The following is a 57,671-nucleotide window of genomic DNA, read 5'->3' on the forward strand; positions in this document are numbered from 1 at the left end:
CCACAAGGATCGGAGACCTGCCACTTGCAAACTCAACAAATGCCCTGCTGTTCTCTTCTGGTCTGCGGCGCCCGTGAGCCAGTCCGATGCCGATGCCAGCAAGTTCATCCATACCCCGCAGTTCATCGACCACAACGGAGGCTGCCGGGACATCCGAGCAGGCGGTTCCATCGCTGTTCACGAACTTCTCTAGCTCTAGTCCCTCAAGGGGGCCCCCGCCCGGGTCACCGTCCTCATTCCCGGCTTCTGGGTCACCGGCGTCGATTCGGGGACAGACAACGTAGACGCGCCCGCCCTTATCAACCTCTTCTTTGGCTCGTTGCCACAGCCTGTGCATCCAGGACACGTTGGCATTACTTACCAGGTGGGTTTGAACGGGAAGCCTGCCCGGGGGCATACCTTTCATCAGGGTGACATCCAAGTCACCGAAGACGGTCATGGCAATGGTGCGAGGAATGGGGGTCGCGGTCATGACCAGCAGGTGGGGTGTGAAGTCCCTTCCCTCTCGAAGATACTCGCGCTGCTCAACCCCAAAACGGTGCTGTTCGTCTACAACGAGCAGGGCGAGGCCAGGAATCTCTACCCCTTCTTGGATCAGGGCATGCGTTCCCACCACAATCGCCGGCTCTCCCCCGGCCAGATGCGCTAGAGCCTGAGCCTTCTCCGCTCCCGATCGCTTTCCAGTCAGGAGGTGGAGAGGAACGTCCAGGCCTGCTTTGTCGAGGAGGTTGATCAGCGTGGCGAAGTGTTGGCGAGCCAGGACCTCGGTAGGTGCTAGAAGGGCCGCTTGAAATCCATTCTCAACCGCAGCCACCATCGCTAAGAGGGCCGTGACGGTCTTACCTGCCCCAACATCGGCTTGGAGGAGCCGCTGCATGGGAACTGGTCGTGCCATGTCCGCAGAAATCTCTTCCCACGCACCAATCTGTGATGGTGTCAAGTGGAAAGGGAGCCCGGCGACCAACTGCGCCACCATTCCCCCCTCTGATTCGCCATCAGAGGGGACCGGGTGGGCTCTTCTAATGAGCTTCCCGGAAGCATCAACGCGGCCGGCCAGCAGGGCTGTCTGCAGGACCAGCGCCTCTTCCCAGGCCAGCGTCCTCTTCGCGGTCTCCCAGTCGACAGTCGCTTCGGGGTGGTGGAGGTTTTGGAGGGCCCTGTAGGAGGGCATCAGGCTGTAGCGGCGCCGCACCTCCTCAGGAATAACCTCTGGCACAGCGGCCTCATCAAGCTGGTCGAAAACGGCCGACACAAGTGAAGCGATCTTCCATGATGGAAGACCTGCCACCGATCGATAGATGGGGATTGGACGTCCGGCGCGCCTCGCTACGACCTCTGGCGAAGAGTCCTCAAGTTCCTCAAACTCTGGCTGCACCATCTGCAGCTTGCCCTGGAACTCTCCGATTTTCCCCGAAACTAGCACCGTCGCCCCCGGCTTGAGGATCTTCTGGTGCGGGGAGAGCATGTAGGGGTTCTTGGCGAAAAATGTGCATGTTAGGCGCGAAACACCATCGGTGATATCAACCAGGAGGCGCACTCCGTGGCCAGATCGGTTCGAGATCAGGTTGGCATTCACCACCTGCGCCAGAAGCGTGGCCTCATCACCGGGGACCATGCCTGTGATCTGGGTGAGACGCCCCCAGGAGTAGTAGCGCCTCGGAGCGAGGTAGACCAGGTCCCGCACGGTTGCCAGCCCGCCCTCATGCAGGCGTTTAACAGCCGCCTTTCCCAGGCACAAGGCGAGTGGAGTATCCAGATTGACGCGGGTCACCACAGCTCTCCCCTCTTTCGTCCACCCCGAACCACAGTTTGCGTTCAGAGGCCTAGCCGCACACTTAGACACCGAGTCTTTCACGCACCTCCGACATCTATGCAACCCGGAACTTGGAGCACCTGATGTCGAGTGTGGGCGACTCTACACTTCGATTTGGGCTCGCTTGTTTGTGGCAACCCTACAGATTCCGCTAATCTTGCTTAGTTGCTTCTGTGATGTGTGGGCCCGTCCACCCGTCCTGGACGCCGATTGGCCACCATTTCAGGTGGCAATGAAGACTTTTTGGAACTAACGAGGAGGACCCAGTGGCCTCAGTATGCGATATCTGTGGAAAGACCCCGCAGTTCGGCAAGTCGGTCTCGCACTCGCACGTGCGCACGAATCGCCGTTTCAACCCGAACATCCAGCGTGTCCGCGCCAGCGTCAACGGTGAGACCAAGCGCCTGAATGTTTGCACCAACTGCATTAAGAGCGAGCGTGTAGAGCGAGCCGCATAGGCGCCTCTCTACCCAAGTCAAAGCCCCCACCAGGTTCAAACTGAACTGATGGGGGCTTTTGCCTACCCTGGACAAGCTCGCGAGACATCTAACCGTACGAGGCCGATGCGGGGGGCATCTGGGGGCAGATCTCATCAATCTTGAACTCAATCCCTTCATCCCCCTCAACCGACCAGTCTTCAAGGGGTGGCAACCAATACCCAGGTGAGGTCGTGTCTTGTGCAAGCATGGCAGCTATGAAGGCCTCCTTGGTAGGTGCCGGAGTGGTCACTTCAATGCCGTGAGCTGCCAGACACTCCAGGTAAAAGGTGGTGTAGTACTCGTAGTCCACAGCAAACTGCTCACGTCCACTCTCTCGCAGCAGCTTGGGTTCGGGAGTGAACTTGGCAAAGCAGGCGTACAGGGCCAGGTTATTCGCCAGCTCCACCTCCTCATTTTCAGACCCCCCCATATCGATGTGGATTCCAGAGTTCACCCCGTCAACTTCGGCGCTGAATCCCAAGTCATTCGCACAGTCCGCAATTGCCTGCCAGCGCTCGGCGTCACCCACCCAGCGCTCGAGAGGAATGTCTGGTAGGTCGACTCCGTTCAGACCAAGACCAACCGCACTACTTTGTAGCCAAGCCGCACGAAGTTCCTCAGCCTCGGCATCATCAATGGGAAGAGAGGTAACGACCGTTTCCGGCTGCCAAGCCTGGGACCTTGCGTACCAGGACTCCGCGTTCACAGACTCAACTTCAGCTTCCGGTGCCGGAGCTGATGAACAGGACGCCACCATCAAGGTCAAAGCCAGAATGCCCGCAACTGCTGAGCCTCCTCGACGCATCCATCGAGGAAGAGTCTCGTTACTCAATGTGCGCATGCACTTATTGCTCATAATGTTAAACCCTTCGTTATACTCGATAGATCATAATGGTGTCATACCAGGTGGAGCCTTGCATCGTGGCAACGGCTTTGTGGCCGATTAGAAGCTGAACTGTGACACCTCGAAAAACCCAACCTTCAAAGGGGAACGAATGCATACGCGACCGGTTAGCAAGGGTTCTGCGTGGCTCATCTATCTCTTGGTTCTCCTGGTCGTGGGGGCCATAACTTTCTGGGCTGGACTCACGGTGGGCAAGAAGAACACAGCCCCACAGCAAGAGACTGATCAGGAAGTGTTCGTGACGGTTACGCAGCAGACTCTGGGCCGATCGTTCACTCTTGGAGCGACGGTGACACAGGAACGCAGCGCTGTGGCAGAGAACCTCCTCACCGGCGTTCTCACAGGAGCTGCCTCTGAGGGGCTGGTCTCGACAGGTGAGGTGGTGTACTCGGTAGATGGCACTGCGGTCAAAGCCGTGGTGTCATCCAGGCCGTTCTACAGAGATCTCTTTGAGGGCACCAGTGGAGATGATGTGCGTGCCCTGAACGACGCTCTCGTTGAGCTGGGCTACCTGGATGAGGGCGGAGAGAAGTTCGACGGCTGGACCACCTATGCAGTGCAACTGTGGCAGAGAGATCAGGGCGTTGAGGCAACGGGTACGATCCAACGTGGCGAGCTACTCGCCGTCTTGGCCCTGCCCGGGACTCTGATTGTTGACACCACCCAGTTCCCAATCGGATCGATTGTCTCTGAAGGTGAGAACCTGGTTCTGCAGCGTGCAGCGGAACCGCGTTTTACCATTCCGGTCACCCAGACCCAAGCCCAGATGGTTCCACTTGGTGCACCTGTCTCTGTCCAGTTCAGACAGTTCACCTGGGGCGCCGAGGTGGTTGGCACTGAAAAGGACATCAACGGGGATCTCAACCTCATGCTCAGCGGTCCAGATGGGGCACCTGTCTGTGGTGATCAGTGCGGGGAGCTTCCGTCCGATGAATCTTTGACACTTTTGGCTTCGATACAGGTGGTGCCAGAGACAACCGGACCGGCCGTCCCTATCGCTGCCCTACGCATCGAACCGAACGGCGAGGTACAGGTTCTGGTCCGACAGGGAGCGGATGCGCAGAGTGGACCCTCCGAGGCTCGGCAGGTAGCGCCCCGCAGCGTCACGGTCCTCGCCTCCCAGGATGGGGTGGCCATCATCAACGGGGTCGAGGTCGGTGAGGAAGTCCAGCTCTTCGGTTCGAAACAGGCCGACGTTGGAACAGGTACCGGATTGAAAGTGGAGACGGACGAAGACGGCGCGGAGCAGTCGGACTCGAAGAGTCAGTCATGATTGCTCAGAGCTGGTCGGTTTCGAACTTGAGCTTTCGCTACAACAGGTCTGCTCCAGAGCTCTTCGACGGCCTCACCCATAGTTTTGAACCCGGGGTAATGACCGGGCTGACAGGGGCATCCGGGCGGGGGAAGTCCACTCTGCTCTACATACTCGGTCAACTTCTGAGGCCAAGCACCGGAGAGGTGCTTCGAGGAGGAGAAGACCTTTCCCTACTCTCAGATGGGGCACGCTCAAGGCTGCGAGCCGAGGAAATCGGCTTTGTGTTTCAGGATGCTTCCTTGGACCCCACCGGCTCTGTCGAGCGCTCCGTTGCTGAGCCGGGACTCTACGCAGGAAAAAGCCCAGCGGAGAGCCTTCCACGTGCTCTCGAGCTACTCGAGAAGTTTGGCCTGGGAGCGGAGATTGGCAAGCTACCCAGCCAGATCTCTGGCGGACAGGCTCAGAGGGTAGCGATCTGCCGGGCACTGTTTTCTTCCCCGGGTCTCATCCTGGCCGATGAACCCACCGGAAACCTGGACAGGAGGAACGGCGAACTGGTTCTAGAGGCATTGGCGGCAGCTGCCGCCGAGGGGCGCACCGTGGTGATTGCAACCCACGACCCCTTCGTCCTTGAACACACAGAGAGGGTACTTGAACTTTGAAACCCTCTGCCCTACTTACTGAGGGAAGCAGATCTGCCTGGGCTCAAAAGATCTCTTCCGGACTAGTCCTCATAGTCGTCGCGGTAATCTGCTTCACCGCGCTCTCGACGGTTGGTCGAGCTGTGGCAAACGACCGAGAGCTAGCCGCGACCATGGAGACGGAGGGGTCGCGCCTACTCACCGTCACAGACAGCGGAATGAACGACCTCATCAACACGGCACTGCTAGGAGTGGTGCAGGGAATCAGTGGTGTCGAGTCGGCGGTGGCACTCTCTTTGCCCACCGATGTACACGTGGGTGCGGTGCCAGGGGGTGAACCGGTTCCCCTCTGGCGCATTAGCGATGTCACTCGGGTGGCAACCCTGGACCGCGGTCGCACACCACTTCCCGGTGAAGCCACAGTCACAGCTGAGGTTCAGAGCAAACTTGGTCTGGTCGAGCCCGCAGGGTATGTCGAATCGCGGGAAGCAGTCCAGTTTCCGGTCGTCTCACGCTCGGTGGTGCGTCCCGGTTTCTCAGATCTGGCAAATGGAGCCCTGGTTCAGGCCGACGAACAGACACAGTACAACCAGCTCCGGGTGGTGATTGCCTCTGTAGAGGAGGTCGAGACGGTGCAGAAGGCGGTGCTGACGAGTCTGGGCGCGTTTGATCCATCAACCGTTTCCATTGAGTCTCCGCGCGCCCTCAACACACTCGCGGCCCTGCTCAACAGCCAGTTGGCCCGCTACAACCAGGCGCTTCTGGCCATGATCCTCGGGGTGGGAGCCATCTTTATCGCCATCGTCACCCTCTCGGATGTGCTTCTGCACCGCAAGGAGCTGGGGCGACGAAGGGCTCTTGGGGCGACTCGGCTTGACCTTTCCCTGCTAACAGTCCTGCGGGTTGTGGTGCCCGCCGGTGTTGGCGCCCTCGTCGGCTCAGTTAGCGCCATCGCCTTCTACGCCCTCGACAACATCAACCTTCCCCTTTCCTTCGTTGCAGCTGTGGCGTGGCTTGCTGTCATCACCGCTGGGCTGGCTGCCACAGTCCCTGCAGTGTGGGCTTCCATGAGAGACCCGGTGTCAGTACTGCGAACGCCCTAGACCCACGTGATGTCCCCCGCCGGTTGTCTTGTGCCACACGTTTCCAGGTTCCTTGCCTAGCGCGGCATCGGTAGGCTGGACGTTCAGCGTGCAGTTAGGGGAAGAAAGTATGAAGTTCCGCAGCCACAGAAGGATTGTCGCCGGGGTGGTTCTCGGAGCTTTCCTGCTCACAGGGTGTTCCAGCGGGTTCACCGCCACCGGACAGTCGGGGGCAGAAGACGCGGACGGCCGATCCCCTCTCGTCGTGGCAATGGAACTGGCCTATCCCCCGTTTGAGACCAAGGATCTGGACGGGGGGCCCGAGGGCGTTTCCCCCGACTTCATGCGTGCCTTCGCCGATGCTTACGGCTACGACCTCGTCATTGAGAACACGGCGTTCGACGGCCTCATTCCGATGCTCCAGACGGGTAAGGCCGATGCCATCATGTCGTCAATGACGATCACTGATGAGCGTGGCCAGTCCGTTGACTTCACCGATCCCTACGCTCGAGCCCAGCTCGCAATCCTTACCAACACCGACTCGGGGGTGGCAGGTGCCGATGACCTCAACCAGCCGGGGCGGGTCGTCGCAGTGAAGACCGGTTCCACAGGGGATGTCTACGCGACCAAGAACCTGCCGGAAGCTCAGATAGTGAGGCTGGCCGACGAAAGCGCCGCTGTCACAGAGGTGATCCAGGGCAAGGCGGACGGCTTCCTCTATGACCAGCTCACGATCTACCGCAACCAGCAGCGCAACCCCGAGACCACTGAAGCAGTGTTCATCCCCTTCCAGGATCCCGAGTTCTGGGGCATAGCGGTCGCCAAGGGCAATGACACGCTGCGGGAGCAACTGAACGAGTTCATCGCCAGCTACTCGGCAGAGGGCGGCTTCGACCAGATCACAGACCGACACCTAGCCGAAGAGAAGGAAGCCTTTGACGAGCTTGGATTCACGTGGTTCTTCGATCTGAAGTAGGTACCTGGTTCACGCGCCAGCCCGGGGAGCGCACCCCCCTCGGCAAGCTGGTTGGCAACTACCTTCTGGTTGTTGTCATCGTGGTCGGTGTCTTCTGGCTGTCCCTCTATGGTGCCGGAGTAACCCTCAACTTCTCCTTTGTTACCGAGTACCGCACCCGCCTCCTCGATGGCTTCGTCCTCACCCTGTGGATCTGCCTGGGCTCCCTGGTCCTATCTATGGTCATAGGGATTCCGGTTGCTCTGGCGGCCCGGTCGAACATCCTGCCTCTGCGTTACGCCGCAGATTTCTACGTCAAGATCATCCGGGGCACTCCGCTACTGGTTCAGATCTACCTCTTTTACTACATCATTGGCACAGCCTGGGGTGTCAACAACAAGACGCTGTCCGGCATCCTCATACTTTCTGTGTTCACGGGTTCCTACGTGGCTGAGATCATCAGGGGATCAGCGGCTTCGCTAGATCAAACGCAACTGTTGGCGGCGGATGCGGTGGGCTTCACCCGCGTCCAATCCGTTCGCTACGTGATCCTGCCGCAGATGGTGGCGAGGACGCTTCCGGCCCTAACCGGTCAACTGGCCTCCTTGATCAAGGACTCCTCGCTGCTTTCAGTCATCGCAGTCATCGAAATTACGCAGACGATTCGTGAAATCACCGCTACCAACTACAACTTCTTCGGAGGCTACATTTTCCTCGGAGCGATCTACCTCTGCCTGACGCTGCCCCTCATGTTTGTCTCCTCCCATTTTGAGAGGAAGTTTGCCTATGACCACTAGGCTTCAGCTGCGCAATGTCTCCAAGAGCTTCGGGGAGCAGCAGGTTCTCAGCAAGATTTCGTTCGAGGACGACATATCGACGATGGCTCTGATCGGGCCCTCCGGTGGGGGAAAATCAACCCTGCTCAAAATCATCGGCGGCCTGGAAGCTCCCGACAGCGGCGAGGTCGTCGTCGGGGAGCAGACGGTGAACTACAACGTCAAGGGGCTCCCTGCCTATAGGTCGAGCCTGGGCTTTGTCTTTCAACACGCCGGACTTTTTGCGCATCTCAGCGCTGAGGAAAACATTGCCCTACCCCTGAGGGTAGTGCACGGTAGAGGCGTTGAAGAAGCCCGAGAGAGGGCGGGCGCCCTCCTCAATCGTTTCGGTCTCAATTCAATCGCGCAGAAGCGTCCAGCCCAGCTCTCAGGTGGGGAACGTCAGAGGGTTGCCATTGCTCGAGCCGTGGCACCCAGCCCCCGCTTACTGCTTCTCGATGAACCGACCAGCGCGCTCGACCCAGAGTACACAGCGGAGGTTCTCGACCTGATCAACGACCTCAAGAATGAAGGAACACAGTTCCTGATTGTCACCCACGAAATGGGCTTTGCTCGTAGAGCCTGCGATACGGTGGCATTTCTAACCGAGGGGAAGATAGCCGAGTACGGGCTTTCCCAGCAGATCTTCACAGATCCTGAGACCGTCGAGCTCCGACGTTTCCTGGGCAGGTTGAGCCAGTGGAGCTAACGCCTGCGGTCTCTGGCCTTCCGCAGAGTTAGGCGGGAGGGGCGAAGTGGTCGAAGCCGCCGGTGACCTGCTTTCCGTCTAGCGTGACACGCGACCGGGTGGCGTCACTGCGGCTCGTACCGTACTCACCCACCGTGCCAATCGCTCGAAACGGAGCAGTCACGAGGACGTAGGGGGGAAATGCCACGAGCAGGGAGTGGTCCTCACCCCCGTAGAGGACCCACTGGACGGGGTCGACACCCAGGGACCGCGCAGCCTTCTCCAGTGCCGCCAGGTCATCGTGAAGACCGTAGCGCGTGATGTCGATACTGACTCCGGAAGCCTCGGCCATCCTGGTTGTATCCGCCACCAGTCCGTCCGAAACGTCCATCATCGCGGTCGCTCCACGGCCCGCTGCGAGCGGACCGGCAGAAAGCGGGGGTTTAGGGCTGCGGTAAAGGGCTACCGGCTCCTGGAACGGGGTCGGAACGGCCGCTCCGTGAAGCGCACCTGAGACAGCGCCCGAGTCAAGGGCTGCCAAACCTGCAGCTGAGCGACCGAGGGTACCCGCGATGGCCAAGGTATCGCCTGGTCGGGCACCTGAACGAAGCACAGGGTCACCCGCGAGGGTGCCGTGAGCAGTCACCGAGATAACCAGGGTCGGTCCGCGAGTAATGTCGCCGCCGACCACTCCGGCCCCGGCGTTGAAGGCCTCGGTGCCCAGTCCCCCGGCGAAGTCTTCCAGCCAGTCGATGTCGAGGTCGGCGGGCAGCACCATGGAGACCACCAGGGAGGTCGGCTTGGCCCCCATAGCGGCCACATCCGAGAGGTTCTGGGCAGCCGCCCTCGCCCCCACCTCTGCCCCCGTGGACCATGCACTGCGGAAGTGCGATCCCTCGACCAGGATGTCTGTCGTGACAACGAACCTGCGGTCGGGTACCTCGACCACCGCACAGTCATCCCCGGGTCCCACCAGCGTTGAACCACCAACCGGGAGGTACGGGGTCATGCGAGCGATGATCTGTTTTTCGCTGAGTTCACTGACCTTCACGGCAACCAACTTTCTTCAGAGCCTGGTTGTTGAGAGGTGTGAGGTGTAGAGGCACATTGCTGCTGCGGCAGCCGCGTTGAGTGACTCGGCGTCACCGAGCAGCGGGATCTCGACGAGGAGGTCGCAGATTGCCACCGCACCCTCTGACAACCCTCTAGCTTCGTTACCGAATACCCAGACGTGTGGGTTCGCCAGCGCTGCCCCCACGCCCTCTTCCGTCTCACCGGTAAGAGCCGCAACAGCCAGCGCATCAAGCGTGACATCCGAGTCGTGACCCGAGGTGCCCAGGATAGGCCACTCGCCTTCGGGAAGATTGGCGCGCACCGTTTCCAGCGGCAGACGCAGGATAGGGATGTGGAAGACCGATCCCGCGGATGAACGAATCACCTTGGGGTTAGCCGGGTCGACCGTCCCTGAACCGAGGATGACCGCAGCTGCCCCCATGGCGTCTGCTGATCGGATGATGGTGCCGGCATTTCCCGGATCCTGAGTCTCAGGCAGGCAGACTACAAACGGGGACCTGGCCCCGGCGCTTTGCGATGCCTGCGAGGCTCTCGCGCGCAGGACCTCCCACGTCTCCCCAGCATCTGCCTCCAGGGCATCAACCGTGGCCACCGCAGCAACACCCTGACAGTCGGGGCTGATTGCCCTGGCAACCTCAGGGGTGACATTGTGAACATAGTGGGTTGCGCGCCTTGAGGCGGCAGCAAGTTCCCTGTCGCGCTCCTCGACCTCATCCGTCAGATAGACATCAACAACGAAATCCGGGCGGTGGTTCACCAGTTCGCGTACCGCTTGCGGTCCCTCAACCAGGATACGACCGCTACGGCGACGGCCCGAAGAGCCGCGTAACCCAGCAACCGTCCTGATTCTGTCGGAACGCGGGTTATCGATAAAGTTGTGGAAGTCCATGAGCAAACTCTACCGTGAGCACGACCCCACCCAGACAGCAAGAAGGTGACCCATCGCTGGGTCACCTTCTTGAGATGTTCGAAAAATACCGAGAACTACGCAGCCTTGGGAGCGTTGACGTCCTTGGGCAGGGCTGCCTTGGCAGCCTGAACAAGGGTGGTGAACGCTGCGGGATCGTTCACTGCGAGATCAGCAAGCATACGACGGTCGACCTCGATGCCAGCCAGGTTCAGGCCCTGGATGAAGCGGTTGTAGGTCAGGCCCTCGGCGCGAGCACCGGCGTTGATGCGCTGGATCCAGAGGCGACGGAAGTCGCGCTTCTTGTTGCGACGATCGCGGTAGGCGTAAACGTGGCTGTGGGTGACCTGTTCCTTAGCCTTACGGTAGAGGCGTGAGCGCTGGCCGCGGTAGCCCGAGGCCTGCTCGAGGATATCCCTGCGCTTTTTCTTCGCGTTTACTGAACGCTTTACACGTGCCATTGAAGTGTTCTCCTAAAAAGTCTGTTCCGGTACGATCACTTGCCGAGCAGTGAACGTACGCCCTTCTCGTCTGCGCGTGCGACGACAACATCGTCCTCAAGGCGACGTGTCTTGCGCGAAGACTTGTGCTCCATCAGGTGACGACGACCTGCGCGCTCACGCATGATCTTGCCGCTACCGGTGAGGCGGAAACGCTTCTTAGCCCCGGAGTGCGTCTTGTTCTTTGGCATTTTCTTTCCTTTTCGTGTTTTTCTTGTCGCCCGATCCCCAAAAAGGAACGAGGACGGGCGGAAGTTCTATTACTCGCCTGTGCGAGACTGGCGAACCTGTTCCCGCTGGCTACGTTCTTCGTGCTTGGCTTTGCGCTCAGTGCGGGCCGCCTCACGGCGCTCACGCTGCTGAACCATGGCATCGGCCTTCTTGCGGGTGGGAGCTAGCACCATGGTCATGTTGCGCCCATCCTGGCGCGGAGACGACTCAACGACACCGAGGTCAGCCACCTGTTCAGCAAGGCGCTGAAGAAGGCGAATACCAGCTTCGGGGCGCGACTGCTCGCGACCACGGAACATGATCATGACCTTGACCTTGTCGCCCCCTTCGAGGAAGCGCTTCACATGACCGGTCTTCGTGGCGAAGTCATGGTCATCAATCTTGATGCGGAAGCGGATTTCCTTGAGTTGGGTGTTGGCCTGGTTACGGCGCGCATCGCGCGCCTTCTGTCCGGCTTCGTACTTGAACTTTCCGTAGTCCATGAGCTTTGCAACCGGAGGACGTGCCGTTGGGGCAACCTCTACCAGGTCTAAGCCGGCCTCTTCGGCAAGTCGCAGTGCGTCTTCGACACGCACCACGCCAACCTGTTCACCCGCGGGTCCAACAAGTCGTACTTCCGGAACTCGAATCCGATCATTGATGCGAGGTTCGCTGATGGCGCCTCTCCTTCCACTGTTTGGCCCTACTTGTGCCAACAAAAAACTCCGTGCTGACAAACGCGCACGGAGCTTTCCCTCAGCAGACAGAAAACTGCACACGGCAGTCCGCCTACTTTTACCCGGCGCCTCTGACCACAAGTCAACTGTGTCCAGTGACTGTGTCTGACCACCAACCAGTTGGTTAGTGGTGGGCCCCCAGGTGGGAATAGCTCCACTTACGTTCGACCAACAGGAACTGTCAGTCTTTTCGGTCGGCTCCAACCCTACCAGCCGCCATCGTCTGTGCCGAGATCAGAACCGTGACATCCCGGTGGAACCTGTCACAGCGGATGTCCGACCGGCTCCTTTGCTGAACCAGTTCTATCCACAGATCACCTAAAAATACACTATCCACAGGTCAGAGACAGAGGGCAGCAACTTCTTTCCAGCCTTCGTAACCTTCTAAAATGCCCCACCTCAAAAGGTTTCTGATTCAGGACCAGATACTTCCCGCGCCCAACAATAGTCCGGTGTTCTTTCTGAACGAGGACGAACTAGACGCCATGGTCCGCAAGCCGCAGGTAGTACCCGACCGCGGCCCTCACCCACCCGCCAGCTCTCGATCTGTCCCATCCCCTGTGCTCCGGTTTCCCCCTAGGCAAGAGCAACTGGACGCGGCGTAAGTCGCACGGCCGGAGCAGCAGATGAAAGACGGGGATGCTTGGCAATGAGACCTAGCGCATTCGCCAGTTTGAGTTTTTGAACGGCCATGTCTGAGGTTGGATCAATCTCGAAGAGCACCACAACGTCAAGCATTCCATTCCAGATGACACCTGACTCGTCCCCTTCGGAACCAGCGGGATGAACCCGCACAGCTACGATTCCCGAGCACTGGGTTCTTGCAGCTTGAAGCAGTTCCTCCGCCAGTGAGACGTCGTACCACGGGGCAGGCCACCGGTCACCACCCACCAGGGCATGGACAGCCGCGACCGGAAGTATGACGGTTGAGGTTGATCCGGCATCGATCTGAATGGCAGGAGGAGCCCCCGCCTGGGTCGCAGCAACCGCCACCCTCTGGGACGACATCGTCATGGGACGAGCGGTGGGATCCCATGCGGCGAGCTGCTCAGCTGAAGAGAAGGCAAGAACCATGGGCCCGTACTTTCCCTCTACGACTGGGAGCGGAATATCGTCATCTTCACCCAGACCCTGGCTTCGGTGTTCGCCGCTGTCATCAGGATGCACCTCAACGGGTACCGGGACGATAAGTCGTTCTGTAACCAATGCCGACTGAAGTTCTACCGCCCTGTCCGCACGCTCACCAAGGGTTTGCGTGGGGTTTGCGAGAGCTGCTGCGGTCAAAGGTAGCAGGCTCCCACGATCTGAACGATCGTGGCGCAGGGTAAGGCGCTGGGCCAGTTTGGCGCGCTGAGCATCAGTCAGGTTCATAGTTCTCCGGCGACCACCAGCGCCTCGTTGATCGTGAACTTTCCGGCGTAGAGTGCCTTGCCAACAATGGCGCTGTCGACCCCCAGTGAAACCAGTCCCCGTAGGGCAGCAATGTCTTCGAGGGACGATACACCGCCAGATGCAACGATGGGAGCGTCCGTCTTCATAGCAACCTTCTCAAGAAGCTCCAGGTTAGGACCGTTGAGCATCCCATCCCGACCAACATCTGTCAGGACGTAGCGCGAGCATCCCGCCATGTTCAACCTCAACAGGGTGTCCCAGAGGTTACCCCCCTCTTTTGTCCACCCCCGCGCCGCTAGAGTCTCGCCTCGGACATCAAGGCCCACAGCGACCCGGTCCCCAAAGCGTCTTATGGCGCTCTCAGTCCAATCTGGGTTCTCAAGGGCTGCGGTCCCAAGGTTCACCCGAGTCACCCCCATCGCTAGGGCACTTACCAGGGACTCTTCCCCCCGGATTCCCCCCGATAGTTCAATGTTGAGGTCTGTGGCATCGATGACCCGCTGAAGTAGCTCTCGGTTCTGACCCCGACCAAAGGCGGCATCAAGATCGACAAGGTGAATCCACTCGGCCCCGGCTGCGGCGAACTGTTCTGCAATGTCTACCGGGTCGCCGTACTCGGTCTCCGTTCCGGCTTCACCCTGGACAAGGCGCACTGCCTTCCCGTTGACGACGTCGATTGCTGGAAGCAAGGTTAGTTTCAAGTTTCTATCGCTTTCTTCGTCCTTTGAGCCACCCTGTCCAAGAATCAGGGCCACGAAACTCTTCGACTTGTTCGGGTGTGATTCTGCCGAGAAGCAGCTCCTCGGCGGCCAGTTCCAGTCCGGCAAGGACCAGACCCGACGACAGTGACGCTTCTGGTTCACCATTCACGTAGCGCCGCGCAATGATAGTACCGGTGACCTGGGGTTCACCCTCACCCGCGGGATCCTCAGTGGTCCACGCTGTCAGGGCAACTGCACCGAGCGGACTCATCTTAGAGAGAAGGCGCGCCATCTGATCAGCCTCTTTTGGCTGGGGGCGTTCCTCCCCAAGAAGGGCCATCATCTCCTCGGCCTCACTCTCTGCTCCCCCGGCCTCGATATCCATGTATACGGCGCTGTTTCGGCCCAGCGCAACAACCGGGGCAGGTGAGCCCACCAGATCGAGAGCAGCACGCAGAGCCGCGGGAGCATCAACAGGCGAAAGAACGAGAGACCGGGCAGACTTTTTCGGCAGGGGTGTCATGCCCTGCATCATCTCGAGGAACTGGGCATCCAGATCATCACCCTGGAAATCATCACTCATGGTCTAGAGCGCTCCCTTTGTCGATGGCACTCCCTCAACGCGAGCATCGATCGCAACCGCTTCACGAAGTGCTAGGGCTAACGCCTTGAACTGTGCCTCGACGATGTGGTGGGGGTCCCTCCCGGCAAGAAGTGTGACGTGGAGGCACAGACCCGCGTTGAACGCGAAAGATTCGAAGACATGCTGTGTCATCGCACCCGTAAAGTGTCCTCCGATGAGGTGGTAGGCCTGCCCGTCAGGTTCGCCTGTGACGACGCAGTAGGGGCGTCCCGCAACATCAACCACGGCCCGCGCCAGCGACTCATCGAGCGGAGCAAAGCCTGTGCCGTATCGTCGAAGGCCACGCTTGTCCCCCAGTGCCTTGGCGAATGCCTGACCCAGGGTGATCGCAACATCCTCAACCGTATGGTGCACATCGATGTGAACGTCGCCCTCGGCCTCAACATCAATGTTGATTAGTGAGTGTTTCGCCAGCGCCGTCAACATGTGATCGTAGAAGGGCACACCGGTGCGAATGTTACCCGTCCCGTTCCCGTCGAGGTCGATGGTAACCCTTACATCCGACTCACCGGTTGTTCTCGTCACCGTCGCAGTGCGGTTCTGCTGTTTCACAGCGCCTCCTTTAGTGCCTGTCGAAATATCTCATTTTCGGTGGGCGTTCCAACTGTAACCCTCAGGTACCCCTCGGGACCCACCTCTCGGATCAAGACTCCGCTCTCAACCAGGTTCCGCCACACTTCATGACGCTTAGAAAGCGGCCCAAACAGTAGGAAGTTTGAAGAGGACGGTGCGACCACAAAGCCCTGCTCTTCAAGCCAGCTGGCAAGTTCGTCACGTTCGGCGCGAATAAGGGCGATCTGCTCCATCTGAGTTCCCGCGTGTTGCAGGCAGGCACGAGCAGCCGCCTGGGTCACAAGAGACAGGTGGTATGGAAGGCGAACCTTTTGGACCTCATGGACAATCTCTGGTGAAGCGATCATGTACCCGAGGCGAAGCCCTGCCGCCGCGAACGCCTTCGAGAGTGTTCGAGTCACCACCAGGTGGGGGTGATCGTCAAGTAGTTCAAGACCCGAGGCGGTTCCTTCTGCACGGAACTCCGCATAGGCTTCATCCAGAACCACAATCGTGGCGGTGGGTTGCCCCGTTCTAGCAACCCTGGGTCCCGTTGTTTTAGCAACTTCGAGGATCGTCTCTAGAGTTTGGTTTGAGATGGACTCTCCCGTGGGGTTGTTCGGACTGGGCACAAAGACAACAGCTGGCCGCTCGCGTCGCATAGCGGCGATAAAAACCTCACTATCGAAGCGGGGTAGTTCACGCGGGTTAGCCCCCGGCCCGCCCTCTAGGACCCAGGCGGTGTTGGTATCTCTCGCGTACTCCTCGTACATCGAGTAGGTCGGCCAAAGAGCAAGTACACGACGTCCAGGCCCACCGAAGGCTTGCAGCAGCTGGATCATGATTTCATTGGAGCCATTGGCAGCCCAAACACGGTCAACCGCGACCTGGACTCCGGCCTCAGCATGAACGTATGACGCAAGCTCTTGCCTCAAATCAACCGCATCACGATCTGCATAGCGATTGAGCTCGGTTGCCGCACTCCTCACTGCTTCCGCTATTGAGTCGATGACCTCTGGGTTCGGCTGGAACGGGTTTTCGTTCACATTTAACCTGACGGGAACATCGATCATCGGGGCGCCATAGGGCTCAACTTCCGAAAGCTCAGGCCGGAACGGAAGCCTCACCGCAACATTGCTAACACTCCCTTCAACCTCCTCGAGGACAGAGGGAAGAACCTCACCTTGAAAGCGAACCTGCGCAGCCTGACCGTGAGCCGGGAGCCCTTCTGCTTCGGCCAGGGCGATGAGCGCCGGCGCAACTTGCCTGAGTGCCGAGCGAGAGTAGTCAACAACCTGCATCGAGCGCAGGTACTGGGTGACATTGAGCCCGGCGGAGTACCTGGCGGTGCCTCCGGTCGGAAGGACGTGGTTGGATCCGGCGACGTAGTCACCGAGGGGAACCGGACTGAAGTCACCGATGAAAACAGCGCCCGCGGTCGTGATTCTCTCGGAGAGCTCCAGTGCGTTCTGTGTCTGAATCTCCAGGTGTTCCGGGGCGTAGGATTCGACGACCTCGAGTGCATCTTCGAGCGTCTCTGTGAGAACAACTGCCGACTGAGGACCAGCCAGTGCAGTCGCTATCCTCTCTTTTTCAACGCACGCATCCACCATGCTGGGAAGGATGCCTTGCACCTGGTCAACCAGAGTCGAACTGTTTGTGACCAGCACAGATGCTGCGGCAGGATCATGCTCGGCCTGGCTGATCAGGTCCGCACAGACGAACTCGGGCTGCGCCGTCTCATCGGCGAGGACGGCGATTTCCGTCGTCCCTGCCTCAGAGTCAATGCCGCATACCGCCTGGACAACCCTCTTTGCTGCGGCCACGTAGACGTTGCCGGGCCCAGTTACCTTGTCGACTGCGCGGCAGCGGTACTCGCCATCGGTGAAGCCATAGGCCATTGCCGCTATCGCCTGAGCGCCCCCCACCGCAATCACCTCGTCGACGCCGAGCATGGCACACGCAGCCAGAACAGTCGGGTGTGGGAGGCCTCCGAACCTGGACTGAGGGGGGCTGGCCACCACCATCGACTTCACTCCGGCGACCTGGGCGGTCACCACGTTCATGACCACTGAGGAGGGGTAGACAGCCAGACCTCCCGGGACGTAGAGGCCAACACGACCCAGTGGTACCCAGCGCTGGTAGACGATACCGCCGGGGATGACCTCGGTGGCCGCGGGCTCAGGAAGCTGTGCCGTGTGAGCAATCCGAGCATTCTCAATCGCTACTTCAAGGGCCCTGCGAACCGCGGGGTCGAGGTTAAGCAGAGCCTGGCCCAATGCTTCAGGTGGGACCCTCAGCGAATGTGGGCGCACTCCATCGAACCGTTCCGCCAGGTCGTAGAGCGCTGCTGCGCCCCGCTCTCGAACCTCCTCTACCAGGGGGGTAACAATCGCTGTTGCCGCCGTAGTATCGATTTTGGGTCGAGGCAGCAGGCTCTGAAGGTCCGATGGGAATGCGGTTCCACGCAGGTCAATGATTCTCACGCTGCCATCCTAGGAAGAACGCACGTAGGGGCGCGGGGTCGACCAGAGGTTGGTAGTTCAGGAGATTGAATCAGCTCCGAGTAGCCCCTTGACTGCGGCGTAGAAGGACGAACCGGGCTCGACCAGGAGTTTGTCGCCCAGATCGATGGTGGTTTGCTTCGAACGGTCACGGAGATTAACCCGGACCCGTGTCCCGCCTGGATACATCCGAACTGCTCGAGCTAACTCACGCAGGTTATCCGGCGAGCACTGGTCAGCAGACATCGTGATCTCCACTGGCTGGTCACTGCGATCACGCAACTCAAGGACTCGAACTGCGCTTCCCGTCATTGAGACTGCTTCATCACGGATTCCCACACGCCCGGTTACTGCGACAATCTGGTCCTGCTGAAGGATCTCCTCGATCCCCTCGTACTGGCGGGGGAAGAAGAGAACATCCATGGAACCACTGAAGTCTTCAATCGTGGCCTTGGCCCACGGAAGACCCTGCTTGTTGAGGCGAACTTCAAGCCCTGTTACCAACCCGGCGATCGTTACGCGCTGATTGTCGTACTTTCGAGAGTCTTCCTTGAGTTTGCCAATTTCTACATCCTGGTAGCGAGGAAGGGACCTCTCCATGCCCCGCAGGGGATGGTCAGAAACATAGAGGCCCAGCATATCCCTCTCAAAAGCCAGCTTCTGCTTCCGGTCCCACTCTGGGATATCAGGGATCTCAACCGTGAAGGTCGAGGCTCCGGAGCTACCCCCCAGCATCTCTGCAAAGAGATCGTATTGACCGTGTGCCTCGTTCCGTTTGAGGTCAATAACAGCATCTACCGCGTCATCACTGCGTGCCAGCAGAGCTCGGCGAGGATGGCCGAAGCCGTCGAATGCACCGGCTTTGATTAGCGACTGGATGGTGCGCTTGTTACAGACCACAACAGGAACCTTGTCGAGGAAATCCTGGAAGGAGGTGAAGCGCCCCTTCTCTTCCCGTGCCGCAACAATGCCATCAACAACATTTTTACCAACGTTACGAATCGACGCCATACCGAAGCGGACACCCTCAGAGTCCGCTGTGAAGACATCATGGGAGAAGTTGACGTCTGGTCGCGCCACCTCAATTCCCATATGGCGACATTCCGCAAGGTAGAGGGCTCGGCGGTCGGTGTTGGCAGCTGCAGACGTGAGCAGGGCAGCCATGTACTCTTCAGGGAAGTTTGCCTTGAGGTACGCAGTCCAGTAAGAAACGAGCCCGTAAGCCGCAGAGTGAGACTTGTTGAAGGCATAGTCGGAGAACGGAACAAGGATGCCCCACAGTGTGTTGACGGCATCCGCAGAGAAACCGTTGGCAAACATGCCTTCTTTGAACGGTTCAAACTCTTTGTCAAGAATCTCTTTCTTCTTCTTACCCATGGCCCGGCGCAGCATGTCTGCCTGTCCGAGGGAGTAACCTGCGACCCTCTGGGCAATCTGCATAACCTGCTCCTGGTAGACAATCAGACCGTAGGTAGTACCCAGGATGTCTTCCAGCGGCTTCTCAAGCTCAGGATGGATCGGGACCACAGCTTGGCGCCCGTTCTTGCGCAGTGCATAGTTCGTGTGCGAACCTGCCCCCATCGGTCCGGGTCGGTACAGGGCACCCACGGCGGAGATATCCTCAAAGTTATCCGGCTGCATGACGGCAAGCAGCTCTCTCATGCCCCCACCCTCAAGCTGGAAGATGCCCAGTGTCTCCCCTCGCCCAAGAAGCTCATAGGTTTTCTTATCATCAAGTGGCAGCGCATCAAGATCGGGGACCTCTTTGCCATTGAGACGAATGTTCTCCAGTGCATCTGAGATCACCGTTAGATTGCGCAACCCGAGGAAATCCATCTTGAGCAGCCCCAGATCCTCACAGGAGGGATAGTCAAACTGGGTAATGATGGCGCCATCCTGAGGACGCTTCATCACGGGGATGATGTCCGCTAGTGGTTCGCTGGACATGATCACAGCGCAGGCGTGGACACCCCACTGTCTGGTAATACCCTCAAGGCGCTGGGCCAGGTCAAACACCTCATGGATATCCGGGCGTTCCTCATACAGCTTCCGGAACTCATTAGCTTCGCTGTATCTCTTGTGGTTCTCATCAAAGATGCCGCTGAGCGGCATCGACTTCCCCATCACATCGCCCGGGAGTGCCTTCGTCAGCTCTTCCCCGACCCTGTACTCTCGCCCCAGGACTCTGGCGGAGTCTTTGAGTGCCTGCTTCGACTTGAGCTTGCCATATGTGACCACTTGAGCAACCCTGTCATCCCCGTACTTGTCGCGGACGTAGGCAATAACCTCATCTCTGCGACGCTCATCGAAGTCAACGTCGAAGTCGGGCATAGAGACGCGCTCAGGGTTCAAGAATCGCTCAAACAACAGTCCGTGTTCGATGGGGTCCAGATCAGTAATCCCCATGGCGTAGGCAACCATGGAACCCGCACCGGAGCCGCGACCCGGCCCGACCCGAATCCCCCGCTCTTTGGCCCAGGAGATAAAGTCTGCGACGACGAGGAAGTACCCCGGGAACCCCATCTGCAGGATGACCCCCTCTTCGAACTCTGCCCGGTCAAGGACATGGTTCGGGATCTTCTCTCCGAAGCGCCTGTGCAGACCTCGACGAACCTCCTTCACGAACCATGACCGCTCATCCTCTCCCTCTGGAGTTTGGAATCGCGGCATGAAGTTCGCCCCATCGTCTGTGGTGCGGAAGCTGACATCGCTCTTCTCGGCGATGGCGAGGGTTGAGTCCAGGGCATGTGGCATCTCTTTCCAGGTCCTGCGCATTTCCTCTGAAGAACGGAGGTAGAACGTGTCCCCCTCGAAGGCAAACCTCGGCCCCCCTTCGTGATAGGGCTTGTCAAGCAGGGTCGTCGTCGACTGCAGGGCAAGCATCGCCTCTTGGGTTCGTGCGTCCTCTTTAGAGACGTAGTGGGAGTCATTGGTGACAACCAGGGGCGCATTGAGAAGCTTGGCGAGCCGGGGAAGCTGATCCCGGGTCTTTCGCTCAATCTCAATCCCGTGGTCCATCATTTCGATGTAGAAGTTCTCAGCGCCGAAGATGTCCCTCAGTTCGGAGGCTTCCTCAACAGCCTGGTCCCACTGACCCAGCCGCATCCTTGTTTGAACAGCTGACGAAGGGCACCCCGAAAGTACCGTAATCCCCTCGTGGTACCTCGACATCAGATCCTTGTCGATACGCGGGTACTTTCCCACCTGCCCCTCAAGGGAAGCCATGGATCCCATGCGAAACAGGTTGTGCACCCCCTCGGTACTGTGAGCGAGGAGGGTCAGGTGGGTGTAGGTTCCACGGGCGGAGACATCATCATCTTTCTGCCACGGTTCGCCCCACAGCACCTTTGACGTATCAAATCGGGATGTTCCAGGGGTCACGTAGGCCTCCAGTCCGATGATGGGCTTGATCCCTGCATCAGTGCATTCCCTATAGAACTCATACGCCCCGAACAGGTAACCGTGATCCGTAATTCCGAGGGCGGTTTGACCCAACCGGACAGCTTCAGCAACCATCGGCTTAATTTTCGCCGCTCCATCCAGCATGGAGTACTCGGTGTGGTTATGGAGATGAACGAAGCCGTCACGCGTTGTAGTCATGCCAGGAAGCATAGCGACGGCCGCCGACATCAGAGGTCCCGAAGTCGACTCCAGTGGGAAACTCGATGGTCCCACAGCGTGTCGTCGGCGTGTCCTTCGAGGCTAGCCCCCCGGCGGAACGCACTCCCACGCTCCGCTAGGGAAACCCGTCGCGATCAGCCGCGAAGCTTTTCCAGTGCGTCTCGAAGATCTTCGGCATAGGGAGCGGTAACGGTAACTCGCTCTTCAGTGCGGGGATGCTTAAACTCGACCTCTACCGCGTGGAGCCACTGACGGACCAACCCGAGGTTGTCGGCCCTCACGGGATCGGCACCATAGAAGACATCCCCGACACAGGGGTGTCCGATTGCAGCCATGTGCACCCGAATCTGGTGGGTCCTCCCCGTCTCAAGGTTGACTTCAAGGAGTGCGGCGCCCGCCATCAGCTCTTCGACGTCGTAGTGGGTGATCGACCTCTTCCCATCCTCAGTTACCGCCATCCGCCAGGTCCTGGAGGGGTGGCGGCCGATAGGTGCATCAATCGTTCCTCGACTTGGATCGGGATGTCCCTCGACTACCGCGTGGTAGATCTTTCGTACCTCTCGATTACGAAACGCATTCTTGAGCCTCCCGTAAGCCAACTCGGACTTGGCAACCATCATCGCTCCGGAGGTTCCCACGTCCAGTCGCTGAACGATTCCCTGCCGTTCGGTGGGACCCGAGGTCGAAATCCGCACTCCGGCAGCCTCCAGGCTGGAAATTACGGTCGGACCGTCCCAACCTGGCCCGGTGTGTGCGGCAACGCCGACAGGCTTGTTGATGACAATGAGATCCTCGTCCTCGAACAGCACCTCAAGATCTGTTGTCGGCTCAGGCTTCGCTTCGGGTTCGGGAACTTCAACCTCAAGGATTGACCCCGGCACCAGTCTCGTTGACTTGGGGGGAACGGTCCCGTCTAGAAGAACATTCCCGTTTGCCACCAACGCGGCACACTGGCTTCTTGAGAGGCCAAGTAGACGCGACAGCGCCGCATCGATCCGCTCTCCTGCTAGACCCTCAGGGACCGGCAGCATCCGCAAGTTACTCATGCTTTCCAGACCCAGGGACTGATCCCTCAGCAGCCACATCTTCATCGTCCTCTTCGAACAGCTTCCAGAAGATAAGAACGATGGCGCCGACAACGATCCAGATGTCAGCGACATTGCCGATGAACCAGTCGTTGTAATTTAAGAAATCAACCACGTGTCCCCGCCCAAACCCCGGAGGACGTGTGAGTCGGTCCCAAAGGTTACCTGCTGCGCCACCCGCAATGAACCCGAGCAGGACGGCCATCCACGGGTTGGTAACCCTGGTTGAGTACCAGATGATAACGCCGAGAATCACGGCGGAAAGAACCGTAAAGATCCAGGTTGAACCCGAACCAAGCGAGAAGGCAGCCCCCGGGTTAAAGATCAGTTGGAGCTTGATAAAGCTACCGATAAACGGCTCAGCCACCCCTTCTTCAAGGTTCCTTAGCGCCCAGGCCTTTGTCAGGAGATCGGCTGCACCAGCGAAGATCGCGACGAGGCCAACCAGCCAGAAGAGGGATCTGCGGGGACGACTGTGTGGGGAGCTACCTTTAAGAGCGGCTCCTGCTGACTGTTCTTGCATAGGGCTCTATCCTAGCCCGCGCATTGGCAGCCCTCGCGAAGCCCCCGGCCAAACTCACAACTCAACACCGGTTTGAGCGGTGCAGATGTGTCAAACCCGCCCGCGTATTCGACACGGGCGGGTTTGCGACGACTAAGAGTCTGCGCCCTATGCGGGCTTTGCTTCTGACTGGAGGTCAGAGAGCAGCTTCTGCAGGTGCTCGGAGATGGAAGCGCGGTAGTCGGCCTCAAATCCACGGAGGCTGTTGATCGAATCCTCGAGCTCAGCCTTCTCGGTGGTCAAGCGGGTCAGAACCTCATCACGCTGACTATTGGCCTCAGACACGATACCCTGCGCCTTTTCGTGGGCCTCTGCGACAATACGTTCACCCTCTTCACGGCCATCATTGACGTACTCGTCATGGAGGCGCTGTGCAAGGGCCAGCATTGACGCTGCGGCCTGCTGGTCGGTCGCCTCAGCAGCCGGAGCAGGCTGCTCGACGACTGGTTCTGGTTCAGGTTCGACTGTTACAGCTTCAACAATCACTGTCTCAGCCTCGGGGGCAACATAGGCGCCCTCGCCTGACTGTGCTCCCTGGGCACGCTGCTCCGCAGCAGCGAGCTTTTCCTTGAGCTCTGCGTTCTCAACTGTCAGTGCGTAGATGGTTGCGACGACCTCATCGAGGAACTCATCGACCTCGACCTGGTCATATCCTTCGCGGAACTTGACGGACTGAAAAGTCTTATTCAGAACGTCGTCGGCGGATAGGAGCGCCATTTTGTTCACCTCTGTCATCGTCAATGCGTAAACACCGACTCCACCGGATGGTGGCGCCGACGGCCAGCAGCTTTTGGCTCACCTTAGTCAACCAGACTGCTTACGGGTAAATCATAGCGACACCTCATGCAACTTGCGCAACAATCACAACATTTACAACAACGCTGAGCAAGCCGAGGTCCTGCTACAGGTTCACATACCCCATGTATGCCAACCAGTTTCCAACTCGTTCAAGGATAACAACAGCAACGAAAACAACGATAAAACCCACGTCGATCGCCACTGTGCCCAGCCGAATCGGCTGAATGTACTGCCGCACCCAGCGAATGGGTGGATCAGTGAGCCGATACACCCAGTCGATCACCACCAGGAGTCCACCTGGAGGTACCCAACGGGGTGCCAGAACCCGGGTCCAGTCAAGAATAACGCGGGCTAGCAGAATGAAAGTGTAGATTGATGCGGCCCATGCAATAGCTTTGCCGAGCACTACAAGGAAGAGGCCCACAGGCTCTATCCCCTAACTGAAGAGGTTATGGGCACGACCGTCGTTGCGAGAGGAAACTTCAACATCCCGAGGAGACAGAAGGAAGACCCGTGCCGTCACACGTTCAATCTCACCGTGGAGGCCGAAAACAAGACCCGCGGCAAAATCGATGATTCGCCGAGCCTCTGTGTCCGGCAACTCCTCAAGGTTGACAATCACAGGGGTGCCGTCGCGGAAGGACTCTCCGATGAGGCGAGCATCCGCGTATGAGGCGGGATGGACAGTGACGATGCGTCGCAAAGTCTGAACAGATTCCTCAACCACGTTGAAGGTTGGTTCAGACACGGTTGCATAAGACTGGAAGTCAACCTCCCGAACCTCTGCATCAGCCTGAAGCTCGAAGTCATCCTCAAATGACTGGTTGTCCTCGTCTGGGACGCGCCAACCCATGACCTCAAGAGCGCGGTTGAAACGTTGGGCCATTGTCTTGCCTCCCCGAAAGTACATCCAACTGACCTGAGCCACGGCATCAAAGTCGCCCTGAGCGGTCACAACACTTAGTACGGTAATGCACCTCGGGTGTCAGAGCGGGATATGACACGGCATGTCCCGCCCTGACACCCGGGTTCTAACGAAGGAAATCGGGAATATCGAGTTCCTCGTCGGCGACTTCCTCTACGTAGACACGGGGAGCTTCAAACCCCTCGGCGACGGTATCTCGGGGACGCTTGATGTCAGCTCGCAGTGCCGCCATAGCACCCGTGCGAGTTGGTACTTCGGGCGCAGCACGATGCGAGCGAACCTGGGGGGCCGAGGCCGTACGAACTCTTGGTTCAACATCTTCGGGATCAAAATCAATGACACGACGCTGGGCGGGCGGGGTTGCGAGGGGCGCTGAGTCGCGAGCATTGGAGCGCGGCGCAACGGGAAGTGACTCCCGTGCCACCCTGGCGGCCTCTTCGCGTGCCGCAGCCTTCTGTGCCTTCTGGTCGAATCCAGCCGCGATAACGGTGACACGCACCTCGTCGCCCAGGGACTCGTCCACAACGTTGCCGAAAATGATGTTCGCTTCTTCGTGAGCAGCTTCCTGGACCAGAGTGGCCGCCTGCATGATTTCGTGGAGGCCGAGGTCCGGGCCGCCCTGAACAAAGAAGAGAATACCGTGGGCGCCATCGATGGAAGCTTCGAGAAGAGGCGAAGAGATTGCCGTCTCGACTGCTCGGAGAGCTCGGTCTTCGCCGGTCGCGGCGCCGATTCCCATGAGGGCTGAACCCGCGTCCTTCATGACACTCTTGACGTCGTTGAAGTCAACGTTCATCAACCCGGGTGTGGTGATGAGTTCAGTAATGCCCTGCACGCCCGAGAGAAGAACCTTGTCCGCCTCTTTGAATGCATCAATGATCGAGATATCACGATCAGAGATGTCAAGCAGTCGGTCGTTCGGGATGACGATCAGAGTGTCGACCTCGGCACGGAGTGCCTCTACACCAGACTCTGCCTGCTGCGAGCGGCGGCGACCCTCCCACGAGAACGGTCGGGTAACAACACCCACTGTCAGTGCTCCGGCATCACGGGCTGCCTTGGCGACGACCGGCGCGCCACCGGTGCCGGTTCCACCGCCCTCACCGGCGGTCACAAACACCATGTCTGCGCCGGCCACGGCCTCGGCAATGTCGTCAGCGTGGTCCTCAGCAGCTTTACGTCCCACTGCGGGATCAGCCCCGGCACCTAGGCCGTGCGTCAGTTCACGTCCAATGTCGAGCTTGGTTTCAGCATCGGACATCAGAAGGGCCTGTGCATCAGTGTTGATGGCAATGAACTCAACGCCTTTGAGGCCGGCATCGATCATGTTGTTCACTGCATTAACACCGCCGCCGCCGATTCCGACAACCTTGATGACTGCGAGATGGTTCTGCGGTACCGCCACTGGTCCCCCTGGAGGTCTACAACTTCGCACCAAACCCTAAGGTTCAAGTTGAAGGTTGGATATGGTCATTGCTCTAGCGGAAGTACCGTAGGGGTGTTCGCAATTGGGTTCAAGCACCACGCGCGGCGTGTTGAACTACCCAGCGGATCACAGGGGCGTCACTACCTTGTGACCGGTTCTCTCGGGTTGCGTAGATCGTAGACCGCGGCGGGACGCTGCTCCACCAGAAGTGCCAGAACCTCGGCCTTCAGGTCGCTCTCTCCCGCCTCCCCCCAAACCACTTTCGCCCCGTCAGTTAGATCGAGAGTAACCACCACGTCCGTGGTGCTGATTGAGGCGACCTGTTCCCGCAGTTCCGCCGGAAGGCTACTCCAGACCTCAACAGCTTCAGCCGCCTGCTTGACACGGTGGGCATCATCCGCTGCGGTCACATGGACCACGGGAAGTCCCTCGATAGGTTCGGCCGAGATAGCCGTGGTGACGCCATCCGATCCCACCAGGGCATACCCGTCCTCAACTACAACCATCGCTTCCGGCACCCTCTCTGAAATCACAATGTTGAGTCCGTGTGGAAGCGCACGGGAGACTTCCGCGTCTGCGATAAGCGGTCGGTCCAAGAGCTCATCTCTAATAGCTCCGGTGGGGACTCTCAGAAGTGGGGTCCCCTCATACTGGGCCACGATGGGGGCAACATCCCCACTGATCACTCCCGACTGGGCTCCTTCGACGACCACAGCCTCCTCACGAAGCTCCAGCAAAGACGAAAAGAAGACCGCCCAAACCAGCCCCACCACAAGGGCGGTCGCAAGTGCTGCCATCAGAAAACGGAAAGCCACCAGTCGACGACGTGCAAGCCGTCGTTCCCTGGTGCGATCCCGCAGGTCGATGCGGACGCTGGTGGCTGACGAAGACGACTTCAATGAGGTTCCATCCCCGGCCCTCGGTCTCGTGGGACGGGATGAACTCACTTCCCGTCCTCCTCCAGCCACACCGACTCAACCAGTGGAGCCCTGAGGAAGATGTCACCCGCACCGATCAGGATGCAAACATCACCGGGCTTGGTTAGTAGTGCCGCTTTGCGCGCGGCCTCATCCATATCGGGAACCAGGTGTGCACCAGACTTCATCTTCGGACTGTTCGCAACCAGTGCGGTGGTGACGCCCGATATCGGATCCTCGCGTGCGGCGTAAATATCGGCGAGGACCACCTCATCCGCCCCCGAGAGGACCTCCGCAAAACGGTCAGCGAAGCTGAGGGTACGAGAGTAGAGGTGGGGCTGAAAGACCGCGATGACACGACCTTCACCCGCCACGATCCTTGCCTGCCTGAGGGCGACCTCAACCTCGGTTGGGTGGTGTGCATAGTCATCGTAAACACGGCGCCCGCCCACTTCACCGCGAAGCTCAAAACGCCGCCCCGCTCCCCTAAAGTGTCCGAGGGCCTCGACTGCCACCATCCCGTCAACGCCGCAGGCAACGCAGGCGGCCCAGGCTCCAGCCGCATTCAAGATGCTGTGCTCACCGGTCACTCCGAGTCGGAGAGGGTAGCTCTGTCCCTCAAAGTTGAAGACGGCTGCAGCGGACTTCTCGGTCATCACCACGTCGGTGATCTCCACCTCGGGAGCTACGATGCTGCGCTCGGGGCGCCCGTAGGTGATCACCCTGTGCTCTCTGCCGTCGGAAGTACGACCGTACTGGGAAATCTCGGCGGAACCCGCATCTTCAGCGCAGCAGATCAGCGTCCCACCAGGAATCAGACGGTCAACAAACTGGCGGAAGATTCCAATGAACTCGTCCCTTGAAGCATAGTGGTCAAGGTGGTCCGGTTCGACGTTAGTAATGACCTCTACCGCAGGCGCATAGTGAAGGAAGGAGCCATCCGACTCATCGGCTTCCGCCACGAACACTTCGCTTCCAACGCGGGCACCCGACCCCTCACCGAGGACGGGTCCCCCGATCGCATATGACGCATCGACCCCGGAGTTGAGGAGTGCCACCGCGATCATTGCCGAGGTTGAAGTCTTACCGTGGGCCCCTGCGACCGCAACGAAAGGCTGTCCCTCGGCTGCCAGGGCAAGGCCCCTGGAGCGATGAACCACGTTCTGTCCTCGCTCTCGCGCCACGATCAACTCGGGGTTACTCTCGCGAATAGCTGAAGAGATAATCACCGTAGCCGCCTCGGGAACCCGGTCAGCATCGTGGGGAAAGTACGCCCCAATCCCCTTCGTAATCAGTGATTGCAGGACCGCTGAATCCTGTCGGTCGGACCCGGTCACCTCTGCCCCCTGTCCCTTCAGTAGCTCAGCTACCACGGACATCCCGGCTCCCCCCACCCCGATGAGGTGGAACGACTGACCCTCAAGTGCTGTGGACCGACTCATTCTCGACCTCCAGTGGCTTCCTCTACGAGGTCGGCGAGGAGTGCGGCTCCGTCTCCCGGGGAGGTTGAACGGTTGGCTCTGCCCATGGCACGCAGACGCTGCGGATCTGTCAGCAGCGGCAGAACCCGTTCACGCAGGACCTTCAAGTTGAAGTCTCGATCCTCAACCAAAATTGCGCCGCCCGCTTCAACCTGCTGTTCAGCATTACGACGCTGCTCTCCGTTTCCGATGGGGAGCGGGACATAAAATGCAGGGATGCCGAGGATCCCCAGCTCAGCAACGGTACCCGCTCCAGAGCGGCACAGGACCAGGTCTGCTGCCGCAAGGGCATCATTCATGTTCGAAATGTACTCGCGAACGACCCAGGTGAGGTCCGGTCTCTGCGCGGCCGCAGCCATCACCTCTTCAGATTTACCCCTGCCCGTGGCGTGAAGTATCTGCACCTGGCCCTCGAACAGCTGGGCTCCTTCAATAAGGACCTCGTTGAGGTGCTGAGCACCAAGCGAACCACCAGTGACAAGGAGGATCGGACGCTGGGGATCAAGATCGAACTCATGGGCAGCGTTCTTCCGCCCCCTGGCTGCTCCGTCTGGTGTCAAGCGCTGCTCAGCCAGTTCAACAATCGATCGACGAAGAGGGAGGCCGGTGAAGACAGTCCTCCCTCGGGCAGCTTGAAGCTTGGTCTGGGGGAAGGCCAATGAAACCGACCTCGCCCTACGGGCTCCCAGGCGATTCGCTAGACCTGGCCGCACGTTCTGCTCTTGAACTACAAAGGGAACCCCCTTCTTAGTGGCAGCGATGTAGGCGGGGGCTGAAACATAGCCCCCGAAGCCAACGAGAACGTCGATTCCCTCGAGTGCCTCTCCCGCCAGAGACACCGCTCGGGTCAGCCTCGAAGGGACGGTAAACAGCTCTGGTGAGGGACGACGGGGAATCGGGACCCGCGGAATGGTGAGAAGCGGAAAACCGGCCTCTGGGACCAACTCGGCCTCAAGCCCCTCCGCGGTCCCCAGCACCGAGACCTCGTGGCCGCGCTCTCGCAGCACCTCGGCTGTTGCCAGCAGCGGATTGACGTGACCGGCTGTGCCTCCACCTGCGAGCAGTATACGTAGCGCCATTTAGGATGCCTCCGGGTCGAATGGTTTCTGAGTCTTGAGTCCAGACCGATCCGAGGCTGGAGCGGGTCTTTTCGGCGCTCGAGGAAGTCCGGTGGCCGGAGGAACGGTCGGGGGTGCCGAGGGCGAGGCCGCAACTCTTGAGGAACTGCGACGCGGGGTTCGCGGTGCTGGCGCCCTGCGCGGATCACGTCCTGCTGTGTCCGGGTTGAGACGGCCCTTGCGACGCATGCCGGCCTCCTCCCGAGCAAAGGAAAGGAGGACCCCGATTGCCATCGCCGTGAAGAGGAAAGATGAGCCGCCGTAGGAGACAAGTGGGAATGGAACCCCAATGACAGGGGCCAGCCCCGTGACGGTGCCGATGTTGATCAGACCCTGCACCATCAGCCAGGTGGCAACACCCCCCGCGGTAATCGCAATGAAACGAGACTTTGCGTTAGCTGACAAACGCAGCGTTCCGTAGATGAGAAGGCCGAGTAGGGCGAGCAGGGTCAGGCTGCCAATAAGGCCGAACTCTTCCCCGACAATGGCGAGGATGAAGTCCGTGTGTGCCTCCTGAAGATAGTTCCACTTTTCCCGAGAAGCTCCGGGGCCAAGCCCGGTCAATCCCCCGGAACCAAGTGCCCAGAGGCCGTGATCGGTCTGTGTCGGCGCCGCGGTGTTTGGCGGTGTCCCAAAGCCCGGGATGAACTCAAGGACACGGCGGGTCCGCGAGGGACTGATAGCAACCAGGAGGATTGCCGCGGCACCGCCCGCTATACCCAGTATGGCAAACCATGAGGCCTTGATACCCGCCACCCAGAGAGCCCCGAACACAAGCCCCACAAAAACCAGGGCGGTACCCATATCGCCGCCCAGCATGACTGCTCCGACCGCAAAGAGCGCCGGCAGACCGGCGAGGACGACAACCTGCTTCCAGTTGTTCAAGTCCGTCGACCTGGCACTCAGGGTGCGCCCTAGCACCAGGCAGGTTGCCAGCTTGAGGAACTCAGAAGGTTGAATGACCTGACCTGTCCCCGGGATGGGTAACCAGTTGGTATTACCACCCTCACCGATGCCGACAAAATAAACGGCAATCTGTAGTACCAGAGCAATCAGGAAGACTGTCGGTGCGAACTTTTCCCACAGACGCGCCGGTACCAGCGCGGCACCGACAGCGGCCCCCAGTGCCAGCACGGCGATACCGACCATCTTCAGAAAGGGGACATAGGGGTTCACACCCATCGCAATGTTCGTCACTGCGCTTGCTGAGAAGCCCATCAGTAGACCGAACAACGCCAAAAAGACTGCGGGAACCAGGATCAGGTAGTAGGTGGTGATCGGTGAAGGAGGCTTCGGCTCTGAACCTGAAGGGGCAAACTTGATCCTCGGCACCCGCTGGCGAAGGGTTCGCTTCGGCGTGGACTGAGAAGACATGTCCCTACCCCTCACCTCCGACAACTTCTTTCACCGCACTGACATACGCATCCCCCCGTTGCGAGTAGCTCGCAAACTGATCCCAGGACGCACAGGCCGGCGCGAGTAACACGTTATCCCCCGGCTCCGTCATTTCGAGGCAGGCGCGCACAACTTCCTTCATCCATTTCCCAGGTTCACCGTCGCCGGGAACCGCAGTTACGGGAAGATCCGGGGCTTGCTCCGCCAGGATTCGGAGTATTTCCTGCTGTTCCGAACCTATTACCACCACTGCCTTGACCCTGTCTGCGGCTGTGGCGATCAACCCGGAGAGATCCTGCCCCTTCGTGTCACCCCCAAGGATCCACGCCGTCGTACCGGGCAGCACATTCTCAAGAGCGGCGGAGGCAGCGTGGACGTTGGTGGCCTTTGAGTCGTTAATCCAGGTTCTGCCATCCTCGGTCGGCACCAGGGCAAACCTGTGCGGAGCCATTTGGAAGTCCCGTAGCCCCGCGATGATATCCGCGCCCGTCACCCCCACGGATCGAGCAAGTCCCGCCGCAGCCAGCGCATCGCGAACCAGCGGAGATGAGGCTCCGTCCCTGTTGGTTAGGGCGGCACGCAGCAGCGGTACCTGGCTGAGGTCAGCTACCTCAGGCTCCTCGCTCTTCGCGTCAAGGAAAGCCAGGTCAATGAGGATCCCATCGACGATTCCGATTTCACCGCTGCCAACAACGCCGAAGGTTAAAGGTACGACGACTGAACCTTCAGAGTCAGTTGCATGGCAAGCCATCTCAGCAACCACCGGATCATCCGCAAACACCAGCCGAGCACGCTGGACACGGTCATAAACTCTGGATTTGGCTGAGCGGTAGGCCTCGATGCTGCCATGCCAGTCCAGGTGGTCTGAATCAACGTTGAGGCAAATACTTGCCCAGGGGGCGAGCGTTGCCGTCGTTGCCAACTGGAATGACGAAAGCTCGGCTACCAGTACCTCATGTCCCTCGGTGACGGCCCGGGTTACCGGATAGCCGATGTTTCCTGTCTCAATCGCGTCCAAACCTGCCCGGGCCAGGATTGCGCCGACCATGCCAACCGTCGTGGTCTTCCCGTTGGTACCGGTCACAGCGAGCCATCGGGCCGGGTCACTCTGGGCCGTCCCGATGCGGAAAGCCAACTCGACCTCACCAATCACATCCAGTCCGGATTGGCGCGTCAACTGGGAGATCGGCGACGACTCAGGAACCCCCGGGGACAGGACGACGAGGGCGGGTGCAAGCGCAATGATCTGTTCGGCAAGACGCGTGGCATCCGGGTAGCTACGCAAGTCAAAGTGCAGCGGGTTGAGATCGTCAGGTAACTGCGTGGTGACCTGGTCAAACACTGTGACGCTGTAGCCGCGTTCATGCAGCAGACGGGCCGCCCCCCGGCCGGAGACACCGAGTCCTACCACTGCGGCACGAGGGTGGCTCACTGGAGTCCCGAAACCCATTCGAAGTAGAAGAGGCCGACCCCCGTTACGGCGAAGAGTGCCGACACAATCCAGAACCTGGTCACGATCGTCACTTCCTTCCACCCCGAAAGTTCAAAGTGATGGTGAAGCGGAGCCATCTTGAAGACCCGCTTGCCCGTCATCTTGAAACTGCCGATCTGGATGACATCCGAAAGAACCACCGCTACGAAAAGGCCGCCAATGACAACCGCGAGAAGCTCGGTGTGCGACATGATGGACAGACCGGCGAATGCCCCACCGAGGGCAAGCGAACCGGTGTCTCCCATGAAGATCTGTGCCGGAGAGGTGTTCCACCACAGGAATCCAATCAGGGCTCCGACGACTGCGGCCGAGAAGATCGCCAGGCTGAGCGGATCCCGCGTCTCATAGCAGACGTTCATCCCTCCGACGTGGCGGGAGCACGCCTGACTGTACTGCCAGAAGGAAATAATCGTGTAGGCCGAAAAGACTCCGATCGACGCACCTGTTGCCAAACCATCCAGGCCATCGGTCAGATTAACACCGTTCGACCAGGCGGCTACGAGGAAGTTAATCCAGATCAGGAAGAGGATGACGCCGATAACCACACCCGCAAAGGCAAGGTTGATCGAAACACCCCTGAAGATCGAGATCTCCATGGATCCCGGGGTACGCCCGGAAGAGTTGGGGTTGAGGAGAAGAAGTGCCCCGAAAATCGTTGCCACCCCCACCTGGCCAATAATCTTTCCCAGGGGGTTGAGGCCGAGGCTACGGTGTTTGCGAATCTTGATGAAATCATCCAGAAAACCAACCGTGCCGAGACCCACGGTGAGGAACATCAGGAGCCAGACAGAGTAGGAAGGCCAAGACCCGTTGACCCCGAAACCGACGAACACTCCCAGAAGGAGAGCAAAGATGATTCCTATGCCACCCATGGTGGGGGTGCCACGTTTTGTGAAGTGCGCCGTGGGCCCATCCTGGCGGACAAACTGTCCGTACTCTTTCTTGACCAGGTACTTGATGAGGAGCGGGGTCCCGAAAAGACTGGCCAAGAATGCAATCGCGAAAGCGACGATCACGCCGATCATCGGCTAACCTCCGTGTGTTCGGTCAATACGCCCATTCGGCTCGATCCTACGCTTTCCCCAGTAGTGCTTCAGCAACCCGCCAGGCTCCCGATCCGTTCGATCCCTTGAGAAGAACCACGTCAGCTGTCTGAAGCTCCCCAAGAACAGCTTCAAGCGCCAAGTCCACCTCAGACGTCGAATAGGTCGTCACACCGCTACTCAGCGACTCCAGAAGTGGGGACGCACCCGCACCGATGGTAACTACGACATCGGGCTCGGCCTCGGCTAGCGCGAGACCAACCTCACGGTGAATTTCATCCGAACCTTCACCAAGTTCCAGCATCTCACCGAGCACCATGACGAGGCGCCGCCCCCTTCGAATGGAGTTTGCCGCTTCGAAAGAGGCCCGCATCGAGTCGGGGTTGGCATTGTAGGAGTCGTCGATCACCGTGACGGTGACAGACCTTCCATGTGCTGCTTCGACGAGGACGTCCTCAGTGATCGCCATCCGGTGAGGTGAGACCGGGGTGCTCTCTTCCAGGGAGCGCACCGCCTGAATGGTGGAGCAGCCCAGAGCGTAGTGCCCGGCCACTGCAGCCAGCGCATTACCAACCTGGTGAAGTCCAGCTAGGCGCAGCTTCACGCGGCCTCTAAAGTCAGGGGCTTCAAGCACGAAACTGGGGCACCCATCCTCCTCAAGCAGCACGTGGGTAGCGCGAACGGGGGCGTCCTCACGACCGCTTGCAGAGAAGTAGATGACCTCCCCGGGAGCATGGCTTGACATGGCAGCCACTGCCTCATCATCCGCGTTCAACACCGCAACCCCGTGGGTTCGCAGCCCCTCAACCAACTCACGCTTTGTCTCAACCAGACTGTCCACCGAGTCGTAGCCACCCAGGTGGGCTCGGCCGACCATCAGCTCAATCGCAGCATCGAGGGGAGCGATATCGGTGAGGTAGCGAATGTGTCCGGGACCAGACGCCCCCATCTCGAGGACGAGGAACCGAGTCTCCGGGGCGGCCTTGAGGATCGTCAGGGGACAACCCACCTCATTGTTGAATGACAGAACCGGGGCAACGGTTGGACCAGAACGTGCGAACATGCCGGCAAGCAGGTCCTTGACCGTAGTTTTGCCGGCGGATCCAGTTACGCCGATTACCTGGATGGGTCCCAGATCCCGCAGGTCCTCAAGATGACGGTGCGCCAGCCCTCCCAGAGACACTGTCGCGTTCTCGACGATTATCTGCGGAACTGAAATGTCTTCGATGAGACGTTCACCAACTACCAGCTCCGCTCCCGCAGCAATAGCCTGCGGGATAAAGCTGTGCCCATCGGCTTCCTCACCGAATCGGGCGAAGTAGATCGAGCCCTGTTCGCACTCCCGCGAATCCGTCGTCGCCTTCGCAATGTCTACCAGGATGGTGGCGGGGTTACCGTTCATTTCGGGTAGGTGCACCACACCGGATACGGCACCTGCTACCCACTCAAGCGAGCGCAACATTCGCCCTCCTCAATCAAACTCAATAACTGGTGTCAGTCTTCGCTACCTCGGGTTGGGATACAAGGCAGCCGGAACGACTAGGACCTACTTCGCCGGCTCACTCGGATACAGGTTGGGCCCTTCCTTCGAGGGGGCGATGCCTAGGACTCGGATGCTGTCGGAGACAATCTTGTGGACCAGTGGGGCGGCCGACTCACCCGACTTGTACAGGTAGGTCGGTTTGTAGAGGACCACGGAAATGGCCACCTGCGGGTTATCGGCCGGGAACAGCGCAACCATGTTCGAGACCGTCCCGCCCGTACCTATTTCGGAAGTTCCTGTCTTTGATGCAACACGGTAGCCGTCAACCACGGCGAGGACGCCGGAACCCTCATTGGTGACCGACTCGAGCATTCGTACAAGCGTCTGCGCCACTTCCGGTTCCACGACCTGAGTGGGCACTGGACGGTCAATTGTGCGTTCAATCCCATCCGCATCTGTGAAGCCCTTGACCAACGTTGGTTCCTGACGCACCCCCCCGTTGCCAAGGGTTGCCATGACAGAGGCCGCCTGAACAGCATTGATTGCGTAGCCCTGACCGAAGGTGGTCGTGTAAATGGTTCTTCCATCCCAGGTGGACGGTTCTGTCAGTAGTCCCGGTGACTCACCGGGGACCTGGACTCCCGTGAGCTGTCCGAGGCCGAACCTACGCATCAGGTCGTAGCGTTCCTCTGCCGGGATTTGCTCACCGATCATGACTGTGCCGGTGTTTAGGGACTGGGCGAGGACACCGGTGGCGGTCTTTGTGAATGGTTCGTGCGGCACCATATCGCTAAAGGTCTGTCCCCCAGTGGTGTAGGTATCACTCATGGTGATGGGGGTTTCCGGCTCGACGACACCGTTCTCTAGGGCCCCGGCGAAGGTGAAGATCTTTCCAACTGAGCCTGGCTCATAGACCATTTGGATGGCATTCGAAGCCTGCGGCCCCTTGGCTGGGGAAACCGTCCCCGAATCCGCCAGCGCAAGGATCTCTGAACTGGCGACATCCATGACCACCGCAGCTCCCCACTCAGCATTGTGGAACTCAACGGACGAGTCGACTGCGCTCTGGATGGCATGCTGCAGGTCAGCGATCAGGGTGGTGTTGATGGTGTCCCCGGGACGAGCTTCCTTGGAGGTCACCTTTGCCCCCGGGATTACCGCACCTGTCGGGCCGATTTCGTAGGACTCTTCGCCGGAAGTTCCCGTCAGCTCCTCCTGGTAGGTAAGTTCGAGGCCGGAGTTGCCGTTGCCTTCGGAGTCGATGCTACCGAGGACCGTCCCTGCGAGTGAGTCCGCCGGATACATCCTCTCAAACACCGGTTCCCACTCAATGCCATAGATCCCCAGCTTGCGGATCGCCCGGTAGGTCTCAGGATCAACATTCTTGGCCAGGTAGTGGTAGGTACTGTCTCCGAGAAGCATGCCCCCGAGCTCTGCTTGATTCATTTCGAGTAGGGGTGCCAGAAGTCGAGCGGCTTCTGCCGGTCCGCGACCGACTATCTCTCCGTCTTCAATATGGCGGTATTCGCGTAGAGCCTGCTGGTTGGCCGCAATATGGTAGGTGATCCTCGACTCGACGAGGACGGTTCCATTGGCATCGACGATGGTGCCCCTCGGTGCCTGAATGGCGTTGGCTGAGGTTCTGACCTGCCTACCCTGTTCCGCAAGTTCAGCTCCGCGGACGATCTGGATCATGAACAGCTGGATGGCCGCCACCAGAAGCATGATGACGGTCCCGATGAGCAACCATCGGGACCGCTTTGCCTGGGAGGTCCTTGACTTCTGTGGCGCGCGAGCAGGTGCGTCACTCACTGTGCAGGTCCCCCGCCTTCGACTTTCTTTCCGTCAAGAGAGATGGCTCCGATACTTCCAGCGTGCACCAGACCTATACTGCGGGCGCGCTCCTCAAGCTTCTGGGGAGACGACGCCTCAAGAAGTTCAGCCTCGAGAGTTTCGACCTGCGCGTTGAGTTCTGCGAGCACAATCTGCTGGTCACGGATCTCATAGGCCCGCTGAGCCATCTGGGTGTTGACCACCATTGGCAGGGCAATCGTGAACACCACTAGCAGAACCGCGATGAGGATGAAGGGCCAGACCGATGACCTAACGGCTACCTTCTGACCCGCTACCACGTAGAGTCGCTGGTCCGCCTGCCTCTCGGGGGAAGTGTGCGGTGAGGAAAGTGGTGCCGACTGGGGCAGCAGTTTAGCGGCGCTAGCTGACATGGTTCCTCCACGGGGTGAGTAGTTCTGCGGCTCGAAGGCGAACGGGAATGGATCGGGGGTTCTGTGCGGCCTCTTCGGCGGGCGCTCGTTCTGCCCCCTTGGTAAGGAGTCGCAGAGAACGCAACTTGTCTAGGTCACTGGCAGTCATTGGCAAACCGGCGGGGACGTGCGGATCGGAACCTTCTCGGAAGATCTCCTTGATAATTCGGTCTTCCAGGGACTGGTAGGACTCAACCACCAGACGTCCGCCAACGGTCAGGCTTGCGAGCGCGGCCGGGACGGCGGCCTCTAGAATCCCCAGTTCGTCGTTGACTGCTATCCGAATGGCCTGGAAGGTACGTTTAGCCGGGTTGCCGCCTGTGCGCCGGGCAGCCGCGGGGATTGCGCTTCTGATGATCTCAACCAGCTGGCCGGTTGTCGTCAGTGGGGTCACCGAGCGAGTCCGAATGACGAGGTCTGCAATACGCGGAGCAAACTTCTCATCGCCGTAGCGACGAAGTATCCTCACCAGCTCTCCCCGTTCAACGCGAGCGAGTAGTTCCGCTGCAGATTCACCGGAGGTTGGGTCCATCCGCATGTCAAGCGGGGCGTCATGGGCGTAGGAGAAACCGCGTTCGACCTCATCGAGCTGCATCGAGGAGACGCCAAGATCCATGAGGATGCCGTTAGCGAGGCGGTCGTCCAGTGCGAGCGGAATCTGGTCGTAGGTGCCTTGAAATGGAATGAAGCGGTCCCCGAACGGGGCAAGACGCTCAGAGGCGTAGGCCAGTGCCGACGGGTCACGATCGATCCCGATCACAGTCAGTTGGGGGAACCTCTTCAGAGCACCTTCCGTGTGTCCGCCGAGGCCGACCGTGGCATCCACCATCAGGGGGTTGGAAACTTCGAATGCGGGTGCGAGGAGGTCAAGGCAGCGGTCAAGCATGACCGGCTTGTGAAGAGGTACCTCCATTGCCATTCTCGCGTCCTTCGAGTTCTCAGAGGAGTACTTCACTGCACTCCCACCAGGTGTTTTGATTGATCTTCGGTCCGTAGTGAACCGTGTCTTTGCCACTGACTGTGCGGGCTCACCCAGTGGTGACCGCGTTGGTGGTGTCTGGCCCTGCGGGCACTGAGTGGTTCTGACAACGGGGAAGTGAAGTCAGACGACACGTGCAGTGCCCGCATGGGTTAGAACATCCCCGGAATGACCTCCTCAGAACTCTGAGAGAAGGCTTCTTCCTGAGCGGAGAGGTAGCGGGCCCAGTTGTCGGCATCCCAGATCTCGGCCCTTGTGCCCACACCAACCACTACAAGGTCCCTGGAGAGACCCGCGTAGCTTCGCAGCCTGTTCGGGATCGTGATGCGACCTTGCTTGTCAGGCAGTTCATCTGAGGCACCGGACATGAGGACGCGAATGTAATCACGGGTGTTTCTGCCGGCACTGGGGGCTTTCGCGAGGTCATCAATCATGCGTTCAAACTCTTTGGCAGATACGACGTAAAGACATCTGTCTTGACCAGGCGTAACAACGAGACCGTCGGCAAACTGCTCACGGAACTTTGCCGGCATGATGACGCGACCTTTGTCGTCCATCTTCGGTTCGTAAGTACCAAGGAACACACCCCACCCCCTCTCACTGCGACCACAATACTCCACTTCCCTCCACCTTTTGGATAAAAGACACGCACAGATCGGTTTGAGGAAAATAGGTCGTTGGTATTACAAGGCAAACTCTTGTGGTGGGAAGTGGGGGGATTTTTCACAAGTTTGTGTCAGCTCTGCTGGATGAGGTCTGCAATGTGGGTGATTGGGACACAAAAAATGGAGCCGCTCAACGCGACTCCATCTCTGTTTAACCTGTGGGCTGTGCCCGCTAACCCCTGCGGCCCCTGTTGTTCCACCGCTCCCGCCTCTGCTCTTCCTTCTCTTCACGAGTTGGACGAGGGCTGCGAGGAGCGTGGCTTTTCACCGAACCAGGTGCCTGGGCCTTCTTGTCAGAACTGAGCGCATAGAGGACACCAAACACCATCATCGCGAAACCCAGGACTCCGAGGAGGATGGTCCAAAGTGTGACTGCGATCGTTACCCCGATCAGAACGGATGCAAGGCCAACGGTGGCAAGGATGGAGCCCAGAGCAATGCGCCTGGGTGAAAGTGGCGCAGCGGGCTGCGCGCTAACTTCCGGTTCTGGTTCGGGAAGGGAGGAGGCCATTGTGTCAGCGAGGTCAGGATCCTGCTGGCGCAGATGCTGCTCCATTTCAGCCAGAATCTGCTTTTCATACTCTGAAAGAGCCACCTTGCACCCCCTACTAATCTTGCGCGAACCTATATTGCTTAGTCTAGCCGTCGCAGGAAGACTCTGGCGAACAAGGTTTTTCGCCACCAACTGAATCAACCATGCTCAATGTGACAGGAGACAGAATTCCCTTTGGCTACCGGCCTATCGATCCGTGGTTTTCCCCGTCCAAATCCTGAGGTTTCAGCAATGAAGCCGGACGGATTGCACCGATCCCAAACCTGGCCTGAGCTGCATCCATCGCCAACTCGGTCGCCCGAACCTTCGGGTTGTCATCAAGCAGCATGGGAATGGCGTCTCCGTCCTCAACAAGAGAGCTAACGCCAACACCGGCAAGGCGAACTCCGCCCTTGGGGAAGCGAATGGCGTCCACCAGTACTTCTGCGGTCTCAGCCACCTCCCGTCCGACATCGGTGGGGGCAAGCAGCGTCTTGGATCGCGACACGGTGTTGAACTCACCATCCCGCACTTTGACAGTCACCGTCCACGCAAGCATTCCTATACTGCGGAGACGGTGAGCACAGTCATGTGCGGCGGCGAGAACGAAGGCAGCAAGCTCTTCACGAGAGGTGACATTCTGAGGAAACGTCCGTTCCATCGAAATCGACTTTTCCCTCTCTCGCTCTCCGACAGGTCGTGTGTCCCGCCCCCAAGCCAGGGCATGGAGCGCGTGAGCCGATGCCGCGCCGAGCCAACCTGTCAGCACCTGTACGGGAGTGTTTGCAAGCTGCCCGATGGTATCGACCCCCCGTGTTTGAAGGACCTCACCGGTCTTGCGGCCAACGCCCCACAGGGCACCTATTGGGAGGGGGTGGAGAAACTCAATGGTTCTGTCGGCCGGAACGAGGAGCAAACCGTCGGGCTTGGCATGGGCCGAAGCTATCTTGGCCACACTCTTCGTTGAAGCAACCCCTACGGAGGCCGGAAGCCCGACCTCATCTTTGATCTTGGCTCGAACCAGGTACGCCACCCGAACCGGACTTCCCAGCTGTCGCCTTGCCCCACCGACATCCATGAAGGCCTCATCAATACTGATGGGCTCCACCCTGGGACTGAGGCTTCGCAGGACCTTCATGACCCGACCGGAGTACTCAGCGTAGACATCATGGCGCCCCTGGATAAAGACGGCTCCGGAGCAAAGTGAACGTGCTCTACCGATTGGCATCCCGGCTCTAACACCGTACGCCCGCGCCTCATAGGTCGCTGCCGTCACAACCCCGCGGTTACCGGTTCCACCGACAATGACCGGGCGTCCCTTCAGGTCTGGGTTCAACAGCACCTCTACCGAGGCAAAGAAACTGTCCATATCGACGTGGAGGATAGGGGTTTGGCTATCGTCATCACCAAAGTTTGGTTTTGGCTTTCCCCGGGGTGCAACAGACATACCCGCCTCCTTTCGTCCTCAACGTTAACTCGGAGTTCCGACATTTTTCGACTGGGTAGAGTGTCGATGTGGCAAAGAATCAAAAGGGCCTCGCATCGCCCCTAGTTGCGACCTCGCTGGGAGCTCAGATCTCAAGAACTGGCTCCACTATCCGCGTCAGCTCCTCGGGTGTGGAGCAGTCTGCGATCGACCTCTCGCGACCCCGAATCATTGAGTTTGAGTACCTGCAACACATGGACCTACTCCTTGAGGCTGGACTCCGGGTCTGGGACAGTCCCCACCCCCGAGTCCTCCATGCGGGAGCCGGCGCCTGCGCACTCCCCCTCGCCTGGGAGGCGACGTATTCTCAGCTTTCGCAGGTGGCTGTCGAGATCGACCCGGAACTGGCCGAAGAGGTTTCACGAGCTGCCGGGCTCAAGCGAAAGCCACGCCTCAAACTTCGCGTCGGTGACGCCGCCGAGGTACTCATCGGGTCACAGAACCGGTATAACGTCATCGTTCGCGACGCGTTTATCGGTCCGCACACACCCCACCACCTGCGCACCACCGCTTGGACACGTCTCGTCTCCTCACGCCTCCTCGGCGAGGGCGTCTACCTCGCTAATGTCGGCCGTGATAGCTCAAGCGTCTGCAAAGAGGACGTCGCCACGATCCTTGACGCGTTCCCATCCTCCACGATCGTTACGGATCCCAAGGTGTGGAGGGGAGACCGCAGCGGCAACCTGGTGGTCGCCGGCTGGGTCGGGGAGCTACCGGATTTTGATGAAATAGAACGACAGATTCGCAGACTTCCCCTTCCGGCCCGCCTCTACAAAAGTGAAGAGGTTCGACTCTGGCTCGGCGGAGCCCGCCCACTTGGTGGTTGAGCAGCCTACTGGTCCGAGGCGGACAGCTCTTCTGGGCCATCACCTTCATCGATGGCATCTTCAATTGCCTGGCGCGCCACCTCCCAGGGGCTGGGAGCGCGGTGTCGAGGACGAGGGCGCTTCGGCGCCTCCTCACCCTCATCAGACCCGGACCTGCTGGCACCGACCTCGTAACCGTTGCCGGGGACACTGGGCCTGCGGGCAGGCTTCTGCTTGGAGCGGGATTTCAGATAGCCCTCAATGACGTCCCCAATGGCATCGCCCATCGAGTCGACTTCCCCGCCTTCAACCTTCTCTGCTTCTGGGAACTCACTCGCCTCAAACTCAGCCATGGAGTCCCAGTCGAGAAGCGCGTCGGCAATCTCGTCCTCCCCCATTTCCGCGTCACTACGCTGGCCGGTATTAAGCTGAATCCCCTCGGCTGCAGCTGCAGAGATCGAGTCGAAATGCTGTTCGAGGTTACTGACGGTGCGCTTGAGGTCCGGGTTGATCTCAAGGAGGCGCCCCACCTGGCTGGCGTCCTCATCAGCACCCCTCTCAAGGTCACCGATCGGAAGCTGGAGTCCTGCCAGTTCCGACAGTCTGCGCAGCAGAGCTGAGGAGGCCTTGGGGAAGGTTGCATCTGAAAGATAGTAGGGAACCGTCGCGAGGAGGGTGACACCCGTAACCCCCGCCTTCTGCACCTTGAACTGCAGGTAGGAGGTGAGGGGAGCCGGGAAGCGCGCCTGGCCTCCCATCAGGGGCTGCTGGGGCACCAGGTCTTGATCGGTGCTTTGAATATGGACCGAGGAGGGACGCGTATGGGGCAGGGCCGCGGGCAGACCGTGGAATGAAAAAACGACCTCGACACCGGCCTTCTCTACTATTTCTTGAAAGGCGTTACCGAAGGCCTTCCAGCGTGAGTCCGGCTCTGGTCCGTGCAGCATGAGGATCGGTGTTCCCGCGTCATCATGAATAAGGTCGAGGGCGATTTCCGGTTCCGTGACATCGGTGGTGACCCACTCGTCGACCTCCATAATCGGCCGGTGCGAACGGTAGTCAATCAGCATGTCGGTGTCGAAAGTTGCAACCCGCTCAGGCGCGAGCGAACGGAGCAGTTGAACAACCGCAAGCGAGCCCGCTGACCCCGCGTCCATCGCGCCTTCAAAGTGGGCAATCAGGATCGGCGCCTTGGCGTCCGCAGCTGGGCCCTGGGTATAGAGCTTGGGTTTCTTTGTCATGTCACACTCCCCCATTCCACGCCGACTTTGCGTTGTTCTGTTGTTCATTTACCGTACTCGCCATCCCCGGTTGAGGCGAGTATCCGCGCGCCCTTTGCGCTGGCAGGGAACAGCACTTTGGAGGAGGAGAGGGTCCTCACGCTCTGAGTCTGCCTAGAAGTGGGGAATAATGGACGCTTGGTATTTTTCAGACCACAAGGAGCGCCGGTGGACAGCGGAATCCCGAAGCCCATTGATCGTGAAACGGACATGGGTCAGGAACAGGGCTTTGTAACCCACGCCTACTCAGTCCTCGAGCGGATGCGTCTGGAGTATCGCGAGCACCAGCGGAGAATTGAGGCGCAGGGTGCCTGGGGCTCCCCCCAGGCGAGGACTGAGCGTGACGCACAGGCCTCGCATTTTGGCGACCAGGCTATGCGCCTTGAGCAGATTGAGGATCGCCTGGTCTTCGGTCGCATTGACATGGGTGATGGCGATACGCACTACATCGGTCGCGCCGGGTTGCCTGATGACGAGGGCGGACGGCTGCTCATTGACTGGCGCGCCCCTGCCTCCCGTCCCTTTTACCAGGCGACCGCTGTCACCCCTGGCGGAGTTGTGCGCCGCCGACACATCGCTACATCAGGTCGAACTGTCACCGGCATAGAGGATGATGTCCTTGACGCCGAGGCCGCAGCGCAGCAGGGGATCACCTTCCAGGGTGAGGGCGCCCTGATGTCAGCCCTGGCATCGGCTCGCGGCGGTCACATGAGCGATATTGTCGCGACGATTCAGGCCGAGCAGGATGCCATCATTCGCTCTGAAGATCAGGGCATCGTGGTCGTTCAGGGGGGTCCTGGAACGGGCAAGACTGCCGTAGCTCTACACCGAGCGGCCTACCTGCTTTACACCCACCGGGAACGACTCGAGCGCTCCGGCGTTCTGATCGTCGGCCCCTCGAGGATTTTCCTGCGCTACATCGAACAGGTCCTTCCGTCACTGGGTGAGACCGGAGTCGTTTCGATTCCGTTCGGCGATCTTATTCCTGGGATCCACGCCGTAGAGACCGACCCCTCCGAGGTGGCGCACGTCAAGGGCAAGATGGCGTGGGTTGATATCGTTCGAACGGCTGTCAGGGACCTGCAGCGACTCCCTCGAGAGACGAAGCACTTTTACATTGACAACAAAACCGTGTCCCTGACCCCCGATCAGGTAGCGGGCGCCCGAGCAAAAGCTCGTCGTTCGGGAAAGCCTCACAACGTGGCGAGGACAGGCTTCGCCCTCGAGCTCATCGACATCCTCGTCAAGCAGTTGGCCGGCTCCGATGCGGCTCCCGAGGACGTGGACTGGTGGCGTGAATCGGTGCGTTCCAACCGAGACGTGCGTCGTGAGATCAACCTGTGTTGGATGCCGACGAGGGCGAGTGATCTGCTTCGGCGTCTCTACTCCAAGCCCGAGCTGCTGGCCCGGGTAGGGCGCGGACTGTCGGGCCGTGAGCGGATGCTGGTCTTTCGAGAGTGGAATGCCCCCCTCACGGTGTCGGATATTCCGATTCTGGATGAGCTTGAAGAGCTTCTCGGGACTTCCGAGGAACTGGAGAACCAGTCTCAACGCGACCGTGCTGCCGTCGAGGCCGAGGAACTTGAACGGGTTCGCATGGCGATGGAGGGACAGAATCTCGGTGGCGGGATTGTCTCTGCCGAGCTGCTGGCACAGAGGGCACGGGGGGAAAAAGAGTGGAAGCCCCTGGCTGAACGCGCGCTGGCTGACCGGACGTGGGCCTACGGGCACATTGTGGTCGATGAGGCTCAGGACCTCTCCCCCATGGCTTGGCACGCCCTGTTGCGCCGCTGTCCATCCCGTTCATTCACCGTCGTCGGCGACCTCGATCAGGCTCGGGGTCACACCCGGCCCAACAGCTGGTCGAAGGCCCTGGGACCGGCAAGACGCGGGCTGTCTACCGAATACGCCCTGACCGTTTCTTACCGCACCCCAACCACGGTGACCCGTCTGGCTCAGGCTGTACTCGCGGAACTGGGCCAGTCACCCATCTATCCGCTGACATCCGCGCGCGAGGTCGAGAATGCACTGGCAGACACGCTGGTTCCCAACCGGCGGGATTCCGAGGAGGCAGATCGCCTGCTGTGGGACACAGTCCAGAGGGTCATAGCCGATGAAGAACGAGTTCTCGACACAGAGGCCGGACCTGGCGCCGGGCGCATCGGCGTCCTCGTCTCAGATGCTCGGGCGCGGCGTTGGGGTGCTGATGTCTTTGGCTCCTCGGCGCTCGACAACCGTGTCAGCGTTCTCAGCGTGGCGGGTTCAAAGGGCCTCGAGTTTGACACCACAATCGTGGTTGAACCCACCGAGATTCTCACCGAGGGTCCGGGGGACCTCTTCGTCGCGATGACACGGTGTACCAAGCGCCTCCATTCCGTTCGTATCGGTGGTCTGCCCGGGGTCTGGAGCGATGCGGTTAGCGGCATCACCGAGGAGTTGAGCCAGTAGGCGAACCTCGGTGCCAGCGAAGGCAAATGCCGGGCACAATAGTCCGGTGAGCAAAGCACTACTTCTCGAGAATCCGCACCCGATTGCGGCCAGCCTTCTAGAGCGTGACGGTTTCGACGTCAAAGTCATTAGGGGCGGGCTAGATGAGGACGAGCTAATCGCAGCCCTCGATGGCGTTTCAGTCCTGGGGATTCGATCAAAAACCGAGGTGACGCGGAAGGTCCTAGCGCACGCCAAGGACCTGGAGGTGATCGGAGCGTTCTGCATTGGCACGAACCAGATTGCCACCGATTTTGCCGCGGAGCGGGGAATTCCTGTCTTCAATGCGCCCTACGCCAATACCAGGTCGGTGGTTGAACTGGCACTGGGTCAGATCATTGCGCTGACCCGACGATTGACGGTGAAGAACAGTCGCCTCCACCGGGGGATCTGGGATAAGTCTGCCGACCACGCCCACGAGGTACGGGGACGAACCCTGGGAATTATTGGCTACGGCAACATTGGCACCCAGCTGTCAGTTCTTGCCGAAGCCCTCGGCATGCGCGTGATCTTTTACGACATTGCCGAACGACTGGCCCTTGGAAACGCGCTCGCAGCTAGCAGTTTGGAAGAGGTGCTTCGCGAGGCCGATATAGTCTCCCTCCACGTCGATGGCTCCAAGGCGAACGAAAACCTGTTTGGTGAGCGTGAGTTTCAGATGATGAAGCCCGGGGCCGTCTTCATCAATCTTTCCCGTGGCTTCATCGTTGATGTTCAAGCTCTTCGTGCAGCCCTGCAGTCCGGCCACCTCCTCGGAGCTGCAGTAGATGTCTTTCCCGAAGAGCCAAAGGCCAACGGTGACCCGTTCTCCTCTGAACTAGCCGGCCTCGACAACGTCATCCTCACACCTCATATTGGTGGCTCCACACTCGAAGCTCAGCACGATATCGCGGTTTTCACCGCCGGTAAGATCTCCTCGTATCTTTCAAGGGGCTCCACAACGCTGAGCGTCAACGTCCCCAACCTTAATCTTCAGGATTCGCAGAGCCGAGGCTTCCGGCTTGCGTTCATGCATCACAACACGCCTGGAGTGATGGCTCGCCTCAACGAGGTTTTCGCGCAGGAAAGCATCAACCTGGAGGGGCAGGCCCTAGCCACCTCGGGTTCCATCGGCTATGCGATCACCGATATGGCCATGCCGATTTCCGAGACCGTCCTCGACCGTATTCGCTCGTCACCCGCGTCTATTCGCGTGCGTTACTTCATGATCTGAAGGACCTCTAGGATGTCAGGTATCGACTGAGCTACCTAAAGCACTAACATCAACTGTGACTCGACCTGTGGAGGCACCATGAACCTGACTGAGACACTTCGCCAAGGCTACGCACCGGGCGTTCCCTACTACACCGACTCGGGATCTACCCTGATCTGCGACTTTCTGTTAGAGACGGCGAAGCATTATCCCCGGCGGGTGGCCTTGGACTTCCTCAGCCAGCAGACCACCTACGAGGATCTGGTGATGCAGGTGCGCCAGGCAGCAACGGTGCTGCGCAACTCTGGTGTCAAAGAAGGTGACCACATCGCATTGATCATGCCGAACTGTCCCCAGCACGTCGTAGCCGTAATGGCCATCGCAATGGTCGGTGCCATCAGTATTGAGCACAATCCCCTAGCCCCCGAAGCTGAGCTGCAAGCCGAGTTCGCGCGCCACCGTGCCAAGACGGTTATCGCCTGGGAGAACACCGTGGAGAAGCTGAGCTTCCTCGGTCCGGACGCACGAGTCTTCGGTGTCAACCTGGCCTACGCCATGTCCCGCACCACCCGGATGCTGCTGCGCATTCCGGTGAAGTCAGTCCAGACCAAGCGCCGCATGCTCGGAGCACCCGTTCCAGACCACGTTCGCTCCTGGGACCGCATCGTCCGTGAGGCAACTCCGTGGATGGGTGACCCGACGGTCAGCCCTGAGGCACCTGCGGTTATGCTGCACACCTCCGGAACCACAGGCACGCCCAAGGCTGCGGTTCTGACCCACAAGAACCTGTCAAGCAATGTCGTCATGGCAGGCGGTTGGGTCCCTTCTCTTCGTCAGGGTGCGGAGGTGTTCTACTCGATCCTCCCCTTCTTCCACGCCTACGGGTTCACCATCACGATGCTGGCTGGCCTCTACATGGGCGCCACGATTGCCATCTTCCCGAAGTTTGATGTCTCCCAGGTTCTGCTCGCACAGAAGCGTCTGCCCTGCACTTTCTTTGTTGGTGTTCCCCCGATGTTCGATCGACTCCTCGCAGAGGCCCCCCACTACAACTCTGATCTGACCTCCATCAGCTACACGATCTCTGGCGCAATGCCCCTTTCCGAAGAGCTGAGCGCTCGCTGGGAGGCCGCCACGGGCGGATACGTCATCGAGGGCTACGGAATGACCGAAGCCTCACCGATCATTCTCGGCTCGCCTCTGTCTCACAACCGACGACCCGGTGCGCTGGGACTGCCGTGGCCCTCAACCGAGGTTCGCATTGTCGACCCCGAGGATCCCACGAAGGACACGCCGATCGGTGAGGTCGGCGAGCTTATCGCTCGAGGGCCACAGGTTTTCAAGGGCTACCTTGATGACCCGGAAGAGACGGCCCTTGCCCTGCAGGATGGTTGGCTCTTCACGGGCGACCTCGTTCAGGTGCGTGACGGGTTCATCTACATGGAAGATCGCCGGAAGGAACTCATCCTTTCCGGAGGCTTCAACGTCTACCCCAGCCAGGTTGAAGACGTGGTGCGCATGATGCCGGGCGTTGAAGACGTTGCGGTAGTCGGCATGCCGGGAGGAAGCCGCGGTGAAGAAGTAGTGGCCGCACTGGTCCTTGAAGGTGGCGCTTCCGTAACCCTGGCTGACGTGCGCGAATGGGCTGAAAAATCGCTAGCCCACTATGCGCTCCCCCGCCAAATTGTCGTTGTCCAGGAACTGCCCAAGTCCCAGATCGGCAAGGTCATGCGCCGTTCGGTTCAGAAGCAGATTGCAGAACTTCAGGAAGGCCTAGAGACACGTTTCCCCACCCTGGCTTCTTCTGCGGCGGAAATCGGCGAACAGGTCGGTCATGCAGCCGCCGCTGTCAAGGAATCGGTCTCGCAGGCTTCCGAAAAGGCCGCCGCTCTTATCGCACGTGCATCTGAGGCGGCCGCGCAGAAGGAACGGAATGAAGACGAGGCCGTTCCCGTTGATTCTGCCGACCAGACACCCGAAGGTGACGAGGCCAACTAGGTCCGAAGACTCCGCTTCGGCTTCGGTCTACTCCTCTCGCAGGTCTGCAATGGCCCGCTCAAAATCTTCCAGAGACTGGAAGGAAGAGTAGACCGAAGCAAAGCGCAGGTACGCAACTTCATCAAGTTCACGTAGGAAAGGCAACACTGCCTTTCCTACTTCATCCGCTGAAACCGTTGCCTGACCTGTTACGCGCAGAGACTCTTCAACCTGCTGGGCCAAAACCGCGAGATCATGTTCAGAGACCGGACGGCCCTGGCAAGCCTTACGCACCCCTGCCGTGACCTTATCCCTGGAGAATGGTTCAGCCACTCCCGATCGCTTTTCAACCGAAAAGGAAGAGGTCTCGAGGGTTGTAAAGCGTCGTTTACACACGCTGCATTCCCGGCGTCGCCGAATGGTGCCACCATCATCAGTGACTCGGGTGTCAACGACTCGGGTGTCATCGTGTTGGCAAAAAGGACAGTGCACGGAGGCCTCCAGGTAGTCACAGATATCTAGGTGATACCGGTACGAAGACTTTAGGTCCCTACCTGCCGTGCCGACAACTTCACAGCCCACCACTGCTACTCAGTAGGCAGAAGAATCTGCTGGCCCGGCTGCAGGACTGCGTCACCCAGGGCATTGAGCGTCATGATATCCGCTACCACGGCCTCAAGCGGGCGCTTCGAACCAATCGACTGCGCGAGGCCCCAAACCGATTCCCCAGAGACTACCGAGTGCGTCCAAGTCTCACCCGAAAATGGAGCAGGTCGAAGCGCGAGGCCAAGTCCGAGTGCCACCGCGAAAACCAGCCCGGTAACAAGAAGCCACAGTGAGACCCGAAGCATCCCGGCGACAGCCATCGGCGACCTACGCTGGTTAACCTCTATCCTGTGGACTGCTTTAGTTGAACGCGAGGCTGAAGCCGGATGACGAGCAATTGTAGCTTCCAGCCCCTGGGTGCCGCGTAAACGCCTTCTTGCCTCATCAATTGAGACCACTGAGGCCTCACGAGGCCCGGTTGAGACTGACGGTTCCCCACTGCGATTCGTCCTCACCCGTGGCAGTGCAAACGATGACTGTACCAGCGTTGCCGAGCTCATCTATTCATCCCGTTTCCCCCGGGCTGAGCCGGGACCTCTACCTGCACCTTGAGACACACAGTTCAACAAACCGTCTGACCATAAAGCTGATCGAACTGGTGTTCGTCGAACAACTGTACGATACCAAGTGGTTCCGACATTTTGAAGACACTCTCGAACATATGTTTCATTTTCGTTACCGTTTGCTCTAGGCTGGCGGTAGAAAAGGGGGCGGTATGACCGACGAAGCAACACTGTCTGATCGGCAGAGGCAGATCCTGGATGTTGTCCGGACCCACCTCGCTGAACGCGGCTATCCACCATCACTTCGAGAGATTGGTCGGTCAGTCAAGCTCAACTCACCCTCAACCGTGAAACATCACCTCGACGCTCTTGAAAAGGCAGGGTTCATCCAGCGTGATGCAGGGTTGCCGCGTGCCATTGAAGTTCGTCGTGAGGTTGAACTGGACGTCGTCGAGGGCGGAGGTGGGATTCCCATTCCCGTGGCGCTGGCTGAAGGTGACTCAGTCTCGGCGCCCCTCGTTGGACGCATTGCTGCTGGAGCCCCGATTACGGCTGATCAGCACGTTGAAGATGTCTTCGCTCTCCCGACCCGCCTGACAGGCACCGGAGAACTGTTCGTTCTTGAGGTCAGCGGTGATTCGATGATCGACGCTGCGATTTGCGACGGTGACTTTGTGGTGATTCGATCCCAGCCGACAGCAGAAAACGGAACCATAGTTGCCGCCATGATTGACGGAGAGGCCACTGTCAAGGTTTTCTCCAGGACAGACGGGAATGTTTGGTTGCTTCCACGAAACGATGATTATGCACCGATTCCAGGCAACGAAGCAGTGATCCTCGGCCGCGTGGTGACAGTCATTCGGGCTCTTTAAGGCACCTGCTTAACCCGTAGAGGGCCTCGAATCAAAGCGTGATTCGAGGCCCTCCCACTTAGTCTTAGAAGCCCAGGGACTTGGCAACTGCCTTGATCTGTGTGGCCGACTTCTGCATTCCTGCAAACTCGTGACCGGACATCGGAGGAACCAGGGTCCGCCCGGCACCATTGCGGGTCACAACTGTCGGGGCCGACATGCAAACGTCGCTGATCCCGGCCCAGTCCTCAAGGAGACTAGAGATTGTCATTACGCGGTGTTCATCGCGCAGCACGGACGTCGCAATGGCTGTGGAGGCAAGTCCGATAGCGAAGTTGGTCGCTCCCTTACCCTCAATGATCTCATAGGCCGAGTTGACGACATCATGGGCAATCCGGTCCTTCAACTCATCATCGAAGGGCCTTCCGGTCAGGGTTTTGCCCCACTCTTGAACCGGAACGTTACCAATCTCAGCTGAAGACCACAGCGCCACCTCAGAGTCACCGTGTTCGCCCGCGATCATCGCGTGGATCGACTTGGATGAAATACCGGTCTCCTGAGAAATCAGGTACCGTAACCTAGAGGTATCGAGGACGGTTCCCGATCCAAAAACCTGGTTGCGGGGCAGACCCGAAATCTTCAACGCAGCATAGGTGACTACGTCAACCGGGTTGGTAACAAACATGTAGATGGCATCAGGAGAAACCTCAACCATCTGCGGCACCAGGGTCTTCATTAGTTCAACAGTTGACTTAGCAAGTTCAAGTCGGGACTGGCCGGGCTTTTGCTTCGCCCCTGCCGTTACAACGACAATATCCGAACCCTTAAGAATATTGATGTCATCCGACCCCTCAACAGTTCCGGTCGGCGTGAACTGGATACCATGGGCGATATCCAGCGCATCTGCCCGAACCTTGGGACCATTGATATCAAACAGTGCTACAGATCGGGCTACCCCGGAGATGGCTGCCGAGTAGGCGACAGCGGTACCTACCGCGCCTGCGCCGACGACAGTAAGCTTTGACGGACGTCCCATTGCCTTCGGGCTGCTTGACTTTTCTGCCACCGATTCTCCTTTGGTATGAGGCGGAAACCTTCGTTGCCTAGTCTAGTCGTTGATGCCTACCTCACGAAGTCTCGCCGCCAAATCACCGGGGACTCTTCCGACCAGACGCACACCCTCATCGGTCCACTCCTCGACCTCGACCTCACCCACATCGTGAGCGCGGCTTAGGAGCCCGGCATTTTTGAAGGGAACCAGGACGTCCACCTCAACTTCGGGGCGCGGTAGAAGGCGGGCAATCGCCTCTTTTAACTCAGGAATGCCCTCACCCGTAGCGGCGGAGACCTCCATCGCATCGGGGTATAGGGCTCGCAACCGCGCCAGCTCCGTCGGTGAAGCCATGTCAATCTTGTTCAAAACCATGAGCTGACGCGAACGATCATAGTTGTCAACACTGTCGAGAACCTCGTTGACGGCATCGACCTGCGAGGCAGGATCTGTGTGGGAGGCGTCAACCACGTGGAGGACGAGGTCGGCCTCGCCCACCTCTTCGAGCGTGGAGCGAAATGCCTCCACCAACTGGGTTGGAAGGCGACGTACGAAACCTACTGTGTCTGTGATCGTGTACTCACGACCGTCCTCAGTTTGCACCCTGCGCACAGTGGGGTCCAGGGTCGCAAACAACGCATCAGCCACAAGGATGTTGGCTCCTGAAAGTGCATTGAGCAAGGTCGATTTCCCGGCGTTGGTGTACCCGGCGATTGCAACCGAAGGAACCTCGCCGCGACGTCGAGACTGGCGCCTCGTGGCACGACCCGGGGCCATCTTCTTGATCTGCTGACGCAACTTTGCCATGCGGGTATTGATTTTTCGGCGGTCTAGTTCGATCTTCGTCTCACCCGGCCCACGCGAACCGATTCCCTCACCACCGGCCACACGACCACCAGCCTGCCGAGACATCGACTCACCCCAGCCGCGCAGGCGGGGAAGCAGGTACTCGAGTTGCGCCAGCTCCACCTGTGCCTTGCCCTCTCGGGACTGAGCATGCTGGGCAAAAATATCAAGGATAACCGCGGTTCGGTCAACAACCTTGACCCCGATGGTATCCTCTAAACCACGTCGCTGGGAAGGGGCCAGGTCACCGTCAACTACAACCGTGTCCGAGCCGGTTTCAATCACCATTTCCTTCAGCTCGGCAGCCTTGCCCTTCCCCAGGTAGGTTGCCGGATCTGGCTTATCACGTCGCTGAAGGAGAGCTGCCGTAACCGTGGCACCCGCAGTTCCAGCGAGGGCGGCTAGTTCTCGCAGAGACTCCTCTGCCTGCTGAGCCGTTCCCTCGAGACGTAGTCCAACCAGGACCACTCGCTCAAGACGGACCTGGCGATACTCCACCTCTTGAATATCAACCAACTCGGTGGAAGCAGCCAGGTGGGCTGCGCGGCCCGTTGACTCCCGCTCCAGCCAATCCTCATGGTGGGAACCCGTGAGCCCCAGGTTGAGGACATCGACTTCTCCAGAGACTTCCGCGTTGGCAGAGGCAACGAAATCCCCCGCCTCTTCACGCGCTAGGACACGGGCCGCGATGGCCTCTGCCCGCGAAACTTCACTTCGTTGATCTGAGCCGCTAAAGTTCCCTGTGTCCTGTGCATTCATTCTCTGATGCTAGTACAGGGTTCCGTGACACCGACTGCAACAACGGTAATCTTGACCCGTGAGTGAACACTATTTCTCCCCCCAGGCAGACACCGACCCCGATGACCTTGGCAAGCTGCACCCCGTCCGCGTCAATGCCAGGGGCCGCGAGCTAAAGCTTCTGGCCTCCGATCGGGTCTTTTCGGCAACCCACCTCGACCTCGGCACTGAACAGCTCCTCAAGAAAGCTCCGGCTCTACCTGCATCCGGAACATTCCTCGACCTCGGCTGCGGCTGGGGCCCCGTCGCGATCACAATGGCTCTGGAAGCCCCAGACGCGACGGTTTGGGGCGTGGATGTCAACGCCAAGGCACTTGCTCTGACCAAGTTAAACGCGAAGAAGCAGGGACTGAAGAACGTCCTCGCACTTGATGCCCCGACAGCACTTCAGGACGCGCGGGATAACAAAGTTCGTTTTGATGTCATCTGGTCGAACCCTCCGATCAGGATCGGGAAGCCGGGTCTTCGGGCCTTGCTGACAGACTGGCTCAACCTTCTTGCAGAGGACGGGGTTGCCTACCTGGTTGTGAACCGCCACCTCGGTGCAGACAGCCTGGCGGACTGGCTTCGAGGCCAGGGCTTTGAGGTTGAGCGCCTGGCTTCGCGCAAGGGATTTCGCATCCTCTCGGTTACCGTAAGTTAGTGCTTAGCCCAGTGCTGCAAGGGCGCGCTCTAGCACCGTCCCCTTACCGGTCGCATCAACATCAATCCACCTGATGCGTGGATCCCTTCGGAACCACTTCATTTGCTTTCGCGCCAACTGGCGTGTGGCAATGAAGGTAGATTTCACTCCCTCTGCCTCACTCATTCGCCCCTCTAGAACCGCTATGGCTTGGGCATAGCCGGTGGCCCTTCGAGCCGTGGTTCCTTCACGGAGCCCCTCGGCTACCAGTCGCTCTACCTCACTGACCAGGCCCTCGCGAAACATAGTTTCAGCTCGCCTCTCAATACGCGGATCGAGGAAGTCCCTGTGGGCGCGAAGCCCAATCTGAACCGATGGATGCGAGTAGGTGTAACGAGGAAGCGACGCGGTGTAGGGCCTTCCTGTAATGGCTATGACCTCGAGAGCGCGTACCAGTCGCCGACCATTGGAATCACCAATGGTCTGCGCAGCCTCAGGATCAAGGTCGAGCAGCCGGCGGTGCAACTCACGACTGCCAAGCTCATCAAGTTCCGCTTCAAGAGAGCTGCGGGTTGCACTGTCCGTTGGAGGAAACTGCATGTCATCGAGAAGAGCACGCAGGTAGAGACCCGAGCCGCCAACAACAATGGCTTGCCGTCCGCGGCCCTTAATCTCATCCAGGAGCGCATGCCCCTGCTCCTGGTAGGTCGCCACCGAAGCATCCTCAGTGACGTCGAGAACATCGAGAAGATGGTGGGTGTAGCCGCGGCGCTGATCTAGCGGTAGCTTGGCCGTCCCGATGTTCATGCCACGGTAAAACTGCATGGCATCCGCATTGATGATCTCTACCCGCTCGGGCCCCCCGAGCACATCGGCGAGGTCAAGGGCGAGATCAGATTTGCCAGTAGCGGTCGGTCCAACAACGGCAATGGTCTGCTGATGTCCCACTGGCCCCCACTAACCCCTGCGTAGGACAGGTATGCCGAGTGCGACCCCTGAGGGCTCGGGCTCGCTGGTGGCCTGTCGCTTCAGCCAGGCATCCCCTGCCCTGGTGCTTCGAACGGAGAAAAGGCCACCGGCTTCGAGACCACTATCGGCCAGAAGGTGGTGCGGCGCTCCGTGGGTCACACCCACCTCTACAAGGTCACCTGGACGGGGAGCCTCCACTCCTGTAGGAACCGCAAAGTGGACCAGTCTGCCGTCCCTGCTTCGTCCCGAAAGCCTGCGTGTAGCGTCCTGTTTACGTCCCTCCCCCTCGGCTACCAGCACCTCTACCCTGGAGCCAACCAGAGCCATGTTCTCTTCGGTGGAGATTCGGTTCTGCAGATCAACCAGACGGTTGTAACGGTCGGCCATTACATCGTTCGGAACCATGTCAGTGCGGGCAGCAGCTGGAGTACCGGGGCGCGGAGAATACTGGAACGTGAAGGCTGAGGCAAACCTCGACTCTTCAACCACATCGAGCGTGCGCTGGAAGTCCTCCTCTGTCTCTCCTGGGAAACCCACGATGATATCCGTGGTGATGGCGGCACTTGGAATAGCCTCGCGGACCTCGCGAAGGATCCGGTTGAACCGCTCTGAACGATAGGAGCGCCGCATCTCTTTCAGGATGCGATCAGAACCTGATTGAAGTGGCATATGCAAGCTGGGCATAACGGTCGGAGTTTCAGCCATGGCATCGATGACATCGGACGTGAATGCTGCCGGATGTGGCGATGTGAACCGCAGTCTCTCAAGCCCGGGTGTCTGACCAACCTGACGGAGCAGGTTCGCAAACGCCCCGCGATCTCGGAATGAAGCCCCATACGAGTTGACGTTCTGGCCCAGCAACGTCACTTCGATAGCCCCCTCAGAGACTACCGCCGCTACCTCATCGAGTACTTCCTGTGGCAGTCGATCCCTTTCTCGACCACGCAGGCGCGGCACTATGCAGAAGGTGCAGGTGTTGTTGCAACCCACTGAAATTGATACCCATGCCGCGTAAACAGACTCCCGTACCGATGGGAGCGTGGAGGGAAAGACCTTGAGTGATTCCTCAATCTCAACCGCGGCTTCGTGGTTGTGCTCGGCACGACGCAGAAGCGCTGGCAGAACATCAAGATTGTGCGTGCCAAACACGGCGTCGACCCAGGGGGCCTGCTGGACAATCCCCTCCCGCATCTGCTGGGCCAAGCATCCACCCACGGCGATTTGCATTCCGGGACGTTCCCGTTTCACGGAAGCAAGCTGCCCCAGGTTTCCGAAAAGCTTGGTGGCGGCATTCTCACGAACCGAGCATGTGTTGATCACAACCACATCAGCACCACCGTCGCCGGCGATTGTGGCACGCTCCGCTGCCTCTGGAACACTTTCAACCGGCACCAAACCCGCGTCTTCTAGCAGTCCCGCCAAACGCTCTGAGTCATGCTGGTTCATCTGGCAGCCCAGGGTGCGAACCAGGTAGGTCCGAGGGCGCGTCTCTATCGTCTTACTCACAGCACACCAGCCTAGTCGGCGTCTAGTCCCTACCAAACAAGGACTACCGGCCCGGGGTTGTGATCTCTTGCTGCACCGCCCTTTTCAGCAACGCAAGTGCGGCTTCAATGGCCTGGTGGCGAACCTGGGAGCGACTTCCTGAGAACATGTGCTTTTCGACGAGCGTCGTAGTTGGACCCACCACGCCTACGAAAACCAGGCCCTGCGGGCCATCCGGACTGTCACCCGGACCGGCAACACCAGTGGTGGAGATCCCAAAGTCTGAGGCGCACAAGCTACGAACCCCTTGCGCCATCTGGTTGGCCACCTCAGCGCAGACCGGGCCCCGGGCCTGAAGAAGCGATCGGTCAACCCCAAGAATGTCCGCCTTGAGATCAGTCGCATAGGCGACCACTCCCCCGAGCAGGACAGAGCTGATCCCCGGCGTATCAACCAGGGTGGCACACAGCGCGCCTCCCGTGAGCGACTCTGCCGTGGCTATCGTCCAGCCCTGTTCAGTCAGTACTTGAAGCAGGTGGCTCTGATCTACCATGGCTCACTCATTCCCTCGGCTGCCTCTTCTGCCTCGGCGCTTAGCGCACCACAAACGGCGAAAGCAGTCTGGGTTGAGAATCCGCGTCGTGCTAGGAACCCCACCAACCGCCTCTGCCACACCTCTTTGGAGAGACTGGCGATCTTGCTTGGAGTGGTGTGCTTCCGAGCCGCCTCTAAAGCCCTTGAAAACTCTTCTTCGCTATCGATCTGATCGACAAGAGGACGCCAAATCTGCGGGTCAATACCTCGCTTTTGCATCTGTCTGGTGAGGCCACCGCGTCCCAATCCCGAGTAGGACCGAAGAATTGACTGGGCAAAGCGTTCATCATTTATGTAGTCATAGCCAACCAGTCGTTCAACCGTCTCTTTGACCGTGGCGTCATCAAAGCCCCTGCCCGCAAGCTTGTGCCCTAGTTCGGCCGCCGAGTGGTCCCGGATCCCAAGAATGCGCAGAGCAGCGTCCATTGCATCCTTGGGATCAACCTTTTTCGAGGAGCTTTCACTCTTCGATGGAGGCAT

55 protein-coding genes (2 of these 55 running past the window's edge) are annotated in these 57,671 nt (G+C 59.3%); 13 read left to right on the forward strand and 42 right to left on the reverse strand.

Annotated elements, in window-relative coordinates; all coding sequences use genetic code 11:
- Positions 1 to 1,771: the 5' portion of an ATP-dependent DNA helicase RecG gene (locus CS903_RS03140; RefSeq protein ID WP_099332258.1), read on the reverse strand. Its footprint begins 458 nt before the window's first position; the window shows 1,771 of its 2,229 coding nt (coding positions 1-1,771); its start codon is at positions 1,769 to 1,771; its stop codon lies off the left edge, out of view.
- Positions 1,772 to 2,079: 308 nt separating this feature from the next.
- On the opposite strand from CS903_RS03140, the gene rpmB reads away from it, so the two are divergent.
- On the forward strand, positions 2,080 to 2,271 hold the full coding sequence (gene rpmB, locus CS903_RS03145; RefSeq protein WP_099332092.1) for a 50S ribosomal protein L28: 192 nt from the start codon (positions 2,080 to 2,082) through the stop codon (positions 2,269 to 2,271).
- Between the two features lie 88 nt (positions 2,272 to 2,359).
- On the opposite strand, the gene CS903_RS03150 is transcribed toward rpmB, so the two are convergent.
- Entirely contained in the window at positions 2,360 to 3,133 is a 774-nt protein-coding gene (locus CS903_RS03150; protein WP_129587575.1) for a hypothetical protein, read from the reverse strand.
- A gap of 154 nt (positions 3,134 to 3,287) precedes the next feature.
- On the opposite strand from CS903_RS03150, the gene CS903_RS03155 reads away from it, so the two are divergent.
- From CS903_RS03155 to CS903_RS03180, 6 genes are all read left to right on the forward strand, one after another.
- On the forward strand, positions 3,288 to 4,469 hold the full coding sequence (locus CS903_RS03155; protein WP_099332094.1) for a peptidoglycan-binding domain-containing protein: 1,182 nt from the start codon (positions 3,288 to 3,290) through the stop codon (positions 4,467 to 4,469).
- The gene (locus tag CS903_RS03160) at positions 4,466 to 5,113 is read left to right on the forward strand and encodes an ABC transporter ATP-binding protein (protein WP_099332095.1); all 648 of its coding nucleotides are present in this window, start codon (positions 4,466 to 4,468) and stop codon (positions 5,111 to 5,113) included. The genes CS903_RS03155 and CS903_RS03160 overlap by 4 nt, the downstream gene beginning before the upstream one ends.
- Entirely contained in the window at positions 5,110 to 6,195 is a 1,086-nt protein-coding gene (locus CS903_RS03165; RefSeq protein WP_099332096.1) for an ABC transporter permease, read from the forward strand. Before CS903_RS03160 ends, CS903_RS03165 begins: the two co-directional genes overlap by 4 nt.
- Positions 6,196 to 6,304: 109 nt before the next feature.
- A complete protein-coding gene (locus CS903_RS03170) occupies positions 6,305 to 7,150 on the forward strand; it encodes a transporter substrate-binding domain-containing protein (RefSeq protein ID WP_099332097.1) in 846 nt (281 codons plus the stop codon).
- Complete coding sequence (locus CS903_RS03175; protein WP_207203733.1) at positions 7,129 to 7,926, forward strand: amino acid ABC transporter permease; 798 nt, start codon at positions 7,129 to 7,131, stop codon at positions 7,924 to 7,926. The genes CS903_RS03170 and CS903_RS03175 overlap by 22 nt, the downstream gene beginning before the upstream one ends.
- Positions 7,916 to 8,653 (forward strand): amino acid ABC transporter ATP-binding protein, encoded by a 738-nt coding sequence (locus CS903_RS03180; protein WP_099332098.1) that lies wholly within the window; start codon positions 7,916 to 7,918, stop codon positions 8,651 to 8,653. The genes CS903_RS03175 and CS903_RS03180 overlap by 11 nt, the downstream gene beginning before the upstream one ends.
- Before the next feature lie 28 nt (positions 8,654 to 8,681).
- On the opposite strand, the gene CS903_RS03185 is transcribed toward CS903_RS03180, so the two are convergent.
- The 30 genes from CS903_RS03185 to dinB form a co-directional block, all read right to left on the reverse strand.
- A complete protein-coding gene (locus tag CS903_RS03185; protein ID WP_099332099.1) occupies positions 8,682 to 9,683 on the reverse strand; it encodes a thiamine-phosphate kinase in 1,002 nt (333 codons plus the stop codon).
- Between the two features lie 15 nt (positions 9,684 to 9,698).
- A complete protein-coding gene (locus CS903_RS03190) occupies positions 9,699 to 10,595 on the reverse strand; it encodes a TrmH family RNA methyltransferase (protein ID WP_099332100.1) in 897 nt (298 codons plus the stop codon).
- A 95-nt stretch (positions 10,596 to 10,690) separates the two neighbouring features.
- Positions 10,691 to 11,074 carry a 50S ribosomal protein L20 gene (gene rplT / locus CS903_RS03195; protein WP_099332101.1) on the reverse strand — a complete coding sequence of 128 codons (384 nt, stop codon included), beginning with the start codon at positions 11,072 to 11,074 and terminating at the stop codon, positions 10,691 to 10,693.
- Between the two features lie 35 nt (positions 11,075 to 11,109).
- Positions 11,110 to 11,304 (reverse strand): 50S ribosomal protein L35, encoded by a 195-nt coding sequence (rpmI, locus tag CS903_RS03200; protein ID WP_099332102.1) that lies wholly within the window; start codon positions 11,302 to 11,304, stop codon positions 11,110 to 11,112.
- 69 nt (positions 11,305 to 11,373) lie between these two features.
- Entirely contained in the window at positions 11,374 to 12,060 is a 687-nt protein-coding gene (infC, locus tag CS903_RS03205; RefSeq protein ID WP_306345668.1) for a translation initiation factor IF-3, read from the reverse strand.
- 576 nt (positions 12,061 to 12,636) lie between these two features.
- Positions 12,637 to 13,431 carry an SseB family protein gene (locus tag CS903_RS03210; protein WP_099332103.1) on the reverse strand — a complete coding sequence of 265 codons (795 nt, stop codon included), beginning with the start codon at positions 13,429 to 13,431 and terminating at the stop codon, positions 12,637 to 12,639.
- Entirely contained in the window at positions 13,428 to 14,153 is a 726-nt protein-coding gene (gene priA / locus CS903_RS03215; RefSeq protein WP_242491728.1) for a bifunctional 1-(5-phosphoribosyl)-5-((5-phosphoribosylamino)methylideneamino)imidazole-4-carboxamide isomerase/phosphoribosylanthranilate isomerase PriA, read from the reverse strand. The genes CS903_RS03210 and priA overlap by 4 nt, the downstream gene beginning before the upstream one ends.
- Before the next feature lie 4 nt (positions 14,154 to 14,157).
- Positions 14,158 to 14,736, reverse strand: coding sequence for a hypothetical protein (locus CS903_RS09520; protein ID WP_242491729.1), 579 nt, complete (start codon positions 14,734 to 14,736; stop codon positions 14,158 to 14,160).
- Positions 14,737 to 14,739: 3 nt separating this feature from the next.
- The gene (gene hisB, locus CS903_RS03220; protein ID WP_099332105.1) at positions 14,740 to 15,348 is read right to left on the reverse strand and encodes an imidazoleglycerol-phosphate dehydratase HisB; all 609 of its coding nucleotides are present in this window, start codon (positions 15,346 to 15,348) and stop codon (positions 14,740 to 14,742) included.
- The gene (locus CS903_RS09660) at positions 15,345 to 17,834 is read right to left on the reverse strand and encodes a histidinol-phosphate transaminase (protein WP_099332106.1); all 2,490 of its coding nucleotides are present in this window, start codon (positions 17,832 to 17,834) and stop codon (positions 15,345 to 15,347) included. The genes hisB and CS903_RS09660 overlap by 4 nt, the downstream gene beginning before the upstream one ends.
- A gap of 57 nt (positions 17,835 to 17,891) precedes the next feature.
- Positions 17,892 to 21,452, reverse strand: coding sequence for a DNA polymerase III subunit alpha (dnaE, locus tag CS903_RS03230; protein WP_099332261.1), 3,561 nt, complete (start codon positions 21,450 to 21,452; stop codon positions 17,892 to 17,894).
- A gap of 155 nt (positions 21,453 to 21,607) precedes the next feature.
- A complete protein-coding gene (locus CS903_RS03235; protein WP_099332107.1) occupies positions 21,608 to 22,504 on the reverse strand; it encodes an RluA family pseudouridine synthase in 897 nt (298 codons plus the stop codon).
- A 7-nt stretch (positions 22,505 to 22,511) separates the two neighbouring features.
- Positions 22,512 to 23,081: a signal peptidase II gene (gene lspA, locus CS903_RS03240; RefSeq protein WP_099332108.1), complete on the reverse strand. Its 570-nt coding sequence runs from the start codon at positions 23,079 to 23,081 to the stop codon at positions 22,512 to 22,514.
- A 147-nt stretch (positions 23,082 to 23,228) separates the two neighbouring features.
- Positions 23,229 to 23,837: a DivIVA domain-containing protein gene (locus tag CS903_RS03245; RefSeq protein WP_099332262.1), complete on the reverse strand. Its 609-nt coding sequence runs from the start codon at positions 23,835 to 23,837 to the stop codon at positions 23,229 to 23,231.
- A 184-nt stretch (positions 23,838 to 24,021) separates the two neighbouring features.
- On the reverse strand, positions 24,022 to 24,342 hold the full coding sequence (locus CS903_RS03250) for a YggT family protein (protein ID WP_242491730.1): 321 nt from the start codon (positions 24,340 to 24,342) through the stop codon (positions 24,022 to 24,024).
- A gap of 12 nt (positions 24,343 to 24,354) precedes the next feature.
- A complete protein-coding gene (locus tag CS903_RS03255; protein ID WP_099332264.1) occupies positions 24,355 to 24,804 on the reverse strand; it encodes a cell division protein SepF in 450 nt (149 codons plus the stop codon).
- A 145-nt stretch (positions 24,805 to 24,949) separates the two neighbouring features.
- Entirely contained in the window at positions 24,950 to 26,248 is a 1,299-nt protein-coding gene (ftsZ, locus tag CS903_RS03260; RefSeq protein WP_099332109.1) for a cell division protein FtsZ, read from the reverse strand.
- 161 nt (positions 26,249 to 26,409) lie between these two features.
- Positions 26,410 to 27,216 (reverse strand): cell division protein FtsQ/DivIB, encoded by an 807-nt coding sequence (locus CS903_RS03265; protein WP_099332110.1) that lies wholly within the window; start codon positions 27,214 to 27,216, stop codon positions 26,410 to 26,412.
- Positions 27,213 to 28,628, reverse strand: a complete 1,416-nt coding sequence (murC, locus tag CS903_RS03270) for a UDP-N-acetylmuramate--L-alanine ligase (protein WP_099332111.1) — start codon at positions 28,626 to 28,628, stop codon at positions 27,213 to 27,215. Before murC ends, CS903_RS03265 begins: the two co-directional genes overlap by 4 nt.
- Positions 28,625 to 29,746: an undecaprenyldiphospho-muramoylpentapeptide beta-N-acetylglucosaminyltransferase gene (gene murG / locus CS903_RS03275; protein ID WP_099332112.1), complete on the reverse strand. Its 1,122-nt coding sequence runs from the start codon at positions 29,744 to 29,746 to the stop codon at positions 28,625 to 28,627. Before murG ends, murC begins: the two co-directional genes overlap by 4 nt.
- The gene (locus tag CS903_RS03280) at positions 29,747 to 31,159 is read right to left on the reverse strand and encodes a peptidoglycan glycosyltransferase FtsW (RefSeq protein WP_099332113.1); all 1,413 of its coding nucleotides are present in this window, start codon (positions 31,157 to 31,159) and stop codon (positions 29,747 to 29,749) included.
- 4 nt (positions 31,160 to 31,163) lie between these two features.
- Positions 31,164 to 32,612 carry a UDP-N-acetylmuramoyl-L-alanine--D-glutamate ligase gene (gene murD / locus CS903_RS03285; protein ID WP_164996655.1) on the reverse strand — a complete coding sequence of 483 codons (1,449 nt, stop codon included), beginning with the start codon at positions 32,610 to 32,612 and terminating at the stop codon, positions 31,164 to 31,166.
- Positions 32,609 to 33,697 (reverse strand): phospho-N-acetylmuramoyl-pentapeptide-transferase, encoded by a 1,089-nt coding sequence (mraY, locus tag CS903_RS03290; RefSeq protein WP_099332115.1) that lies wholly within the window; start codon positions 33,695 to 33,697, stop codon positions 32,609 to 32,611. Before mraY ends, murD begins: the two co-directional genes overlap by 4 nt.
- Before the next feature lie 46 nt (positions 33,698 to 33,743).
- Positions 33,744 to 35,177 (reverse strand): UDP-N-acetylmuramoyl-tripeptide--D-alanyl-D-alanine ligase, encoded by a 1,434-nt coding sequence (locus CS903_RS03295; protein ID WP_099332116.1) that lies wholly within the window; start codon positions 35,175 to 35,177, stop codon positions 33,744 to 33,746.
- An 84-nt stretch (positions 35,178 to 35,261) separates the two neighbouring features.
- Complete coding sequence (locus CS903_RS03300) at positions 35,262 to 37,010, reverse strand: peptidoglycan D,D-transpeptidase FtsI family protein (RefSeq protein WP_129587576.1); 1,749 nt, start codon at positions 37,008 to 37,010, stop codon at positions 35,262 to 35,264.
- Entirely contained in the window at positions 37,007 to 37,423 is a 417-nt protein-coding gene (ftsL, locus tag CS903_RS03305) for a cell division protein FtsL (protein ID WP_099332118.1), read from the reverse strand. The genes CS903_RS03300 and ftsL overlap by 4 nt, the downstream gene beginning before the upstream one ends.
- Entirely contained in the window at positions 37,413 to 38,381 is a 969-nt protein-coding gene (gene rsmH / locus CS903_RS03310) for a 16S rRNA (cytosine(1402)-N(4))-methyltransferase RsmH (protein ID WP_099332265.1), read from the reverse strand. The genes ftsL and rsmH overlap by 11 nt, the downstream gene beginning before the upstream one ends.
- A gap of 212 nt (positions 38,382 to 38,593) precedes the next feature.
- Positions 38,594 to 39,025: a division/cell wall cluster transcriptional repressor MraZ gene (gene mraZ, locus CS903_RS03315; RefSeq protein ID WP_099332119.1), complete on the reverse strand. Its 432-nt coding sequence runs from the start codon at positions 39,023 to 39,025 to the stop codon at positions 38,594 to 38,596.
- 253 nt (positions 39,026 to 39,278) lie between these two features.
- On the reverse strand, positions 39,279 to 39,701 hold the full coding sequence (locus CS903_RS03320; protein WP_099332120.1) for a DUF3040 domain-containing protein: 423 nt from the start codon (positions 39,699 to 39,701) through the stop codon (positions 39,279 to 39,281).
- A 136-nt stretch (positions 39,702 to 39,837) separates the two neighbouring features.
- Positions 39,838 to 41,085: a DNA polymerase IV gene (gene dinB, locus CS903_RS03325; RefSeq protein ID WP_099332121.1), complete on the reverse strand. Its 1,248-nt coding sequence runs from the start codon at positions 41,083 to 41,085 to the stop codon at positions 39,838 to 39,840.
- A gap of 68 nt (positions 41,086 to 41,153) precedes the next feature.
- Here dinB and CS903_RS03330 point away from each other — a divergent pair, with 68 nt between their 5' ends.
- Positions 41,154 to 41,951 (forward strand): spermidine synthase, encoded by a 798-nt coding sequence (locus tag CS903_RS03330; RefSeq protein WP_099332122.1) that lies wholly within the window; start codon positions 41,154 to 41,156, stop codon positions 41,949 to 41,951.
- A gap of 5 nt (positions 41,952 to 41,956) precedes the next feature.
- On the opposite strand, the gene CS903_RS03335 is transcribed toward CS903_RS03330, so the two are convergent.
- On the reverse strand, positions 41,957 to 43,171 hold the full coding sequence (locus CS903_RS03335; RefSeq protein ID WP_164996656.1) for a PAC2 family protein: 1,215 nt from the start codon (positions 43,169 to 43,171) through the stop codon (positions 41,957 to 41,959).
- Between the two features lie 249 nt (positions 43,172 to 43,420).
- Between CS903_RS03335 and CS903_RS03340 the strand changes: the two genes are divergently transcribed.
- The 3 genes from CS903_RS03340 (at position 43,421) to CS903_RS03350 (ending at position 48,887) form a co-directional block, all read left to right on the forward strand.
- Positions 43,421 to 45,658, forward strand: coding sequence for a HelD family protein (locus CS903_RS03340; protein ID WP_099332266.1), 2,238 nt, complete (start codon positions 43,421 to 43,423; stop codon positions 45,656 to 45,658).
- A 46-nt stretch (positions 45,659 to 45,704) separates the two neighbouring features.
- Positions 45,705 to 46,910, forward strand: a complete 1,206-nt coding sequence (gene serA / locus CS903_RS03345; RefSeq protein WP_099332124.1) for a phosphoglycerate dehydrogenase — start codon at positions 45,705 to 45,707, stop codon at positions 46,908 to 46,910.
- Between the two features lie 78 nt (positions 46,911 to 46,988).
- On the forward strand, positions 46,989 to 48,887 hold the full coding sequence (locus CS903_RS03350) for an AMP-binding protein (protein WP_099332125.1): 1,899 nt from the start codon (positions 46,989 to 46,991) through the stop codon (positions 48,885 to 48,887).
- 27 nt (positions 48,888 to 48,914) lie between these two features.
- On the opposite strand, the gene nrdR is transcribed toward CS903_RS03350, so the two are convergent.
- Complete coding sequence (nrdR, locus tag CS903_RS03355; protein WP_306345670.1) at positions 48,915 to 49,451, reverse strand: transcriptional regulator NrdR; 537 nt, start codon at positions 49,449 to 49,451, stop codon at positions 48,915 to 48,917.
- 2 nt (positions 49,452 to 49,453) lie between these two features.
- A complete protein-coding gene (locus CS903_RS09285; RefSeq protein WP_129587577.1) occupies positions 49,454 to 49,972 on the reverse strand; it encodes a LysM peptidoglycan-binding domain-containing protein in 519 nt (172 codons plus the stop codon).
- Between the two features lie 215 nt (positions 49,973 to 50,187).
- Here CS903_RS09285 and lexA point away from each other — a divergent pair, with 215 nt between their 5' ends.
- Positions 50,188 to 50,847, forward strand: coding sequence for a transcriptional repressor LexA (gene lexA / locus CS903_RS03365; protein ID WP_099332128.1), 660 nt, complete (start codon positions 50,188 to 50,190; stop codon positions 50,845 to 50,847).
- A gap of 64 nt (positions 50,848 to 50,911) precedes the next feature.
- On the opposite strand, the gene CS903_RS03370 is transcribed toward lexA, so the two are convergent.
- Complete coding sequence (locus tag CS903_RS03370; protein WP_099332267.1) at positions 50,912 to 51,862, reverse strand: L-lactate dehydrogenase; 951 nt, start codon at positions 51,860 to 51,862, stop codon at positions 50,912 to 50,914.
- Between the two features lie 72 nt (positions 51,863 to 51,934).
- Complete coding sequence (gene hflX / locus CS903_RS03375; protein ID WP_099332129.1) at positions 51,935 to 53,482, reverse strand: GTPase HflX; 1,548 nt, start codon at positions 53,480 to 53,482, stop codon at positions 51,935 to 51,937.
- Between the two features lie 58 nt (positions 53,483 to 53,540).
- On the opposite strand from hflX, the gene CS903_RS03380 reads away from it, so the two are divergent.
- Positions 53,541 to 54,164, forward strand: a complete 624-nt coding sequence (locus CS903_RS03380) for a class I SAM-dependent methyltransferase (protein ID WP_099332130.1) — start codon at positions 53,541 to 53,543, stop codon at positions 54,162 to 54,164.
- A 3-nt stretch (positions 54,165 to 54,167) separates the two neighbouring features.
- On the opposite strand, the gene miaA is transcribed toward CS903_RS03380, so the two are convergent.
- A complete protein-coding gene (gene miaA, locus CS903_RS03385) occupies positions 54,168 to 55,091 on the reverse strand; it encodes a tRNA (adenosine(37)-N6)-dimethylallyltransferase MiaA (RefSeq protein WP_099332131.1) in 924 nt (307 codons plus the stop codon).
- 9 nt (positions 55,092 to 55,100) lie between these two features.
- Complete coding sequence (gene miaB, locus CS903_RS03390) at positions 55,101 to 56,618, reverse strand: tRNA (N6-isopentenyl adenosine(37)-C2)-methylthiotransferase MiaB (protein WP_277984863.1); 1,518 nt, start codon at positions 56,616 to 56,618, stop codon at positions 55,101 to 55,103.
- Positions 56,619 to 56,661: 43 nt separating this feature from the next.
- On the reverse strand, positions 56,662 to 57,150 hold the full coding sequence (locus CS903_RS03395; RefSeq protein ID WP_099332132.1) for a CinA family protein: 489 nt from the start codon (positions 57,148 to 57,150) through the stop codon (positions 56,662 to 56,664).
- Positions 57,144 to 57,671, reverse strand: coding sequence for a regulatory protein RecX (locus CS903_RS03400; RefSeq protein ID WP_099332133.1), 528 nt, complete (start codon positions 57,669 to 57,671; stop codon positions 57,144 to 57,146). The genes CS903_RS03395 and CS903_RS03400 overlap by 7 nt, the downstream gene beginning before the upstream one ends.
- Positions 57,652 to 57,671, reverse strand: partial view of a recombinase RecA gene (gene recA, locus CS903_RS03405; protein ID WP_099332134.1) — the 3' end only. 1,057 nt of this gene lie beyond the right edge of the window; the window shows 20 of its 1,077 coding nt (coding positions 1,058-1,077); its start codon lies beyond the right edge, outside the window; the stop codon is at positions 57,652 to 57,654. Before recA ends, CS903_RS03400 begins: the two co-directional genes overlap by 20 nt.

The organism is Actinomyces minihominis (genome assembly GCF_900187855.1).
Lineage (GTDB): Bacteria > Actinomycetota > Actinomycetes > Actinomycetales > Actinomycetaceae > Scrofimicrobium > Scrofimicrobium minihominis.

Coding starts and splice junctions, on each gene's coding strand:
- CS903_RS03150 (WP_129587575.1), bottom strand. CDS start 3,133: ATGCGCACATTGAGTAACGAGACTCTTCCTCGATGGATGCGTCGAGGA.
- CS903_RS03155 (WP_099332094.1), top strand. CDS start 3,288: ATGCATACGCGACCGGTTAGCAAGGGTTCTGCGTGGCTCATCTATCTC.
- CS903_RS03160 (WP_099332095.1), top strand. CDS start 4,466: ATGATTGCTCAGAGCTGGTCGGTTTCGAACTTGAGCTTTCGCTACAAC.
- CS903_RS03170 (WP_099332097.1), top strand. CDS start 6,305: ATGAAGTTCCGCAGCCACAGAAGGATTGTCGCCGGGGTGGTTCTCGGA.
- CS903_RS03180 (WP_099332098.1), top strand. CDS start 7,916: ATGACCACTAGGCTTCAGCTGCGCAATGTCTCCAAGAGCTTCGGGGAG.
- CS903_RS03190 (WP_099332100.1), bottom strand. CDS start 10,595: ATGGACTTCCACAACTTTATCGATAACCCGCGTTCCGACAGAATCAGG.
- rplT (WP_099332101.1), bottom strand. CDS start 11,074: ATGGCACGTGTAAAGCGTTCAGTAAACGCGAAGAAAAAGCGCAGGGAT.
- rpmI (WP_099332102.1), bottom strand. CDS start 11,304: ATGCCAAAGAACAAGACGCACTCCGGGGCTAAGAAGCGTTTCCGCCTC.
- CS903_RS03210 (WP_099332103.1), bottom strand. CDS start 13,431: ATGAACCTGACTGATGCTCAGCGCGCCAAACTGGCCCAGCGCCTTACC.
- CS903_RS09520 (WP_242491729.1), bottom strand. CDS start 14,736: ATGAGTGATGATTTCCAGGGTGATGATCTGGATGCCCAGTTCCTCGAG.
- dnaE (WP_099332261.1), bottom strand. CDS start 21,452: ATGACTACAACGCGTGACGGCTTCGTTCATCTCCATAACCACACCGAG.
- CS903_RS03235 (WP_099332107.1), bottom strand. CDS start 22,504: ATGCTGCCGGTCCCTGAGGGTCTAGCAGGAGAGCGGATCGATGCGGCG.
- lspA (WP_099332108.1), bottom strand. CDS start 23,081: ATGCAAGAACAGTCAGCAGGAGCCGCTCTTAAAGGTAGCTCCCCACAC.
- CS903_RS03245 (WP_099332262.1), bottom strand. CDS start 23,837: ATGGCGCTCCTATCCGCCGACGACGTTCTGAATAAGACTTTTCAGTCC.
- CS903_RS03255 (WP_099332264.1), bottom strand. CDS start 24,804: ATGGCCCAACGTTTCAACCGCGCTCTTGAGGTCATGGGTTGGCGCGTC.
- murC (WP_099332111.1), bottom strand. CDS start 28,628: ATGAGTCGGTCCACAGCACTTGAGGGTCAGTCGTTCCACCTCATCGGG.
- murG (WP_099332112.1), bottom strand. CDS start 29,746: ATGGCGCTACGTATACTGCTCGCAGGTGGAGGCACAGCCGGTCACGTC.
- CS903_RS03280 (WP_099332113.1), bottom strand. CDS start 31,159: ATGTCTTCTCAGTCCACGCCGAAGCGAACCCTTCGCCAGCGGGTGCCG.
- mraY (WP_099332115.1), bottom strand. CDS start 33,697: ATGATCGGCGTGATCGTCGCTTTCGCGATTGCATTCTTGGCCAGTCTT.
- CS903_RS03295 (WP_099332116.1), bottom strand. CDS start 35,177: ATGTTGCGCTCGCTTGAGTGGGTAGCAGGTGCCGTATCCGGTGTGGTG.
- ftsL (WP_099332118.1), bottom strand. CDS start 37,423: ATGTCAGCTAGCGCCGCTAAACTGCTGCCCCAGTCGGCACCACTTTCC.
- rsmH (WP_099332265.1), bottom strand. CDS start 38,381: ATGGCAATGGAGGTACCTCTTCACAAGCCGGTCATGCTTGACCGCTGC.
- dinB (WP_099332121.1), bottom strand. CDS start 41,085: ATGTCTGTTGCACCCCGGGGAAAGCCAAAACCAAACTTTGGTGATGAC.
- CS903_RS03335 (WP_164996656.1), bottom strand. CDS start 43,171: ATGACAAAGAAACCCAAGCTCTATACCCAGGGCCCAGCTGCGGACGCC.
- CS903_RS03340 (WP_099332266.1), top strand. CDS start 43,421: ATGGGTCAGGAACAGGGCTTTGTAACCCACGCCTACTCAGTCCTCGAG.
- CS903_RS03350 (WP_099332125.1), top strand. CDS start 46,989: ATGAACCTGACTGAGACACTTCGCCAAGGCTACGCACCGGGCGTTCCC.
- CS903_RS09285 (WP_129587577.1), bottom strand. CDS start 49,972: ATGAGCTCGGCAACGCTGGTACAGTCATCGTTTGCACTGCCACGGGTG.
- lexA (WP_099332128.1), top strand. CDS start 50,188: ATGACCGACGAAGCAACACTGTCTGATCGGCAGAGGCAGATCCTGGAT.
- CS903_RS03370 (WP_099332267.1), bottom strand. CDS start 51,862: ATGGGACGTCCGTCAAAGCTTACTGTCGTCGGCGCAGGCGCGGTAGGT.
- hflX (WP_099332129.1), bottom strand. CDS start 53,482: ATGAATGCACAGGACACAGGGAACTTTAGCGGCTCAGATCAACGAAGT.
- CS903_RS03395 (WP_099332132.1), bottom strand. CDS start 57,150: ATGGTAGATCAGAGCCACCTGCTTCAAGTACTGACTGAACAGGGCTGG.
- CS903_RS03400 (WP_099332133.1), bottom strand. CDS start 57,671: ATGCCTCCATCGAAGAGTGAAAGCTCCTCGAAAAAGGTTGATCCCAAG.